51 protein-coding genes, 1 tRNA gene and 1 pseudogene (2 of these 53 running past the window's edge) are annotated in these 57671 nt (G+C 31.4%); 44 read left to right on the top strand and 9 right to left on the bottom strand.

The window, feature by feature from the left end; translation table 11 throughout:
* The 4 genes from CAR_RS07935 to CAR_RS07920 form a co-directional block, all read left to right on the top strand.
* Positions 1–367: the final stretch of an aldo/keto reductase gene (locus tag CAR_RS07935; protein ID WP_013711193.1), read on the top strand. The gene continues 521 nt to the left of window position 1, outside the view; only the last 367 of its 888 coding nucleotides appear in the window; its start codon lies beyond the left edge, outside the window; it ends in the stop codon at positions 365–367.
* A gap of 729 nt (positions 368–1096) precedes the next feature.
* Positions 1097–2590: a helix-turn-helix domain-containing protein gene (locus CAR_RS07930; RefSeq protein ID WP_013711192.1), complete on the top strand. Its 1494-nt coding sequence runs from the start codon at positions 1097–1099 to the stop codon at positions 2588–2590.
* 78 nt (positions 2591–2668) lie between these two features.
* The gene (locus CAR_RS07925) at positions 2669–3670 is read left to right on the top strand and encodes a Gfo/Idh/MocA family protein (RefSeq protein ID WP_041556903.1); all 1002 of its coding nucleotides are present in this window, start codon (positions 2669–2671) and stop codon (positions 3668–3670) included.
* Positions 3671–3830: 160 nt separating this feature from the next.
* The gene (locus CAR_RS07920; protein ID WP_148229449.1) at positions 3831–5138 is read left to right on the top strand and encodes a DEAD/DEAH box helicase; all 1308 of its coding nucleotides are present in this window, start codon (positions 3831–3833) and stop codon (positions 5136–5138) included.
* Positions 5139–5259: 121 nt separating this feature from the next.
* Here the strand turns inward: CAR_RS07920 and CAR_RS07915 are convergent, their stop codons facing one another.
* The gene (locus CAR_RS07915) at positions 5260–5850 is read right to left on the bottom strand and encodes a hypothetical protein (RefSeq protein ID WP_013711189.1); all 591 of its coding nucleotides are present in this window, start codon (positions 5848–5850) and stop codon (positions 5260–5262) included.
* 301 nt (positions 5851–6151) lie between these two features.
* On the opposite strand from CAR_RS07915, the gene CAR_RS13235 reads away from it, so the two are divergent.
* The 6 genes from CAR_RS13235 (at position 6152) to CAR_RS07890 (ending at position 10680) form a co-directional block, all read left to right on the top strand.
* Positions 6152–6313, top strand: coding sequence for a hypothetical protein (locus CAR_RS13235; protein WP_013711188.1), 162 nt, complete (start codon positions 6152–6154; stop codon positions 6311–6313).
* 34 nt (positions 6314–6347) lie between these two features.
* Positions 6348–6818, top strand: coding sequence for an SRPBCC family protein (locus CAR_RS07910; protein ID WP_013711187.1), 471 nt, complete (start codon positions 6348–6350; stop codon positions 6816–6818).
* A 692-nt stretch (positions 6819–7510) separates the two neighbouring features.
* Complete coding sequence (locus CAR_RS07905) at positions 7511–7891, top strand: GntR family transcriptional regulator (protein ID WP_041556433.1); 381 nt, start codon at positions 7511–7513, stop codon at positions 7889–7891.
* Positions 7888–8577: an ATP-binding cassette domain-containing protein gene (locus CAR_RS07900; RefSeq protein WP_013711185.1), complete on the top strand. Its 690-nt coding sequence runs from the start codon at positions 7888–7890 to the stop codon at positions 8575–8577. The genes CAR_RS07905 and CAR_RS07900 overlap by 4 nt, the downstream gene beginning before the upstream one ends.
* The gene (locus tag CAR_RS07895; RefSeq protein WP_013711184.1) at positions 8574–9407 is read left to right on the top strand and encodes a hypothetical protein; all 834 of its coding nucleotides are present in this window, start codon (positions 8574–8576) and stop codon (positions 9405–9407) included. Before CAR_RS07900 ends, CAR_RS07895 begins: the two co-directional genes overlap by 4 nt.
* A gap of 16 nt (positions 9408–9423) precedes the next feature.
* Positions 9424–10680: a hypothetical protein gene (locus tag CAR_RS07890; RefSeq protein ID WP_013711183.1), complete on the top strand. Its 1257-nt coding sequence runs from the start codon at positions 9424–9426 to the stop codon at positions 10678–10680.
* Positions 10681–10803: 123 nt separating this feature from the next.
* Here the strand turns inward: CAR_RS07890 and CAR_RS07885 are convergent.
* A tRNA-Arg gene (locus CAR_RS07885) sits at positions 10804–10877 on the bottom strand.
* A gap of 88 nt (positions 10878–10965) precedes the next feature.
* Entirely contained in the window at positions 10966–11580 is a 615-nt protein-coding gene (locus CAR_RS07880) for a TetR/AcrR family transcriptional regulator (protein ID WP_013711182.1), read from the bottom strand.
* A gap of 344 nt (positions 11581–11924) precedes the next feature.
* Between CAR_RS07880 and CAR_RS07875 the strand changes: the two genes are divergently transcribed.
* Positions 11925–12812 (top strand): S1 RNA-binding domain-containing protein, encoded by an 888-nt coding sequence (locus CAR_RS07875; RefSeq protein ID WP_083806892.1) that lies wholly within the window; start codon positions 11925–11927, stop codon positions 12810–12812.
* 81 nt (positions 12813–12893) lie between these two features.
* On the opposite strand, the gene CAR_RS07870 is transcribed toward CAR_RS07875, so the two are convergent.
* Positions 12894–14132 carry an aminopeptidase gene (locus tag CAR_RS07870; protein WP_013711180.1) on the bottom strand — a complete coding sequence of 413 codons (1239 nt, stop codon included), beginning with the start codon at positions 14130–14132 and terminating at the stop codon, positions 12894–12896.
* A 544-nt stretch (positions 14133–14676) separates the two neighbouring features.
* Between CAR_RS07870 and CAR_RS07865 the strand changes: the two genes are divergently transcribed.
* The gene (locus tag CAR_RS07865; protein WP_013711179.1) at positions 14677–15234 is read left to right on the top strand and encodes a TetR/AcrR family transcriptional regulator; all 558 of its coding nucleotides are present in this window, start codon (positions 14677–14679) and stop codon (positions 15232–15234) included.
* Positions 15235–15269: 35 nt separating this feature from the next.
* Here the strand turns inward: CAR_RS07865 and CAR_RS07860 are convergent, their stop codons facing one another.
* From CAR_RS07860 to CAR_RS07845, 4 genes are all read right to left on the bottom strand, one after another.
* Positions 15270–15725, bottom strand: coding sequence for a flavodoxin (locus CAR_RS07860; protein ID WP_013711178.1), 456 nt, complete (start codon positions 15723–15725; stop codon positions 15270–15272).
* A 105-nt stretch (positions 15726–15830) separates the two neighbouring features.
* Positions 15831–16919 (bottom strand): glycosyltransferase, encoded by a 1089-nt coding sequence (locus CAR_RS07855; protein WP_013711177.1) that lies wholly within the window; start codon positions 16917–16919, stop codon positions 15831–15833.
* An 83-nt stretch (positions 16920–17002) separates the two neighbouring features.
* The gene (locus CAR_RS07850; RefSeq protein ID WP_041556430.1) at positions 17003–17743 is read right to left on the bottom strand and encodes a WecB/TagA/CpsF family glycosyltransferase; all 741 of its coding nucleotides are present in this window, start codon (positions 17741–17743) and stop codon (positions 17003–17005) included.
* Positions 17744–17854: 111 nt separating this feature from the next.
* A complete protein-coding gene (locus CAR_RS07845; RefSeq protein ID WP_013711175.1) occupies positions 17855–18763 on the bottom strand; it encodes an RluA family pseudouridine synthase in 909 nt (302 codons plus the stop codon).
* Positions 18764–19035: 272 nt separating this feature from the next.
* Between CAR_RS07845 and map the strand changes: the two genes are divergently transcribed.
* The 3 genes from map to CAR_RS07830 all read left to right on the top strand — a co-directional run bounded on the left by map (position 19036) and on the right by CAR_RS07830 (position 22019).
* The gene (map, locus tag CAR_RS07840) at positions 19036–19791 is read left to right on the top strand and encodes a type I methionyl aminopeptidase (protein WP_013711174.1); all 756 of its coding nucleotides are present in this window, start codon (positions 19036–19038) and stop codon (positions 19789–19791) included.
* Positions 19792–19933: 142 nt separating this feature from the next.
* Positions 19934–20974: an acyltransferase gene (locus CAR_RS07835; RefSeq protein WP_013711173.1), complete on the top strand. Its 1041-nt coding sequence runs from the start codon at positions 19934–19936 to the stop codon at positions 20972–20974.
* A gap of 85 nt (positions 20975–21059) precedes the next feature.
* Positions 21060–22019 (top strand): YihY/virulence factor BrkB family protein, encoded by a 960-nt coding sequence (locus CAR_RS07830; RefSeq protein WP_013711172.1) that lies wholly within the window; start codon positions 21060–21062, stop codon positions 22017–22019.
* 265 nt (positions 22020–22284) lie between these two features.
* Here CAR_RS07830 and galE read toward each other — a convergent pair whose 3' ends face one another.
* Positions 22285–23319, bottom strand: coding sequence for a UDP-glucose 4-epimerase GalE (gene galE, locus CAR_RS07825; RefSeq protein WP_013711171.1), 1035 nt, complete (start codon positions 23317–23319; stop codon positions 22285–22287).
* A gap of 218 nt (positions 23320–23537) precedes the next feature.
* Between galE and CAR_RS07820 the strand changes: the two genes are divergently transcribed.
* From CAR_RS07820 to CAR_RS07690, 29 genes and pseudogenes are all read left to right on the top strand, one after another.
* Positions 23538–24596, top strand: a complete 1059-nt coding sequence (locus tag CAR_RS07820; RefSeq protein ID WP_013711170.1) for a glycosyltransferase — start codon at positions 23538–23540, stop codon at positions 24594–24596.
* Positions 24597–24784: 188 nt separating this feature from the next.
* The gene (locus CAR_RS07815; RefSeq protein WP_013711169.1) at positions 24785–26215 is read left to right on the top strand and encodes a lipopolysaccharide biosynthesis protein; all 1431 of its coding nucleotides are present in this window, start codon (positions 24785–24787) and stop codon (positions 26213–26215) included.
* Between the two features lie 45 nt (positions 26216–26260).
* Complete coding sequence (locus CAR_RS07810) at positions 26261–27190, top strand: glycosyltransferase (protein WP_013711168.1); 930 nt, start codon at positions 26261–26263, stop codon at positions 27188–27190.
* Between the two features lie 160 nt (positions 27191–27350).
* Positions 27351–28502: a non-hydrolyzing UDP-N-acetylglucosamine 2-epimerase gene (gene wecB / locus CAR_RS07805; protein WP_013711167.1), complete on the top strand. Its 1152-nt coding sequence runs from the start codon at positions 27351–27353 to the stop codon at positions 28500–28502.
* Between the two features lie 27 nt (positions 28503–28529).
* A complete protein-coding gene (locus tag CAR_RS07800) occupies positions 28530–29744 on the top strand; it encodes a hypothetical protein (protein ID WP_238526682.1) in 1215 nt (404 codons plus the stop codon).
* Between the two features lie 142 nt (positions 29745–29886).
* Positions 29887–31269 carry a sugar transferase gene (locus CAR_RS07795; RefSeq protein WP_013711165.1) on the top strand — a complete coding sequence of 461 codons (1383 nt, stop codon included), beginning with the start codon at positions 29887–29889 and terminating at the stop codon, positions 31267–31269.
* 25 nt (positions 31270–31294) lie between these two features.
* Complete coding sequence (locus CAR_RS07790) at positions 31295–32338, top strand: glycosyltransferase family 2 protein (protein ID WP_013711164.1); 1044 nt, start codon at positions 31295–31297, stop codon at positions 32336–32338.
* Between the two features lie 20 nt (positions 32339–32358).
* A complete protein-coding gene (locus CAR_RS07785) occupies positions 32359–33156 on the top strand; it encodes a glycosyltransferase (protein WP_238526681.1) in 798 nt (265 codons plus the stop codon).
* 22 nt (positions 33157–33178) lie between these two features.
* The gene (locus tag CAR_RS13340) at positions 33179–33451 is read left to right on the top strand and encodes a hypothetical protein (protein WP_013711162.1); all 273 of its coding nucleotides are present in this window, start codon (positions 33179–33181) and stop codon (positions 33449–33451) included.
* Positions 33452–33458: 7 nt separating this feature from the next.
* A complete protein-coding gene (locus tag CAR_RS07780; RefSeq protein WP_148229399.1) occupies positions 33459–34604 on the top strand; it encodes a hypothetical protein in 1146 nt (381 codons plus the stop codon).
* Between the two features lie 19 nt (positions 34605–34623).
* Positions 34624–35688: an EpsG family protein gene (locus CAR_RS07775; protein ID WP_013711160.1), complete on the top strand. Its 1065-nt coding sequence runs from the start codon at positions 34624–34626 to the stop codon at positions 35686–35688.
* Between the two features lie 56 nt (positions 35689–35744).
* On the top strand, positions 35745–36683 hold the full coding sequence (locus tag CAR_RS07770) for a glycosyltransferase family 2 protein (protein WP_013711159.1): 939 nt from the start codon (positions 35745–35747) through the stop codon (positions 36681–36683).
* A 47-nt stretch (positions 36684–36730) separates the two neighbouring features.
* Positions 36731–37906 carry a glycosyltransferase family 4 protein gene (locus CAR_RS07765; protein ID WP_013711158.1) on the top strand — a complete coding sequence of 392 codons (1176 nt, stop codon included), beginning with the start codon at positions 36731–36733 and terminating at the stop codon, positions 37904–37906.
* A 102-nt stretch (positions 37907–38008) separates the two neighbouring features.
* Positions 38009–39022 carry a glycosyltransferase family 2 protein gene (locus CAR_RS07760; protein WP_013711157.1) on the top strand — a complete coding sequence of 338 codons (1014 nt, stop codon included), beginning with the start codon at positions 38009–38011 and terminating at the stop codon, positions 39020–39022.
* A 364-nt stretch (positions 39023–39386) separates the two neighbouring features.
* Positions 39387–42434, top strand: a complete 3048-nt coding sequence (locus CAR_RS07755) for a GW dipeptide domain-containing protein (RefSeq protein ID WP_041556428.1) — start codon at positions 39387–39389, stop codon at positions 42432–42434.
* A 171-nt stretch (positions 42435–42605) separates the two neighbouring features.
* Complete coding sequence (locus CAR_RS07750; RefSeq protein WP_083806891.1) at positions 42606–43571, top strand: LCP family glycopolymer transferase; 966 nt, start codon at positions 42606–42608, stop codon at positions 43569–43571.
* 170 nt (positions 43572–43741) lie between these two features.
* The gene (locus CAR_RS07745) at positions 43742–44908 is read left to right on the top strand and encodes a nucleotide sugar dehydrogenase (protein ID WP_041556426.1); all 1167 of its coding nucleotides are present in this window, start codon (positions 43742–43744) and stop codon (positions 44906–44908) included.
* Between the two features lie 39 nt (positions 44909–44947).
* The gene (galU, locus tag CAR_RS07740) at positions 44948–45832 is read left to right on the top strand and encodes a UTP--glucose-1-phosphate uridylyltransferase GalU (RefSeq protein WP_041556424.1); all 885 of its coding nucleotides are present in this window, start codon (positions 44948–44950) and stop codon (positions 45830–45832) included.
* A gap of 194 nt (positions 45833–46026) precedes the next feature.
* A complete protein-coding gene (locus CAR_RS07735; protein ID WP_013711152.1) occupies positions 46027–46767 on the top strand; it encodes a YveK family protein in 741 nt (246 codons plus the stop codon).
* Between the two features lie 12 nt (positions 46768–46779).
* Positions 46780–47484, top strand: a complete 705-nt coding sequence (locus tag CAR_RS07730) for a CpsD/CapB family tyrosine-protein kinase (RefSeq protein WP_013711151.1) — start codon at positions 46780–46782, stop codon at positions 47482–47484.
* Positions 47485–47644: 160 nt separating this feature from the next.
* Positions 47645–49060, top strand: coding sequence for a sugar transferase (locus CAR_RS07725; RefSeq protein WP_013711150.1), 1416 nt, complete (start codon positions 47645–47647; stop codon positions 49058–49060).
* A 388-nt stretch (positions 49061–49448) separates the two neighbouring features.
* Positions 49449–49535, top strand: a pseudogene (locus tag CAR_RS13465) (sugar transferase); the annotation flags it as partial.
* Between the two features lie 245 nt (positions 49536–49780).
* Positions 49781–50719, top strand: a complete 939-nt coding sequence (locus CAR_RS07720) for an NAD-dependent epimerase/dehydratase family protein (protein ID WP_013711149.1) — start codon at positions 49781–49783, stop codon at positions 50717–50719.
* A complete protein-coding gene (gene cps2T, locus CAR_RS07715) occupies positions 50709–51923 on the top strand; it encodes a beta 1-4 rhamnosyltransferase Cps2T (protein WP_013711148.1) in 1215 nt (404 codons plus the stop codon). Before CAR_RS07720 ends, cps2T begins: the two co-directional genes overlap by 11 nt.
* A gap of 19 nt (positions 51924–51942) precedes the next feature.
* Complete coding sequence (locus CAR_RS07710; protein ID WP_013711147.1) at positions 51943–53112, top strand: glycosyltransferase family 4 protein; 1170 nt, start codon at positions 51943–51945, stop codon at positions 53110–53112.
* Between the two features lie 4 nt (positions 53113–53116).
* Positions 53117–53767, top strand: coding sequence for an acyltransferase (locus tag CAR_RS07705; protein WP_013711146.1), 651 nt, complete (start codon positions 53117–53119; stop codon positions 53765–53767).
* Positions 53768–53788: 21 nt separating this feature from the next.
* Positions 53789–54919, top strand: a complete 1131-nt coding sequence (locus CAR_RS07700) for a glycosyltransferase family 4 protein (protein WP_013711145.1) — start codon at positions 53789–53791, stop codon at positions 54917–54919.
* Between the two features lie 149 nt (positions 54920–55068).
* Positions 55069–56235 (top strand): hypothetical protein, encoded by a 1167-nt coding sequence (locus tag CAR_RS07695; protein ID WP_013711144.1) that lies wholly within the window; start codon positions 55069–55071, stop codon positions 56233–56235.
* Between the two features lie 104 nt (positions 56236–56339).
* On the top strand, positions 56340–57671 hold the 5' portion of the coding sequence (locus CAR_RS07690) for an oligosaccharide flippase family protein (protein ID WP_013711143.1). Its footprint extends 90 nt past the window's final position; only the first 1332 of its 1422 coding nucleotides appear in the window; the start codon lies at positions 56340–56342; its stop codon lies off the right edge, out of view.

Raw genomic sequence — 57671 nt, 5'->3', positions numbered from 1 at the left:
TCCCAACGAGGAATTAAACGACTATTGTGATTCTGAAAATATTGTTACTATGGCCTATAGCCCGTTAAAAAGAGGAAATGTCAGCAAAGAACGCCATTTGACAACCATTGGTGATAAATATGGTAAGACAGCTTCTCAAGTTGCTTTACGCTGGGATATTCAGCGAGATGTTATTCCAATTCCAAAATCTAGCAATAAAGACCGGATGCAAGAAAATATCGAAGTCTTTGATTTTATGCTATCAGATGAGGATATGAATACCATTAATAATTTAGATAAACAAAATAGAGATCGAAATCCTAATAGTTTGATTCGTTCTGAAGTTATGAGATCACGTAACCATCGGGAAAAGAAATCTAGACGTTAATAAGAGTTTAGTTAGGTAGAAAAATTTTATAAATGAAGTATCAATATTTTTGAATGAAAGATGTTATTTAATAGGGGTTTAATCATAAACCAATGAATACGATGTTCTTTTTAAACATTGTTTATTCATTGGTTTATTTTTTTAAAAAAGACACAGGACAAATGTTTGATAAGAGATATTTGTCAAATAGCAATTTAATCATAATTTGCCTGTTGTAGTGCATGATTTGAAATGAAAATCTGATTAGAATTTGCTATACTGATGTTACTTAAATATCAGAGGAGTGATGCGACAAAATAATAAACAATTGTTTAGGATTTCCCCGTCTCTTGTTCAACTGTCCGAACCCCCAGCTGGTCCTATACCCTAATTCTAAAAGATTAAAAATACCCTGATTTAAACTCCTAGAATTACCTAGTTAAATACCCTAAAGTTTATTTTCTCTCCATTAAAATGACCACGTATACCCACGATTTGTCTGGCAAACTTATCTGTACGATTGGTTTTTACATTTAATCAGTTACATTGATCCAATTTACACTTACCCCCATCTATTCACAATACCCCATGCCAAATTGTGATAGACGTAATCCTCTTCGCAAATAAAACTCATTTTATGAGTACCTCGCAAGAATCGTCTGCTATTCGAGACGATTCTTTGTCTAACAAATAAAACTGTTTAAAATGTGTCGAATGAGTTGAAATAAAAACGTGGGAGTGATTATCACCATGAGATTATTGATAGATTCGAGTTCATTAAGACGCTTAGAATTAATTGAATTATTGAATGCTAGCGATGAATGGTGGACAGTTGAAGAGTTAGCTTTTTGCTTAAATTGTTCTGTCCGTAGTGTTAAGGCAGACATCTATTACTACAATATATCCGCTCATCTTCCTATTAAACTGATCACGTCTAATCACCATGGTGTGAAGCTGATTGTGCTAACTACTTTTCAAATGGAAAGTGTCTATCAAGAAATTTTAGCTAGAAATTTAAATATTCAACTTTTAGAATGTCTATACAATGAAACCAACTATTCTATAGAAGATTACGCTGAAAGACTATTTACTAGTACATCTTCTATTATACGCAGCATTAAACAGATTAATTTATTTCTTGACCAATATAAATTAAGTGTTCAAAAAAATTCGATGACAATAGTCGGTTCTGAGAAACAAATTCGTTACTTTTATAGTGTTTTTTTCTGGGAAAAATACGGAGCTAAAGTAGTTGTAAACGAACATCCTAATTTTAATGAAGTAAGTCAAATTGTACATAAACTCGCAAAAAAAACGGACATAACGCTATCCATTATTACCGAAAATAAACTCTCTCTTTATTTACTAATTAACCTCGAACGCATTAGTAATGGCTATATACTGGAAAAGTATACGCCGCCCATGAAAATAGAGAAGAATGTTTTAAACAGTATAGAAGAACTTCTAAATGAACTACCATTTAACATACCTAAGCAAGAACTTCATTATATAGGATTTTGTTTTACCAATCGATTTTTGAAGCCAAATCTTCAATCAACCCATTTATCTAAAGAACTAGTACTAATATCCCAGCAAATTGATCTATTTTTAACTCGCTTTTCTGAAAAAAATGAATTTATTTTGCCAAATAAACCTGAGTTACAGCAGATTATTTTTCATCATATTGTGTTTAAAAGAGAATTTCAAGGGCAGAATTATTTTCTTGTTAATCGAACAAAAAATACATTACAGCATATAGATAAAATGTATCATTCATTTATAACATTGGCTATTACTGAACTAGAGGACTGGGGTAGTGATGAATGGTTTACAAGAGAAAACGAGGATATTAGTGAGTTTTTATATTTATTGATTATCCATTGGAAAGGATTAACAAATCAAATTATAGAGTTACAAACTAAAATAAGTGTTTTAATTATCTCCCAATTTGGCGAAACTCATGAATTGTTTTTAGCTGAAATCTTAAAAAGTTTTTTTCCTAATGAGTTAATGTGCTATAGTCTTGCAGAGGAAAAATTTGGGAATGAAAAAATACAACTTGTGGTGACCGATGCTCAAGTAGAAGAGGTAAGGAAAAAGATTGCTAAAGAGATACCAATTATCGGCATAGAGTATGCTCCAAATGAAAGAAATTGGGAAAATATTAAAAAAATTCTATCTGATATCAAACAGGTTAAAGAGAATGGCGACAACTGGTTAAATGCGTATTCTCATTTCAATTAAGTGAAATAATATGGTATGATAAAAGAAAAAAACGGTTGCACTTAAAGTGTAAACGATTTAATAGGTGGGGTTGATATGGTGTTAAATTTAGGAATTATTGGAACAAATTGGATTACGAATCAATTTGTAGATGCAGCGATTGCAACACAAGAGTATCAATTAGTTGGTGTATATTCAAGATCTCTTGAAAAAGCAAAAGCTTTTGGTGAATCGTATCATGCCACTATTTTTGAAACAAGTTTAGAATCCTTTGCTACAAATGCAGATATTGATGTTGTGTACGTTGCATCACCCAATAGCATGCACTATGAACAAGCCGTTACCTTAATGAAAGCAGGCAAGCATGTTATTGTTGAAAAACCTATTTTTTCTAATCCGCGCGAATGGGTCGCCGCAGCTCAAGTAGCTGAAGAAAATAAGGTGTTTTTATTTGAAGCGGCTCGACATGTTCACGAAGAAAACTTTAAAATTGTAAAAGAAGAAGTGAAATCGATTGAAAGTCTTCAAGGTGCGACCTTCGCATATATGAAGTATTCTTCTCGTTATGATGCTGTTTTAAATGGAGAAGAACCAAATATTTTCTCTTTAAACTATTCTGGTGGAGCTTTAGCAGATCTAGGGGTTTATCCGTTGTATGCTGCGATTTCATGGTTTGGTATGCCGGAAAGTAGTCATTATTTCTGTACGAAAATTGCTACAGGAGTCGATGGAAAAGGAACCATTATCTTACGCTACAAAGGGTTTGATGTAACGATATTAGCCGGTAAAATTGTTAATTCTTACTTGCCAGCTGAGATTTATGGCTTAAATAAAACATTATCAATGGACAGCATTGAATCTATTACAACCATTGAAGTGATTGATCGTAAAACCAAATTGAAAGAAAGCATTGCTCAAAAAACTTCTGAGAATCCAATGATGGATGAAGCTAAAGACTTTGCAGATGTGATCAACTTCCCTGATGACGTTGTTAAACAAAAAGAATACAAAGAATGGTTGATGCTAAGTCAAGAAGTGAACCAAGTGATGACAGATTTACGTAAAGATGCTGATATTATTTTTGCGGCAGACGAAAAATAAAACAAAGTTAACGAAAAGGAAACTCGAGTCATTTATTCGAGCTTCCTTTTTTAATTTGATGGAATAAAAAAATAACAGTAGAAAAGTTAGCTGAAACGGAATAATTTTGATATGATAGAGCCTGACAGCAACAGGTACGTAAAGAAACGAGGACTAAATGATGATAGAAAACAGTTTACCCGCATTTAAACAGCATTGGGATGCTTTGGCATATAAAGAACCTTCTGCTATTCAAGAAAAAGTTTATGAACCGCTAAAAATAGGAAAAGACGTGGTGGGTATTTCACCTACAGGAACTGGTAAAACAGTAGCGTATACACTTCCAACTTTAGAACAAGTTGAACCAAAAGCTGGTGTCCAAGTAGTTATTTTGACACCTTCACAAGAATTATCGATTCAAGTGGGAGAAGTAGTCCAAGAGTGGGCAAGCCAAATTGGGTTGAGTAGTCAGACTATCATTGGTGGAGCGAACTTAAATCGCCAGTTGGATAAATTGAAAGAAAAACCAGAAATTATTGTCGGTACTCCCGGTCGGATTTTTGAAATTTCTGAAACAAAAAAATTAAAATTGCATACGGTACAAACGGTTATCTTGGATGAAGCAGATCAATTATTGCAGCAAGAGCAATTGGCAACGGTAAGAAAGCTAGTCAATAAAATGCCTGGACAACGTCAAATGGGCTTCTTTTCAGCTACCAGCAATGAACTGATGCAAGATTTGACAAAATGGTTTAATGTAGAACCAGAATGGATCGATGCAACAGAGGATGATCGATCTAAAGGTGAAGTCCTTCATGCGTATATTGAAACACCTACGCGTAAACGAGTAGAGACGCTTAGACGATTGACACATATGAAAGACTTTAGAGGGTTGGTTTTTGTAAACAATGTTGCCAACTTAACATTGGCTTTTGAGAAATTGAATTATGAAGGCATCTCTGTAGCTGTTTTACACGGTGAAAAATACAAAACAGAGCGCAAACAAGCCTTGCAACAATTTCGTGATGGTAAAATCAAATTATTGTTAACGACGGATGTAGGTTCTAGAGGGTTAGATATTCAAGACTTACCGTACGTGATTCAATATGATGTTCCGCAAACGAAAGAAAGTTACATCCATCGCTCAGGCCGTACGGCGCGAATGGGTAAAACCGGAACTGTTTTGACCTTGGTCAATGAACGTGAATTAAGAGAATTCAAAAAATTGATTTCTTCATTGGAAATCAAATTGAGCCAAGTCTACTTGTATGGTGGAGAAATTGTGAAAGAGCGTCCGTTGTCTGAAGAACAGCCGGAAACATCTGAAGCAGTAAAAGCACCTGTTAAAGTAAAAAGGATTATTAAACCAATCGTTGAGACAACTAAAAAAGAAATCATTGAACCTGTTAAGAAAAAGAAGAAACACCGCAAAAAAGTGGACAAAAATAAGGGTGCTCGTAGAAAAACAAAAAACAAAGAGATCGAATAAGGCAAAAACGACTAGAAAATACAGTGATGTATTTTCTAGTCGTTTTTTCTATTCAAGGAATGATTTAAAGAGTGTTTCAAAAAGTAAACTAAGATCTAAAGGCTTTATAGAATAGCCTATTCTATAAATTGTCACTAGGTATTTTCCAACCGGCATCTAAAAATTCTTGGGAGGTGACGGGGTAAAAAATGACCGATCCGTTAGCTGATTTTAAAACAAACAAGCCGTCTTTTTTGACAAGTTCTAGTGTTAATAAATAGGTTTCGTCTTTGCCCTCAAGATTCGAATCAGGCGTATAAAGTTCTAACGTTAGCATAGATCCCTCAATCGTATAACTAAGGATATCACTACCACCTAAAGTTGTTCCCCATTCACCTGGAATAAAGGAGTCATCCGTTATTGCAACAGTATATTTCCCGATATCAGATTGCAAAGGAACGGATTCTTTTGAATCAAAAGTAGCCCAATATCCTTTAAAATCGTCAAAAGTAATCACACCGTCATCTTCTTTTATAGTTGTTGATTCGAGTGGCGTGGTTACCGCAGTATTAGATTTAGAATCAGGGGACTCTTTTTGCTGGATAGAAGCACTATCAGCACTGTTTACATCTGTTGTACCACAGCCAGTAATAACAGATCCAGCAAAAAAAAGAGCAAGGATAAGAATAGAGTGTGTCAAAATGGAATAATGGCCTACCTTTAACTGTTTCATCAAACTACCTCATCTCAATTTAGTCAAACTCGCTAACGTTAGTGTAACAAGATTTAGTAAAGAAACAAAGGAATATGCTAATGGACATGCTGACGATACAAGGGCATATAGCGGCGATAAGTAAGCGTTTCCGTATGATAGCACATTCTAAAATAAAGGGGAAGAGTTATTTATACATTAACCTTCAAAATAAGAGCAAAAAGTTGACACACGTTTTCATTTTGGTGAAAATAGATATGTGAAGAAGAAAATTCAATTATTGACTGAAGGATTGAATACAAAATGGCGAGGATGAGGAATCATGCTGAAGAACGGATTGTTTATGATGACAATTGGATTTGTTGCCGTTATATTAGGTCTCACAGGTCTGGAGGAACACCGCATACTCATTTTAGGAATCGGCATAGTGTTGATTATTTTAGGTTTTGTTTTATACAATAAAGGGGAAAAGAAAGAAGACTAACTGTTCAAAAGAAAAACCTAATGGAGGTAGTAAAATGTTGGCAGAAATAAAACGATCGAATGATGAGACAGTTGCAGAGTTTCACCGTGATTTTCCTTATCCTATAGAAGAAGTATGGACAATGTTGACGGATAATGACCACTTAGTGAAATGGTTTAGTGAACTTAAGATTCAAGAATTAACTGAAGGCGGAAAATTGTTATTTGATATGGGAAATGGTTCTTATGAAGAAATGACGATAACAGAAGTTAAGATTCCAACAGTATGGGAATTTACATGGGATGAAAATTTGATTCGATTTAACTTAAGCGAAAATGCAGAAGGTACTCATTTAGTGCTAAAAGAATACATGAAAGAAGTAACTGAACATACAGCACGGGACATCGCAGGCTGGCATGTTTGCTTAGATGTGATTAGTCTGTTATTAGCCAATAAAACTATCGAAAATCGACAAGATAAATGGGAAAAGGTTTATCCTGAATACAAGAAACAACTAACTAAATAAAATTAAGAAGCCAGAGAAATTGATTATCATTTCACTGGTTTCTTTTTGAGTGAAAGGACAGTAAACTACTTAATATATTTGAGCTTGAGGTGTTCTACTCATCATTCTACACGAATTAATGCTAGCAAATGTCTTCTAGAGAGGTACTACTTAACAATCTAGATGAATTATTATGAGCAAATAGTAACTAGAGAGCCTCTACTTAACATTCTAGACAAATTATTACGAGTAAATGGTAACTAGAGGGCCACTACTTAACATTCTGAACAAATTTTCACTATGAAATATCATCTATAGAGGCTCCATCTACCATACCAAACAAATTAGAGCTAACTAATATGAACTAGACAGTCTCTATATAATAATACATTTAATATAGAAAACTTTTCGGTCACGAAAAGTCTCCGATCCAAAAATAACTTAAGAATAGTAAGCAATTTCCAGTGCTACCTAAAAAGCTCCAGAAGATTAGCCTTCTGGAGCTTCACTTACCAAAATTATTTGACATAATGCTGTTTCTTTATAAGTGCAAGTGTTCAAAAATAATGAATAAAAAAGTGATTGACAAGAAAAGTGTGTGAAGGATATAATACAGCTGAGAGATGTATTAACCGATTCATACACTTTTTTATCGGTGGTGTATTAATCGATTAATACATTTGCAAGGAAATGAGATCAAACAGGAGGCTGCCATGAACGTTAATTTTAATAAACGAGATCCGCTTTATGAACAGGTTGTTCGTCATTTTAAAGAAGAAATTGCAGCAGGAAAATTATTACCGGGTCAAGAAATGCCATCTAGACGGGAACTAGCCAGTCAATTAAAAATCAATCCAAACACAGCTCAGCGAGCGTATAAGGAAATGGAGGAACAAGGCTTGATTTATACAGAAAGCAATTCACCAAGCAAAATTACAGAGAATCAAAGTGTTTTGGGAGGCGTTCAAGATGAATTGCTGGGAGAAGCCGTTTCTTCTTTTGTATCTGCGATTCGTCCGATTCAGGTACCACTGGATAAAGTCATAGGGTTGATCAAAGAAAAGTACGTCGATGAATCAGGAGGAGTAAAATGATTGAAGTAAAAGGGATTACGAAAAAATTTGGCCGGAAAAAAGTTTTGAAGGGTATTTCGTTTACAGCTAATAAAGGCGAGATCACATGTATCATCGGCATTAATGGTGTGGGGAAAACGACTATTTTAAATGGAATCATGAATTTAACTCCAATGAATAGCGGTGAGATTCTCATTGACGGAGAGAAGATAAATAAAAAAAGTTATGAAAAAATTACATTTATCCCAGATGCAATGACTATGCTGCCAGGGCTTAGAATTGAACAAGCAATGCAATTCATGCAAGATTTTTATCAATCGTGGAACCAAGGACGTGCAGATGAATTACTAGGATTTTTCAAATTAACAAAAGAGGATAAAATTTCAACCCTTTCTAAGGGAAATACAACTAAAGTGAACTTGATGTTAGGTTTGGCTTTAGACGTTGATTATTTATTAATGGATGAACCTTTTTCAGGAATTGACATTTTTAGCCGCGAACAGATTGCTAATGTGTTTACAAGCCACTTGATTGAAGATCGCGGAGTTATCATAACGACCCATGAAATTAATGATATTGAACATTTGATTGATAAAGTCGTGTTGGTTGATGAAGGAATAGTATTGAGAGAATTTAACGCAGAACAAGTCCGTGAAGAAGAAGGAAAGTCTGTTGTTGATGTTATGAGAGAGGTGTTTCAGCCATGAAAAGTTATTTAAAACTAGTAAATTTTGAATTTAACCGCTGTGCAAAACTGTATTTTTCTTTAATAGGGTTGACTATTGTGTCACAGCTTATTGCAGTTTTTGTGGCATCAAGACAATACTTAGCTCAAATGAATGAAACAGTCTATCAAAATAAAATACCAAAAGCTCAATTTTTAAGTGAAACGGGTGAAATGAGTATGTTTTGGGTTGTGACTAATGTCTGGTTTTACTTGCCTATCCTCATCTGTATTACGGCTGTATTATTTTACAGTTTTTATATCTGGTATGTTGAGTGGATGGGGAAGAATACGTTTATTTATCGGTTATTGATGCTGCCAACATCCCGTATGACTGTCTTTTGGTCTAAACTAACAACAATAGCTTTGATGATTTTTGGATTGGTTTCCATTCAGCTCATTTTATTGCTTGTTGAAAGTCAATTATTAAAACTGTTAGTTACAAGTGATATTCGTTTGGATCTATCTCTGCAACAATTAAGTGAAATATCTTATTATCTTTCTCTTTTTATACCACAATCTTTTCTTTCTTTTATCGTTTATTATGGTACTGGGTTTGTATTGCTTTTCTTAGGATTCACAACTGTATTGTTTGAAAGAAGTTTCCACTTTAAAGGGATAATAATGGGTATAGGCTTTAGTATTGTTTTATTTCTTTTGTTTTTGTCACCTATTATTGCTAAATATATTTTCGGCTTTAATTGGCTTTATCCAGGTGAAATAATTATCACAGAAGTTATTATAGGGTTACTCGTTATTGCATTAAGCAGTTGGATGAGTCACTACTTGTTGAATAAAAAAGTAACGGTCTAAAGAGGAGGCGAAGAATATGAAACGTTATGGAAAATTAATTATCATTGTAGTATTAGTTGTTCTTTCATTTGGAATTTATTACATTCAACCTATTTTTGCGGCAGATACGAGACCGGAATTTACAGTCTCAGCAAAAAATGGCGATAAAACATTAATAGAGAATATGTCTATAGAAGGATACTACCATGTAAGTAACTTTTATGGGATGGGAACAGAAACAGAAATTACTAAAGACGGTACAACTTATTATTCAACTCAGTCTTATCTAAGTCAACTACAAGACAGTGTAAGCGGCAATGAAAAAATGTCTCAATTGCAAAAAGATTATCGAAGTTTCATGCGTGGAAAAGAACCTTATCTAGTCAACTATTTTGAAGATGATTCTATATTAGCGTATGCAGATATAACATTGGATTCCATGTCTGCTATCACTGAAGATTCGGAATTTCTCATTGAAGTATTGGATAAAAAGACAAACGACGTGCTTTCTTTTTCAGTGGATTTCCCCAATGCAACGGACTATTTTTCTGTGTATGTTGAAGACGTTCAAGTTGCCAATAATAAATTAATTGTGGTAACAAATGGTTACTCAATAAATAGCGAAAATGGGCAGGATGAACAGCATTTATATTCAATCGATTTACCAAATGAAAAAATTGAAAAAGACGAAAAAATTCAATTGGATCTAATAGATGAAAAAGACAAACAAATTCAATATGTTGAATTAATGAATGCAGGAAATGATATTGATTCTTCAAAAATTTTGGTTTACCGTGTAACACTTGATGTTCCACAGACAGAAATGGAAATATATGACGAAAATGAAATGACAACTCAACCTGTGTCTGGCTTAATTGGTGTAAACATAGAAACTGGAGAACAGTTTTTAATAGATGTTTCAGATGAATTAGGTAGTCAAGCTTTAGGAAATAGGACAGCTATGGAAAATTCTACTTTGTATTTTTATAAAAAGAACGATACAACGCTGTCTATTTACTCTTATTCCTTAGAGCAAAAAGAATTAGTAGAGGTTGAATCGGTTGAATTAACTGCTGAACAATTAAAAGCGTTAAAAACGGATGTCATTCTACAAGTGAATAATGAAATTGTTTTCTTTGTAGAAAGTTCTAAGGTAACAGATAAAGATATGCAAATTATGGCAATTGACAGTAATTCTGGGGAGCTTGTTTTTGAAGGAGCAATCGAGGGAAAAGTCAATCAACCAGCTAAAAGAGATGAGCTTTATCTAAGCGAAGTTTTATTTCAACAGTAGGTAGCAGAAGACAGTAAAAAAGAAGAACGATATCCTTTCCATGTTTAAAATGGAAGGAAAGTCATTCTTCTTTTTTATTACTATTATTTTTTTGTCAAAATTTTAAACTGTACCAATGTAAGATGATCCTAGAGAGATTTGAACTCCCGACCTAACGTTTAGGAAACGTTTGCTCTATCCACCTGAGCTATAGGACCTTATGAACACAGGCTCTATTTTCTCACAGTTTAAAATAAATGTCTAGGTTTAAAATAAAAGTATAAATTTTTTCAATAATGAACTAAGTTAGTCGTTTTCAATTACAAGATCTGATAGTGGCAATTTAAAAGCACTACGGTCTAAAACAAAGATGTCCGTCAGTTGCTGTGCCGTCTCAGTAGTAGAAGAAGCATAGTTCGTTTCATCCCATTCAACTAAATAACCATAAATTCCATTAGCGATATAGGCGCCAAGAAGTTTTTGTGATTTTAGAGAGTAACGGGCAGTTGGGAAAAAATTTCCGATCAAAAATTGTTTTAAAACAGCAGAGAAATGCAATTGGAAGTTTAGAAAACCGACAGAGTGAATGGCTAAATGAAAAAAATTACGGTGTTCGGAGATGAAAATAAAAAGGGCATCTGATAAAGGCTCGGTTTTTAATTTAGAATAACAGATACCTTGATAGTTATCTTCCAACATGTTTGTTAGTTGTTCTAAAAAGTGATCTTGTATTTCTTTTAAAATATCTTCTTTATACGCATAATGCTTATAAAATGTCCCTCTATTGACACCAGCTTTATTGACAATTTCAGTAATTGAAATTGTTTTAAAATCGCGTTCATTTAATAAGGTAATGAACGTTTCAGATATAGCCTTCTTACTACGCATAATGCGAATATCGACTACTTCTTTTTGTGGCATAAGGTTTCCTCCTGAAATTATGGTAATATTCATTATCTACGTATGAAAACTAACATTTAAACAATAGTTTGTACACTTATTAGTATACAGTAAAACTAGCTGTAAAAGACAAAGCAGTAGAATTAAGAAGTGTACAATTGGTGACATATCAGTAATTTGTCACCAATTGTTCAATAATTTCCTAATGAAAATAGCGATATAGTGCCTAAACAAAAATTCAAACGATTTAAAAGAGAACAGTCGTTAAATGGATAAAAAAAAGTACATGAAAATTAAAAAACGTATGCTATAATAAGTTCGACTAAACAAATTGTTTATTATTTTTGAGGAGTGAGAAAATAAGGATGGGTATAAGGAATCTAGTAAAAAAATGGATTGGAAATCACAATAGGGATATAGTCTCAACAGATGTTGTAGTTTTGGAAGGAATTGAAAACGTTTTTTTAAATAACGATGCAGAAGTGAATCAATCAATAGATTATGAATTTTATTATAATATGATTGAACAAGAAGTTGAATTGACCAGTACCGTTTTATCGTCTCAATATGATGGAGAATTAGCTAGTGATGTCGTAAAAGTAGAAATAGACGGGATTCCGATTTTTATTGAACGGAATGAGTTGGAATTTAAAACGCATCAACTGCCATTAATGCGTTATGTAGGTGAAGAAATTCAGTTTCAACTAATCAGCATAAATGAAAAAGAAGGTTGGATGCTAGGATCAGCAAAAAAAATAAAAGAAAAAGAATTTGAATTACTACATAAAGAATTAAAAAAAGGGAAAATATTCGAAGCTGAATTAACCAAGAACTTGCGTTATGGAGCCTACTTTTTAATTGGAAATACCTCTGTTCAAATGCTCAATAAAGATTTCGCAGAAGACCATACTACAATTGGCGATGTCTTAACTATAGGGGATACAATAAATGTAAGGTTTAATCGTATTACTGAAAATAAAAATTTGAGGGTAGAACCCATTGTAAAATATAAAAATGAAGTTTCTGTTTCTTTAGAGGATATGGAAGCTAATCAAGTTGTGCTAGGAAATGTCAGAAGTATAAAAAAATGGGGTATCTTTGTAAGAATTGCACCAAATTTAGATGCATTGTGTTCTATTCCGACTCATTTAGAAATAAAAGAAGGCGATACAGTGTCCTTCAGGATCACACAAGTTTTAAAAGAAGAGAGACGAGTCCGAGGAAAAATTGTTCGTCTGGTAAAAAAAGATTAACTAAAAAACAGTAGAGATACACAAAAAACGACGTGGCAATTGCCACGTCGTTTTTTGTGTATCTCTAGATTAATTATTATATTAAGCCCAATCACCATTACGGAAAACGGGAACAGTACTACCATCTTTGCGGATACCATCCACATCCATTTTGTCAGAACCAATCATAAAGTCAACATGAACCGTTGAACGATTTAAACCGGCAGCTTTTAATTCTTCTTCCGACATTTCTGTCCCGCCAATCAAACTAAAAGCATAAGCAGAGCCTAAAGCTAAATGGTTTGAGGCATTTTCATCGAATAAAGTATTGAAAAATACGATACCGGATTGAGAGATAGGAGAAGGATCAGGAACTAAAGCTACTTCACCTAATCGTGCAGAACCTTCGTCTGTCGCAACTAAATTTTTCAAGACCTCTTTGCCTTGTTCAGCAGTAACATTTACTACTTTACCGTCTTTAAATGTAAATTCCATGTTTAAAATCGTGTTACCAGCATAGCTTAATGGCTTAGTGCTGCTAACCACACCGTCAACGCGGTTAGCGTCAGGAGCAGTGAAGACTTCTTCAGTGGGCATATTTGCCATGAAGCGTTCGCCACGAACGTTATCACTACCGGCACCTTCCCAACGATGACCTTCAGGTAAACCAACCGTTAAATCAGTACCAGGAGCTGTGTAGTGCAAGGCTACAAATTGTTCTTTGTTTAATTCTTCAGCTTTTTCATTCAACGTGATATCTTTTTTAGCCCAAGATTCAACAGGATCAGCGTCATAAAGACTAACAGCTTTAAAGATAGCGTCCCATAATGCATCAACTTGTTCTTCTTCAGTTGGTAAGTCAGGGAATACTTTAGCTGCCCATTTGGCGCCAGCAGCTGCAGCAACTGTCCAACTAACTTTATTTGCTTGAGTCGCTTTACGTTGTTCACTTAATGCTTTTCCAGCTGCAGATTGATAAGCAGCGATTTTATCGCTATCTACACCAGATAATGCATCTGGATCTGAAGAACGAACACTGATACGGCTAGCTCCTTTAGCAATTTGGTCTAATGATTCATCAATTTTATATTGTGGAATAGCAGTTAAACGATCTTGAGGTGTTCCGATAAATTGTTCACGGTTCACGACATCATCGGCCCATTTCACAATAACTTCTGTAGCGCCTAAAGCATAAGCTTCTTTGGTAATTAAACGAGCCAAGGGTGCTTGATCTACATCGATTTGCAATACGACTGTATGTCCTTTTGTAACATTTATACCTGATTTAACAAGCAAATGAGCGTATTTTTGTAAATTTTCTTCAAAGTTTGGCAATACCATATTTTTTCCTCCTAATAATACGAAATGAGGTTGGAACAAAAGAAACTAAAAGCAATCAAACACACTTCTAGTTAGTCCAGTTTCAAACTCTTACTAGACAATAATAGCATACGAAAGAAAGAGAAACAATTTCATGAAAAAAACTTTTTTTAGAATGGAAAACAAAAATAGTTTGACAATAAATAACATTCGGATATTTATCTTTTTTTAAGTGTACATTTGACTAGACCAATTTAATAATGCAAACGTATACTGCACAAGTGTTTGTTTTTGCAGTACAAAAGAGTTCTCTTTTAATCACAATAGTGATAGAATAAATTAAGGGTTGTTGGAGAGAGAATCCGAATAAGACAGGTACAGTATTGTTTTTAAACACAAACATAAGAATAATGCTGTTTGGCACTGAACTCAATTTCTAGATGAGGTTGGACAGTTAGTTGTAAAAGAGAAGTCAAAAACTGTTGGTTGCAGATGTTGAAACATTCGAAAATAGTTTATAATGTCTCCTAATTATTGGTAAATGATGCAAAAGAGGTGAACTGAGATGGCTAGAAAGAAAACAATTTTAAAATCACAAATTCTTGAAACAGCTTATCAAGTTGTTAAAACAGAAGGATTTGAAGGTTTTACAGCACGCAACATTGCTAAAAAAATGGATTGCTCAACGCAGCCTATATATCTAGAATTTAAAAACATGGATGACTTAAAACAAGAACTCGTTGTGAAAATTAAAAACTATATCGATGAGACTATTTATACAAAAGAACGCACAGAAGATCCATTGCTCAATATGTGTTTGAACTATGTTTATTTTGCAAAAGAGGAACCTGTTTTTTTCAAAGCACTTTTCTTTGAGTCACAACTGGACACTGATCAAATGCATGACATTTCATTGGATAAGATGATCGAAGTTTTTAAACAAAATGAAGGAACTAAAGACTTGTCTAAAGCTGAAAAAATGAAACTATTTAAGAATATTTGGATTACAGTTCATGGTACAGCTGTGTTAATTGCACAAGGCTTCTTGAAGTTCCACGAAAAAGACGTAACCGATTATATCAACCAAGTATTAGTACAACATGTTCCAAATTATACAGCATAAAAAAACTTCCTCGTCATTATGGCGAGGAAGTTTTTTTATGCTACAGACTCTGCTTTTTCCACTAACGCTTTAGCAAAAGCTTTTAGATTTTCAACATCTTCCTCATTAGCATCTAAGTCAACTTTGACACTTTCAGCACCTTCTACTGCACCAATCGAAGCTAGCTTATCGGAAAAATCAACTACTGATTGGCAAAATTTATCGTAAAAATGATCTCCTGATCCAAAAGTACCAAAAATTTTGCCTGTTAAATCAATTTCACTCAGTTCTTCATAAAAATCTACGAATTCATCTGGTAAATTTGCATCATTCCCATAAGTGTACGTACCGATGATACAGATGTCGACATCCAATAAATCTTCCGGTTCAGCTTGCATGCATTCAACTGTTTCAACATCCACACCTAAATCTTTTAACGCTTCTTCTACAATATCTGCACACTCTGCTGTGTTCCCGGTTAAACTTGCAAAGACAATCAAAGCTTTGGTCATTTATCTATCATCCTTTTCTACGCGTGTGTATTTCCTTAACAGAGTATACCAAAGGAAAGGCAAGTTCTGCAATAAAAGAAATGGGTATACTTATTAAATAGCGGATTAGTGCTGCGCTAATTTTTCGTAAAGAGACAACGTTTCTTTATAAAAACGGTCAAGAGAAAACTGATTAGAGGCCAATTGATAGAGTCGCTCGCCTTTAGCTTCTAAGGTATGATTTTCCCACTCATCGTAGGCTTCATTTAGAGCAGTTGTTAACGACTCTACGGAATCGGCAGGAACACACCAGCCATAGCTGTTATCTGGCACTAAGAGAGCGACGTCACCGACATCCGTAGCAATAAAAGGCACTTTTTGGTTCGCTGATTCAAGTAGAACCATCGGAAAACCTTCATTTGAAGAGGCTAAGACAGTGATATCCGAGTGAGCAATGGTTTCTTCTACTTGTGGTTTGTTTAAAAAGCCTAAAAAATGAACATTTTCTTGCATACCGAATTGTTGTACCTTTTTTTCAAGTGTGCCTTTCAATTCCCCATCGCCAACTAAGTTTAAAGAGAAATTAGTGAAGTCAGCAGCATGTAGACTGTCCAATAGTCGTTCGTGTCCTTTAATCGGATGCAAGCGAGCAACGCAAGTCAAAGTGAACTTATCATTCGTCATTGCTGGTTTAGTTGTATCCGGATTAAATTGTAACCCATTATAAATAATGGTTAGTTTATTTTTGTTGATGCCTAATTGAAGCAGTGGATTCATTAAACTGTCCGTTACTACAATCAAGTGATCCGCTTTTTTTAAACTGGCTAGATTAAATTTAGTGAATAATGTTCCTTTGATGCCTCTGTTCATAAAATCAAGTGTAGGATCGCTATGGACTGTGATGAGCCACTGCGCAGCAACTTTTTTATGAATCGTAGAAAAAATAAAGTTCGCACGTGCGCCATGGGTATGCACAATATCAAAAGACTGGTTATTTATGAACTGAGTCAAGCGTTTCAAAATAGATAAATCATAACGTGATTGCTGCTCAAAAACATGTACAACGATCCCTAGCTTTTTAGCTTCATCCGCAATGATGCCATTTTCTAGAACGAGCAGTTCAGCCGTTGTAGGATCAAATTGAGAGAGCAGGGAAAGGATATGGTTTTTTCCGCCACCGTCTTCTAAGCCCGCATTGATGTGGAGTACTTTCATACTTGTCTAACCTCATTTCCATTCGATTTTTTATTGAAAAATTTTGCAAAAAAAACTGAACAAATCTGTTCAGTTTTTTCGGACTATTTTTTGGAGAATTGTTTCTTTTCATTTCTTACTTCGCGTAAGAAGTGAGGCAAGGCCATCATCCGTTTCAATCGATAAGGTTGTTTAATTAAACGATACAACCACTCCATATTCAATTGAATAAATACTTTTGGCGCACGCTTTGATTTTCCTGAAAGAACATCGAAGCTGCCGCCTACGCCCATTAACAAACCTTTTGAAGCGGTAGTCATATAGTGTTGGATCCATTGTTCTTGTTTTGGATAACCTAACGCAACAAAGACCATGTCTGGTTGTGTCGCTTGAATCGATTCAATAATCGAACCATCCGAAAAATCAAAGTAGCCGTTTCTAGCACCTACTAGATTGATAGAAGGGTAGCGTTCACGCACGGTTTTAACAGTATTTTGTAAAACCTCTTCTTGTGCGCCTAACAAGTAAACTCGGCTGCCTTTTTTATTGGCTTCTTCAAGCAAAGCCAACATTAAATCGTACCCTGCAACTCGTTCTACAATTGGAGTTCCTAATATTTTTGATCCTTTTATAATGCCAATTCCGTCAGCAATAATATAGTCCGCTTTTTTCATTAGTGACATATAAGCAGGATCTTTTTTTGCATACATCACAATTTCTGGATTAGCGGTCACCACAAAAGATTTTTGTTTGTGGTTGACCCGATCCATTAACTCTTCAAGGAAAGTTTCTTTTGTTTTATTGTCAAAAGAAACTCCTAATACAGATACTTTTTTATGCTCCATAATCGCCAACCATCCTTAAACCCTTTTACTAATATAGACATTTTAATTATCATACCATTGAACTAGAGGAGAGATAAAGCAAAGCTTTATTATTTTTTTATTAATATAGAACTATTTTGAGTGCATCAAGAAAACTTTAGGCACTTTTGAATGGAACCGAACCAGTTCTTTGCTAGTAGGGTGAATCAAAGCTAATGTAGTGGCATGCAAACCCAATCGTTTTAAAGGATTAGAAGTTGCGCCATATTTCTTGTCTCCTGCAACGGGGTGACCAAGTGTTTCCATATGAACACGAATTTGGTTTTTACGTCCAGTTTCCAAACGTGCTTCTAGTAATGTGAATTCATCGTTGTTCCGTATTTTTTTGTAATGGGTAATGGCTAATTTCCCACCATTATCATAGGTAGCTGAATGAACTTTCATCGCTTTGCTTTCTGTTAACCACGTCTTAATCGAGCCTTCATCTTCAGAAACGATGCCTTCGACTAAAACAGAGTAGATCCGTTCTTTGACGATGTCTTTCCAGTTTTCTTGCATCTCTTGTTTGACCTGTTCTGTTTTTGCAAAAACCATTACACCTGAAGTATCGCGGTCTAAGCGATGAACCACGTATATACGGTTGTTGTGATTCTCTTGTTTGACATAGTTGATCAATTGACGGTGTGCTGTTAATTCTTGAGCGAATTTAGCAGCAATAGACAATAAACCAGCTTCTTTATCGATAACAATAATCGCATCGTCTTCATACAGAATAGTCATTCCAACTAAAGCTGTCTCTTTAATCGCTGCTTTATTGGATTGAATTGCGACAACTTGATTAGGAAGCAAAGGATGGTTATGTTTTTTTATTACTTTTCCATCCACAGTCACTTGGCCTCTGGTTAAAATTGATTTGACTGAATTACGACTTGTGTGACTCATGATACTTAATAGAAAAGGCAGTAATTCCATTGGTTCAGTTACCGTATATAGCTGATTATTGGTATTTTTTTTAGGGGTATAGGTTGTTTTTTTACTCATTAAAAACCACTCGCTCTCATTAATTGTTCTAAAGTAAAGTATAACGGAAAACGGCATAAAAATAACCCTAAAGTAAGAAATTTTCAAATAGAAAGCCTTTTAAAGATTAATTCACACTAAAATTAAGAATTAAAACCATTTATTTATGAGAGAAAAGGCATAAATTTTAATCAATCAGAAGAATGGTTCACAATTTTAAGAATTAAGCTTATAATGAATAGAAGAGTAAAAACAAACTCATATGAATGACTAAATAGAAAAGAGGAACGAAATTGATTACACTAAAATCACAACGTGAAATTGATGCAATGGATGAATCAGGTGCTTTGTTGGCGAATGTCCATGTAGCCTTAAGAGATTTTATCAAACCAGGTATTACAAGCTGGGAAATCAACGAATTTGCACACAATTATATTGAAGAACACGGAGCTATCCCAGAACAAATTGGGTTTGAAGGATATGAATATGCAACATGTGTCAGCGTGAATGATGAAATTTGTCATGGCTTCCCAAGCAAAAAAGAAATTTTGAAAAATGGGGATTTGATCAAAGTCGATATGGTTGTTAATTTAAAAGGAGCTATGTCTGATTCTTGCTGGAGCTATATCGTCGGTGAAGGAACTCCTGAAACGGAAAAATTGATGGAAGTAACAAAAAAAGCTCTTTACCTAGGGATTGAGCAAGCACAAGTTGGAAATCGTATCGGCGACATCGGCCATGCTATCCAAACGTACGTTGAAGCAGAAGGATTCTCTGTAGTTCGTGAATTTGTTGGACACGGGATTGGACCCACTATGCATGAAGCACCATCTGTACCACATTATGGGGAAGCTGGAAAAGGCCTTCGCTTAAAAGAAGGTATGGTGATTACGATTGAACCCATGGTCAATACTGGAACATGGAAGTCTAAAATGGATGACAACGGTTGGACTGCCCGCACAAAAGACGGTGGATTAAGTTGTCAATTTGAACACACATTAGCGATCACAAAAGATGGTCCAAAAATTTTGACGGAACAAAAAGACTAATCTAGAAAATTATTAAATTTGAGAAAACTAAGAAGACGAGACAACCCTCATGTGAAAATGTAGGGTTGTCTCGTTTTCTTGTTTCTTTTGATGGTATACTAATAATGAGGAAATAAAACAGTTAAAAGGAGATAAAAAACTAATGAAAGAAAGGGTACTTTATGCGGATATTCTTCGTGTAGCGGCTACATTTTTAGTGATTACGATTCACATTGTCTCACGCGATTTTGAATTGTATGCAATTGATTCATACCAGTGGCAAGTATTAAATATTTACGATAGTTTTGCTCGGATGAGTGTACCAATTTTCTTCATGCTGAGCGGAATCTTTTTTTTAGATCCAAATCGAGCATTTTCGATTAAAAAACTCTATCAAAAGAATATTTTCCGATTGGTAACAACGTTTATATTTTGGTCAGCATTGTATGCAGCCTTTTTTACTTGGAATGAATATCGAACATTCAATGCCGAAGTGTGGGGCGTTATCGTTGAGGCATTTAAGGAAGGGCATTTTCATTTATGGTTTCTTTTTCGGATGATTGAGATTTACGTCATGATTCCCTTTTTAAGAAAAATTGCAGAAGAGAAAAAGATCATTCTCTACCTAATTGCCTTTTGTTGGTATGTCGGTATTATATTACCTTCCTATTATGAATTTCCTGTAAGTTCGACGGTAACCTTTGCTGAAAGAGGCATTAACTTAGACATTACTTTTGGATATGTTGGCTATTTTTTTGCTGGTTATTACCTAGCTCATTATGACTTGAAAAAATGGATCAAAGTTGCGATTTACCTTTTAGGAGTGGCCGGGTTGGTAAGCACGATTGTAGTAACAAGTATAGAATCATTAAAACAAGGCAAGCATATTGATCTCCATTATCAATATTTGACACCAAATGTCTTTTTTATGAGTGCTGCTGTCTTTTTATTAGCGAAAGAAAAATTGCATTTCAAGAGTGTTTCGACCTTGTTTAGGAGCGTTCTTACAGAATTTTCAAACTACTCATTTGGAATCTATTTGATTCATGTACTGCTTATCTTTCTTGTATGGAAAACAGGAGTAACCACACTGTTTATGACTCCAATTTTATCTGTGCCAATTTTGACTACTATGATCTTTTGTATCAGCTACATTTGTGTGAAAGGGATGGCACAGTTGCCGATTATAAAACGATTTATTTGATAAGTTGTTTTTTATAAAAAGAATTGTTTTATTTTATTCAATCAAGTAGGTATAATGAGGTTTGGTTTCGAAAAGGGGTTTAAATATGTTGGCAAAAGGTCAGTTAAGCAAGTTAGAATTAAAGAAAGAAGAAATAATAAGGGTAGTAAAAAAGTTTGGTGTCATTCTCATTCAAAAATATCGGGAAGCTGAAGTATGGAATTCAGGAGCTATTATTAGTTATTATTTGTTATTGTCCATTTTCCCCGTGATGGTTGTAGTTAGTAATGTACTGCCTTACTTGCGCTTAGATGCCGCAGAACTATTGCCTTATATAGAAAATGCTGTCCCAACTTACTTTTTTCATCAATTAGAGAACTTATTGATGAATTGGTTTAGTAAGAGCAGTGGGGGTATTTTATCTATTGCCGTAATTGGAGCACTTTGGTCATCCAGTCGAGGAATGAATGCGATGCAAGTAAGTATGAATAAAGCTTATGGTGTTGAGCCTAGAAGAAATATTGTGATCATTCGATTATTTTCGCTAATTTTAACGACATCACTAATTTTGTGTATTATGGTACTGGTCATTATTTTCGGATTTGGTCAATTGATATTAGAATACATTACTCCAGTATTCGAATTGCCTTTAATGATTAGTGAGACGTTTCAAAGTCTAAGGTGGCCCGTAACGGTGAGTGTGCTATTTATTATTTTTTGTGTGTTGTATTACTTTGTTCCACATGCAAAAGTAACCTTAAAAAGTGTTCTTCCTGGAGCAGCAATTTCAACGATTGGTTGGATGTTGGTTTCCCAAGTATTTGCTATTTATGTAGAATACTTTGCTTTTGGTGCAAAAACGTATGGAACTATTGGAACATTCATGATCATGTTGATATGGCTTCAAGTTATTGGGTCACTAATGACTGCAGGTGCAGTTATCAATGCATCTATAGAAGTTTATCAAAACGGATTCATTAATGAGCCAAAACCATTTCGTACAAGAAAATATATTCGATCTAAAATAAAGGTATTTTCTAATAAAAAATATGTCATAAAAAAATAATTCCATATTTACTGTTAAAATTCACGCTTACATGGAAGCGTGAATTTTTTTCTTAAACCACTTTTACAAGGAATCATCCTTGACGGAAAAGTGGAGTCTTTGCTTTGTGCCACTCTTTCAAGCAGAGCGATTACAAGAAAGAATAGAGGCAATTTTCTGTGCCACTTGTTCATGGAAAGGGACTGCTCATTATAATAGTAGAAAATAAAAAAACACCCCCATATCTAATGAAATGAATCATCAGGTCTAGGAATGAGTTTATTTACTAGTGGGTTTGTTCAACGTTTAGTTCTTCGTATCCGTTTGGATTCGTTTCTTGCCACTTCCAAGAATCACGACACATGTCTTCTAGGGTGTGTTCAGCTTTCCAGCTAAGTTCTGTAGCAGCTTTTGAAGCATCTGAATAACATGTAGCAATATCTCCAGGACGTCTGTCTGTAATCGAATAAGGCACGTTTTCTCCTGTAGCCTTTTCGAAATTGGTTACGACATCTAGTACACTGTAGCCAATGCCAGTTCCAAGGTTGTAAGCTTCGATGCCTTCAGTAGAAAGGACTTTCTCAACAGCTTTTAAGTGGCCTTTAGCTAAATCAACTACATGAATGTAATCGCGCACGCCTGTACCATCTGCAGTATCATAATCGCCACCAAATACACTTAATTGATCCCGTTTACCTACAGCAACTTGTGTGATATAAGGCATTAGGTTATTTGGAATCCCATTTGGATCTTCTCCAATTCGTCCACTCTCGTGAGCTCCAATAGGATTGAAGTAACGAAGTAAAGCGATACTCCAAGAAGGATCCGAAACATAAACATCTTGTAAGATTTGTTCAATCATCATTTTAGTTGTGCCATATGGATTTGTTGTGCTTAAAAGCAAGTCTTCAGTTAACGGAGAAATGTTGTTCATCCCATAAACTGTTGCAGAAGAACTGAAAACCATTTTTTTAACATTATAAGCTTCCATTAACTCAGCCAAAACAAAGGTGCTAGTTAAGTTATTGTGGTAATATTTTAACGGTTCACTAACGGATTCACCTACAGCTTTGTAACCCGCAAAGTGTATAACAGCTTCAATGTCATGAAGTTTGAAAATTGCTTCTAACTCTTTTTTATTTAATACGTCTACTTCATAAAAAGAAAACGATTTTCCAGTAATTTCCTTAATTCGATTTAACACTTCAGGCTTGCTGTTTGAAAAATTATCTACGATGACAACTTCATGTCCAGCATTCAATAATTCTACAGTTGTATGGCTGCCGATATAACCAGCACCACCAGTTACTAAAATGGCCATATTATCCCTCTTTTTTTCGAATTTTAATTTCAATAGTTCTATTCAACAAGGTTAAGTCTACTCATTTAACGAAAATAAGTCAACGCTTACCGAGTTAAAATTTGGTAAAGATTACATCGGAAACTGAGCGCAGACTTTAGAAAACTGTAATGTTTCAGTTAATTGATTATGCTATAATAGGTAAGTCATTGTGTCAGTAAAGTGAAAGGGGTATAAAGATGAAGAAAGTATCAATTATTATGCCTATATATAATGTTGCAGAACAACTAGAAAAAGCAATCCAATGTGCGCTGAATCAAACGTATAACAATAGTGAAATTATTTTAGTGAATGATGGATCAACCGATGCGTCTGGAGAAATATGCGATCGATATCAGTTAAAAGATCCTCGTATAAGCGTCATCCATCAAAAAAATGCCGGTTCAGGGTTTGCTAGAAATGCCGGATTGGATAGAGCGACTGGTGAGTACATCTATTTTGCGGATCCAGATGATTATTTTGAAACGAACTTAATTGAAGAAACTGTTGGAAAAGCAATCGAATCGAATGTTGATGTAGTGGTTTGTGGATACTATGATGAAAGAGTAGACAAAGAAGGCCACATTACGACAATAGAAAAAAAACTTGAGTTAAATGGACTTTTAACAAAAGAAGCCTTTAAAGATCAATTTAGAAAACACTTTTCTTTATCTCCGTATGCTTTATGGAATAAATTATACAAACACGATTTTTTGAAGCGACACAATTGCCGATTTACCAATCAAAAAGTTGGGCAAGATGCTTTATTTAATCAACAAGTAGGAATGAATGTCCAAACCATTTATTACCATCAAAAAGCCTATTATCATTATGTCTTCCGAGAAGGTTCGGCTGTTAATCGCTACCGTAAAGAACGCTTTTTTTATGAGTACACAATTGCCAGGCACTTTGAAGATTGGATGGTGTATTGGGACAAGGAAAAAGAGTATCGTGACTTAGTGAATCAACACTACTGGGGTGCATTGTACTTAGAATTAAGTAACCTATCTTGGGAAGATTGTCCATTAGCATGGACTGAAAAAGCCGAACGGATCGAAGAACTAATGGATGATTCGAAAATTAACCAAGCAATTTCCGAAATAGAAACTGAAAAAGAAAAAAACTCATTTGTTAGAATACTAATTCTACTAATGAGAAACGAAAAATATTCTGGGGCACTAAAAGTGATGCAGTTGAGAGTAACAGTAGGAAAGAAATTTCAAAAAAGCTTTAACGTGATTAAGAGAATATTTAGTTAATCAATATTTTTTATTTAAATAGTATCGTTACCTTTTGTAAAGATTATCTAGTAAATTTTTTAACTATAGAATGAATATAGATCTTTAGAAAATATTTAAAATTATAAGAGTAAATACATTATGTAAGGATTGTTAATTGCTAAAAAAGTTAACAACTTTATTAAAAGAATTTAGGAGTTGTAGAAATTATGGGAATGGCTGAAGAGTTTAAAAAAGGAATTTTTTATAGTGCATTAGGAAAATATTCTAATGTTGTGATTCAATTATTGGTTACTGCAATACTGTCAAGAATTTTAACACCAGATGAGTATGGAATAGTAGCTGTTGTAAATGTCTTTTTGATATTTTTTCAAATGCTTGCCGATTTTGGAATAGGTCCGGCTATTATTCAAAATAAAACATTAACTAAACAAGAAATTAATAGTATATTTGGGTTTTCGTTGTACTTAGCATTGTTTTTAGGAATTATCTTTGCATTTGCAGGTTATCCTATTAGTGCTTTTTATAATAACCAAGTTTATAAACCAATCAGCTTAGTATTAGCAGTGACCTTATTCTTTTATGGTATTCTGGTTGTGCCACAATCGATATTATTAAGAGAGAAAAAATTTAGCACGGTAAATATTGTAATGATATTAGCTAATATCGCAGCAGGGGTTGTATCTGTTGTCCTTGCTATAAATGGATTTAGTTACTATTCACTAATTATAAGTAATACGGTAAAAGCAGCATTATTGTTTGGTATATTCTATATGAAGACAAATTTAAAAGCTAAATTAAAAATAGATAAAAAACCGTTGAAAAAGATTTTTAGTTTTTCAAAAAACCAGTTTCTATTTAATTTTATTAATTATTTTTCTAGAAACTTAGATAGTATGTTAATTGGACGTTACTTGTCATCTAGCTCTTTAGCTTTTTATGACAAAGCCTATCAGGTGTCTTTATACCCTAATCAGATTTTGACGAATGTAATTTCTCCAGTAATTCAACCTATAATGTCTAATTATGAAACAGATTATAAAAAAATTAAAGAAGTATATTTAAAGATTACATCCATATTAGCAACAATTGGACTTCCTTTATCAGTTTTCTTATTTTTTAACTCTAATGAAATTATTCTGTTTCTCTTTGGTAACCAATGGGGAGATAGTGTAATAACATTTCAAATATTAGCACTTTCTGTATGGATACAAATGATATCAAGTAGTAGTGGTGCAATTTTTCAATCTGCCAACCGTACAGACTTATTGCTACTTTCTGGAATTTTATCAGCAATTGTAACAGTAACAGCTATAACAATAGGAGTGGTAGCTGGAAGTATTGAATCTGTTGCATTGATGGTCGTGTTAGCTTTTACGATAAATTTTATTCAAATGAATTACCTATTGATGTATCGATTATTTCAATCTAATTTTGAAGGAGTCATAAAAGTTTTAATAAAGCCAATTATCATGGCTCTTATTCAAGGAGTATTCTTTTTAGCAGTACCTAATTTACCATTTGCTAATTTTATAAATCTTGTAATTTATGGAATTGCTTTTATTGTTTTATTTTTTATAGGACTATTGGTTACAGGACAATTGAAAATGTTAAAAGAACTAATTTTAAAAAATAAATAAGTAATAATAGGCAATATAAATTAGAAAAGAGGATGGATAATTTTGGTGCAAAATCAACCTTTGGTTTCAGTAATTGTGCCTGTCTACAATGTTGAACTATATATAGAAGAATGTTTGAAATCTATCATAAAACAAAATTATCAGAACTTGCAAATTATTATAGTGGACGACGGAAGCACAGATACAAGTAATCAAAAATTGAAACCCTTTCTGTTAGATAGTAGGGTTCAACTTATTCAACAAGCGAATAAAGGACTCTCCAGTGCTCGAAATACAGGATTAGAAGCAGCTATTGGAAAATATGTATTATTTGTAGATTCTGATGACTATATTGAATTAACGACCGTAAAAGAACTTGTTGATTTAATGGAAGAAAAACAAATAGATCTTATAAGGTTTAACGGCAAAGCATTTTTAGATGGGTTAAATAAACCAATCAAACAAAATAACTATGATTTTAGCCAACGTCTGCAAGTAGGAAAAAAATATACACAAGATTGTTTCAAAGCAAATCGTCAAACATTAGCATCTCCAGTATATTTGTACATGGTTAAAAGAGAAGTTTTGGTAAAAAATGCTCTTTCTTTTTATGAAGGAATTTTACACGAGGATGAATTATTTACTACTCAGGTATTTCTAAATATTAAGTCTATGTGTTACGTCAATATTTTTTATTACAATAGAAGATATCGTGAAAATTCAATTATGACGAATCAAAGCCAAGAACGGTTGCAACAAACATTTAATTCTTATCTTGTTATTTATAAAGAACTCAGGAATTTATATTTAAAAAGTGAATATTCTAAAGAACAGAAAAAATTAATTAAAAGAGAAATGCTTTCAATTTATTCAGGATTAACAACTAGCTCAATTAAAAAAAGTAAAAAAGAACAGGTACTTAAAGAAATAAAAGGTATCAATTTAATAGATAAAGGTTATATATACGTCAAAAAAATAATCAATATAGTCAAATAACATAAAATATATGCTGCCATTAAAAAATCGGCAGCTTTATTTTTAATAAAAATAAAGTATACTGCATAAATTGAAAAAAATAAGAAAACTGAGATATAGGTTTATAAGAATTAATAGAAAAAAATTAAATAGTTAAATAAATGTTCAGGAGGTTAGCTTTATGAGGAAAATAAAAGTAATGACAATATTTGGTACTAGGCCTGAAGCAATTAAAATGGCTCCATTAGTTAAAGAATTAAATAAGCAATCAGACAGGTTTGAATCTATCGTTGCGGTTACTGCTCAACATAGAGAAATGTTGGATCAAGTTTTACAGACATTTGGAATTAAACCAAATTATGATATGAATATCATGAAAGAAAATCAAACTTTATCAGAAATTACATCATCTGTATTGGTGGGTCTTGACGAAATTTTGAAGAAAGCCAAACCAGATATCATTCTAGTTCATGGAGATACGACAACTACGTTTGCTGCAAGTATATCTGCTTATTATAATCAAATCAAAGTTGGACACGTTGAAGCTGGGCTTAGGACAGGAAATAAACATTCACCGTTTCCTGAGGAGTTGAATCGTCAATTAACCGATGTAATCGCAGATATATATTTTGCACCTACAATAGAGAGTAAACTAAACTTGTTAAAAGAAAATCATCCGAAAGAAAAAATTTACGTTACAGGAAATACTGCAATTGATGCGCTTGAGGAAACTATACAAAAGGACTATCACCATACTGTTCTAGAAAATATAAATCCAGATAGTAAAGTTGTTTTAGTGACAATGCATCGCCGAGAAAACCAAGGAAAACCCATGGAACGGGTATTTCAAGCTATACGCCAAGTAGTGGATGAACATCAAGATGTTGAAATTATTTATCCCGTTCACTTAAATCCTAATGTTCAGAATATGGCTAAAAAGGTTTTAGGGCAACACCCTAGAATTCATCTAATTGCTCCACTTGAAGTTATGGATTTTCATAATTTAGTTGCTAAAAGCTATATGATCATGACGGATTCAGGTGGGGTTCAAGAAGAGGCGCCTTCTTTGGGAGTACCAGTATTAGTACTTAGAAATACAACTGAAAGACCTGAAGGCGTAGAAGCTGGGACACTTAAGTTGGTAGGTACTCAAACCGAAAGTATCATAAAAGAAATGACCAAAATACTAGAAAATGAATCTGAGTATAAAAAAATGGCCACAACTAACAATCCTTATGGAGATGGACAAGCAAGTAAAAGAATTTTATCTGCAATCTCATATGAATTCGGTATAGACAAACAAAAACCAACAGAATTCTCAGGGAATAAATAGTTGAATTTTAGGAAGTGGGTTTTGGTTTTGGAGAACAGTTCTGTTTTAGCAAAATGGTTGAATTTTAATAAGCAGTACCATAGCATATGGGCAGTAATTATCTTGAGTTTGATGAGTGTATCATTTATCGTAACAGATTGGATGATTGGTATCTTCACTTTAAGTGATTATATTTTTGCTTTAGTAGGAGTAAGCCTCATAGTTAGTGGGAACTATAAAGTGAAAAAAAAACAACCGCTTTGGATTCTTTTGATATTGGGCTTAATAGCAATGAATATTATAATGAATATACAGCTAAATAGTAGTTTTATTTTAAAGACTGGATTAGCAAGCTTAATAAGGATTTCATATTATATTGCTATAACTTTTGGAGTATATAATTATGTTAAAGAACAAAAGTTAGAAGCGCTATTTTTGAAAATTCTTAATATTATAGCTGTCATAATTTGTTTGATAGGAATTTATATTACTCTTGCATTGTATTCAAATGGTCAGCTACCATATGAATTTTTTTGGAAATTTACTCGGACAGATTTATTGAGTTATGCCTTTAATGAAAATATTAATTTTATTAGAACAAGGAGCATTTTTTCAGAACCAGCTTACCTTGGATATTTTTTAAATATTATTTTATCAATGAATTACTTCAATAAAGTAGATGTGAAAATAAAAAAAGGATTTACTATTTTTATTTCTTTGACCATATTTTTGACTTTTTCATATAGTGCTATAGGAATTATGTTGATGATACAAGCATTACACTTTATAGATAAAATTAATTTAAGAGAATTAAAATGGACGAAAAAAACCAGTATATACTTATTACTGATTATAGCTGTGATATTCTTTTCAAGGGATTTAATCAATGAAACGATTATAAATAGGACAGTTGATATATTAAGTGGAGAAGATGGATCGGCTTATTTTAGAATTATCAGAAGCTGGGATTATGTTAATACGGAGCATATTTTTCTTGGGAATGGAATAGGACATACGCCTAATGTTTGGAATGTTTATGCTTATTTTTTATCCGATTTAGGTTTGGTAACATTTTTACTAAGTTGTGTATTCAGTATTTATGTATTATTAACAAATTTTAAGATGGGGTTAGTCTTTATAGCATTAAATTTTCAAAAAGGAGGATATTTAAACCCAGCTTTTTCAATATTTTTACTCTTGCTTTTTATTTATATAGGAAATAAAAAAATGAAGGATATAGAGTGTAAGATAATGACATTTTGATTTTATGAAATCTTTAAAAATTTGTGGTATGATTTGAATTATTAGTAATTTTTTAATGAGTACGTAATAGGATTTCGAGTGTTTTTATGATATTATATATAAGCCGTGTTTGAATAACAGTTATTAATCGGAGGGGAAAATTGTGTCTCAAGGAGAAAAATTTACCAAAACGAAAAAGATAATAATAGTATTAATGGATGTTGTTTTATATCATCTATCTATTCTTCTTTCTTTTTATGTACGCTATAAAAGTGACATTCCTATATATAATTATAATGCTTATGAGAATTCAATTTTCTATATTTTAATTTTATTTGTGTTATTAAATTTATTATTTGGAGTGTACGTTTTTTATAATAAATCTATTGCAGATTTTTTATATTTTACTATTATAATACAATTAATTATGACCATATCAATCATGGCATTAACTTTTTTTGGTAGATGGTTTACTTTTCCAAGATCAGTATTATTGATTAGTTTTATTTTTAGTACATTTATCTTATTCTGTTGGCGTGTAGTTGTTTATAAATTTTATGAACGTTTCAGTGGAAGTAAACAAGTAATGGTTGTTGGAACTGAAAAAGATATTAAAAATGCAATATTCAATATTGGAAATGCAAAAAGTAAAAGACATATAGTTAAATATGCTGTAGTATCTAGCTATTATATCAATGTAAAGAAATACCTTGACGAGGTGGATATTGTTTATTTAGCTAGTGGACTAAGTGAAAAAGAAAAAGAAAATATTTATAATTTGTTAGTTCATGAAAAGAAAAAATTGTTTTTAACAACTAGCTTTGATAATTTATTATTGGTTAATCCAAATATTATGAATATTGAGGATGAGAGTATTATTGAAATTTCTAATTTTGAAATTTCTTCTGAAGATGATTTAATTAAACGCATAATGGATATTCTTTTTTCTATTATTCTAATCATGGTTACATCACCATTTATGTTGATAACATCTTTATTAGTCAAGTTAACTTCTGAAGGACCAGTACTATACAAGCAAGTAAGAATTACCAAAGACGGTAAAGAGTTCAATGTTTTAAAATTTAGAAGTATGAGTGCAACTGCTGAAAAGGACTCAGGTCCGATTTTAGCATCTTCTAATGATGCTAGGGTAACAACAGTTGGTAGATACATTCGTTCTTTAAGAATTGATGAATTACCACAATTGTTTAATGTTTTAAAGGGCGATATGTCTGTAGTAGGACCTAGACCTGAACGTCCATTTTTTGTAGATCAATTCCAAAAAGAGAATCCTCATTATTATTTGCGCCATAATGTTAGAGCGGGTATTACAGGATACGCTCAGGTATACGGTAAATATGCATCAGATTTTAATAGCAAACTAAATTTTGATTTGTTATATATTAAAAAGTATTCACTTTTACTTGATGTGAAAATCATGTTGCAAACAATAAAAATATTATTTGATAAAGTTTCTTCTAAAGGATTAGATGAGGAAGAAGAAAAAAGTAAAGAAATTCCAAATGATATAACTTACTTGGTTTAATTTGTAAATGAAAGGATAAGGTGAAATGGAGAATACTCCTTTTTTCAGCATAGTTATGCCTGCATACAATTGCGAAAGTTCAATAGGCCTAACTATTGACAGTGTATTGGCTCAATCATTTACTGAATTCGAATTGATTATTATAAATGATGGGTCTGCAGATAGTACAAAACAAGTAATTGAACGTTACCATAATAAAGACTATCGAGTGAAGTTTAAAACCATTCAAAATGGCGGACCAGGTAATGCAAGAAATAAAGGTATTGAGTTAGCTAATGGAAACTATTTGTTATTTATTGATTCAGATGATGTAATGAAAGAGCACACACTAAGTACTTACGCCAGCTATATAAATGAAAAAAATGTGGATTTAATTATTTCTTCTTATAATTTGAAGGTGTTAGATGGCGATGTAGTTGTCGACACTCGTGAAGTAGAGGCTCCTGAACTAATGATAAATACTGATAAAGAATTTCTAAATAATATCTATCCTTTAATGAATAAACAGTTAATGTATGTTGTTTGGAACAAATTATATAAACTATCTATTGTGAAGGGAAATAATGTAGTTTTCCCAGCGTATAATAGTTGTGAAGATAGATTATTTAATATTCAATATTTTCATCATGTGAACAGTTGCAAAGTGGTTAATGACGTTCTTTATAATTATTCATTTGATGGACGAAATAGTTTAACAAATAAATATTTTGATAATAAATTTGATACATTTGTAGAATTTTACCGGGAACTAATACTCCTGACTGAAAAAAATCGTAGAGGATCTAGTGCTCTGTTTCTTAAAGGCGTCATGTCTTGTATAATCCCCTTACACAGTAAAAGTTGTAAGTTAAGTTATCGTGATAAATTAGAGTATATTAGAGAAATTGTGAATTTTCCGGATGTAAAGAAAGCCGCTGACGAAACCCTTTTAGATACTAAAATGAGGAAAGTAATGAAAATATTGTTTGAGTCAAAATCTGTGCTTTTAAATTATACAGCTTCAAAAATAATGTATTCAATTAGTACAACTTCACCAAAAACAATTGAAAAGTTTAAAAGAAGATTTTAAAAGAAAGGTTTGAGAAAATAATGAACAAACCATTGAGAGTTCTCCATTTTCAAGGACGGATGGGAAAAGGCGGAGCTGAAACTTTTATGATGAATGCTTACCGTAATATTGATCGCTCAAAATTTCAATTTGATTTTTTAATTTACAACGATTTTGTAGATGTTAAACCATACAATGCAGAAATTCATGAGTTGGGTGGTCATATATACGCTGTCCCTAATCCTAAAAAAAATATTGTTGGATATATAAAAGGTGTTAATGCTTTATTGAAAGAAAAACATTTTGACATAGTTCATAATGAAGTGTTTTTTGGTGGAGGACTAAATTTATTATTAGCTAAGTGGGCTGGGATTGAAAAAAGAATTATTCATAGTCATGCTACCAAAGATGGGAAAAAAAGTAATTTATTTTTGACCACAGCGCGTAAAATTTTTGATTATTTGATGAAAGTGAATGCAACTGATTATTTAGCTTGTTCAACTGAAGCAGGGGTTGGTCTTTATGGTGAAAATCAACCGTTTATTTTTGTTCCTAATGGCATTGATATAGATATGTATCGGAATGTACCTGTAAAAAAAGAAATTATTAGAAAAAGCCTAAATATACCTAAAGAAGCTTTTGTTGTAGGAAACATAGGAAGGTTCGAAGAGCAAAAAAATCATTTTTTCCTAATTGATATTTTTGAAGAGATAGTTCAGAAAAATCCTAATAGTTTTCTAATCTTAATAGGTGAAGGCTCTTTACGGAATAAAATAGAAGAAAAAGTTCTTTCAAAAAAACTAACAAAAAAAAGTCTTATTTTTAGGTATAAGAGATGATATTCCAAATTTATTAACAGCTATGGATGTTCTTGCAATGCCTTCTTTGTATGAAGGGTTACCAATTTCAGCTGTAGAAGCTCAAGCAGCAAATATTAAATTAATTCTTTCAACTGAAGTTTCTTCTGAAACAAAACTATCTAAAAATGTCCACTTTATTAAATTAGAAGAAAGTGTAGAAAAGTGGGCTGAAATAATACTCGAAAAACCATACGGTAATGAGCCTCTTCCGGAATTATCACAATATGATATGAAATATACAGCTATGTTATTAGATGAAATTTACTCAAAATGAGGAGGACATGTACTTGAAGAATTTACCTACTTTAGATGAATTAGTATTTTTTCTTAAAGATAATATAAAAATAATTATCACCACGACAGTTTTGTTCTTTTCTATATTTTTATTAGGCATAGGTTATACAATTTACACAGACAGTAAAATTGATGAGAATACTAATATTTTAGAAAAACAAGAAGTTAAACTTAGTGAACTGAATCAGGATATACCTTTTGAGGCACAACTAGAACCTGAAGAGATAAAATTAATTATGAAAAATCTTCAAAAAGATGAAGGAATGGCTTTTAGTTTCTATATGGAAAACGATGTAGGTGAGCCCTTTTTAGCTAATTCATTAATGAATGAACTTTTAACTTCTGAAGATGTACTTAAAAAAATTGAAGAAGAAACGGGTACTTCTATTGATCCTAGTCCTGAACTTGCAGTTCAAGTAACACTAAATCCAAATACCCAAGTAATGACTTTAAAAGTTGGAACAGGAGATAAGCAAAAAAATCAGTTGATTGCAGATGCTTATTTTAATATGATTTCTAATGAGGATAGTTCTTTCTTTGATAACAAAACGGTTTATGTTGTCACGGAACCTGAAGTAATTAAGAGCTACGAAATTGAATCAGAGTCAATCCCTAATTCTGATTTAGATATTAATGTTGAAGAAAGATTTTCTTACAAAAAAATCATTTTGTACACTGCTATAGCTTTATTAATCAGTATTTTTGGTGGGATTATTATAGCACTAATCAGAAACTTATTAAAAAAAGAAGTTACCGATATATACGGGTTTGCTTTCAAAGATAATGATACAATATTGAATATAAGCAATAACAAATATCAGAATAAAAATGAAAAGTATGATCAAATGATACATGCAATACTTCATCCAGAAAGAGATACAAAACTTATACTTTCTGAAGAAGAATTAGACAATTATATTGTTGAAAAGTTAATGGATAAACCTAATATGAAAACTAAGAAAAATCAAAATTCTATTCTATTTAGTAGTTCTGTATCATCAGTTAATCCTACATTATCATTTGATGAAGTTATAATCATATGTAAAAAGCATTATACTACGAAGAAATGGTATGAAACACAAAGAGAATTACTGAAGATTTATAAAAGTGAGATAAAAGTGATTTTAATATGATAAATAACGGAGGCCCAATATGTTTTTTTATGTAAGTATTTTTGTTATCTTGCTTATTTTAGCGACTATCGAAGTAGTATTGAGAAATAAAAAGATCTCTATTATAACTGGTAGTATACTTGCTATCGTAGCGGGATTCCGTTTTTATACAGGATATGATTTTAACTCATATGGAAAATTTTATTCAGAGATTGAAAAATTCTCTGATGTTTTTAATGGGAAAATAGAAGCAGAAAGTGGTTTTCTATTTTTAAATTATCTTTTTAAGTCTATGGGCTTTAATTATTATACATTTATATTATTTTTTTCTTTCGTGAGCTTAATTTTACTAACTAATTTCGTTTATAAATTCACTCCATTTCCTTCTTTAGTATTACTTTATTATTATGCTAGATTTTTTTTGGTTCGTGATATGGGACAAATTAGATCTGCAATGGCATGTATTATAATCTTATACTCTATACCATATATATTAAATAAAAAGCCATTTAAATTTTTACTTATTACTTTTATAGCTTCGTTATTTCACATAACAGCTTTGTCATTTATAATTGTTTATATTTTTCACTATCTATTCAAGCATTTGACATTAAAAAATATATTTTCTCTATTAAGTATTAGTCTCATAATTGGAATAATTGTACAAATTCCCCAAATATATATTTGGGCAATTCCTGATCGGTACAATGCCTATTTTACTAGCCCAAATTATACAAATGGACAATGGATTTTTAATCCAATATTGTGGATGCAATTAGTTCTTTTTTTTGCAGCAGTATTTTTAGCTTATCCAAAAATACAAGAAGAAAAGGATAGATTTAATTTATTACTAAAAATATATTTTATAGCGTCCTTAATATTAATATTTACTGGAACTTTAAGTACTGTGGGTGGGAGATTAGGTACTTTATTTTCTACTAGTGAAATACTTATTGTACCAACTTTATTTTCATCTTTTAGTAAAAATAAATTAATTAACCTATTTCTATTTTTTGGATTTACTTTTGTAGTCTTTTGTTTAATATTTATTATTTCTGGAACGTATATAGACTATATACCTTATGAGACTATTTTCAGTTTTTAGGATTTTTTGAAATTTGTTATTAGTATAATAAGAATTAAAATTAAAGGATGAATTGAATGAATGAACCACTAATTAGTGTTGTAATACCTACATTTGATAGACCGTTCTTTTTAAAAAGAGCAATTGAGAGCGTTATTAAACAAGACTATAAAAATATAGAGATTGTCGTTGTTGTGGATGGATTCTCTGCTAGAACTGGAGAATATATTGAACAAGCTAAAAAAATGAGTAATATAGAAATTAATTTGATTCAAACAAATACTAAAGTTGGTGGAAGTGAAGCAAGAAATATAGGTGTAAAAAAAGCTAATGGAGAATTAATAGGTCTGTTAGACGATGATGATGAATGGTTTAGTGATAAATTAAGTAGTCAGATGGATTTAATTAATAAAAATCAATTGTCAATTGATGATGATTTTCTATGCTTTACGTCACTAGAAAGATATAAAAAGCCAAATCAAAAAAAATATGATAAATTACCAAATGTTGATTATAAAAATAGCGGTAAAAAAACAATTTCCGACTATTTATTTGAAACAAAAGGATTAAAAAATATAGGATTTATTCAAACTTCAACCGTGCTTGTTCCCAAACACATTCTGATTGAAACGCCTTTTACTAAAGGACTGATCAAGCATCAGGATTGGGACTGGTTGCTAAATGTCGATAATAGCTATGATTTAACAATAATACAAGTTGAAGATCCAAAGATAATTTATCATTCTGATGTACCCATGGATTCTAGAGTTGGGTATATTAATAGATGGAACTTTACTGAACAGTGGTTAGAAACCCATAAAGAATTTTTCTCAAAACTAGCGTATGAAAGTTTTATATTAAACTATATTCTACTTGGTATTGCTTCTGACAAAAATCTTAGCAGAACACAAAGAAGACTAGAAATAAAAATAAGATATCAAAATTTATCTGTAACAACTAAATTTAGACCATATACTTGGAAAATTATTATTTATATGATGAAAAATAATGATTAGGCAATTTCGAATAAGTAAATGAATTATTCTTAAAAGAGAGGTGCCCAATGAAAAGAATAGGTTATACTAATGATTCATATCCTGAAAGAAGAACTATTATAAATGGTAATCTTCACCCATTAAAAAAAGTGAAAAGTTTAAATACTTATTATCCACATACAGCATTAAAAAGAATCCCCCTTATAGGTAGAAATGCAGTAGTTTATTTTAAAGATATAGTTTTTAACAATGAAGGTGTAGACGGATTACATCTTTTTAACACTGTTACGAATAAAAAAATCCCATGGATTTCAACTTTTGAAACTTACATTCCTCGAACTTCGGCAACATCATTTTTAAACAATAAAAACCCTGCTAAAAAGAGTATAAAAGAAAAGAATAGAACAGAAAAATATGTGAAAATATTAGCAAAAGATCATTGCAAAAAAGTGATATCGTTATCTAAAAATAACTATGAAATGGAATTGAATTTTTTAGAATTTTTTCCACAATATAAAAATATTATTAAGAAAAAAATGATTCAAATAAACCCACCACAAGAGAAATTGATGGAAAAATCGGAAGTGGAGCTAAAGGTAGTTAACTCTATTTTAAAATTTTTGTTTGTTGGAAAAGACTTTACTCGTAAAGGTGGTAAAGAGATACTAGATGTATTTTCCAAGATTAAAGAAGAGCATCATTTCGATTTTGAACTAACAATTGTTTCCCTAGGCAAAAGCTATAATTATGCTTTTGGTAAATATCAAGATACTGAAGAAGAAATACAAGAGATGAAAAATAAACTAAGAAATACAGATTGGATAAATTTTTACGAAAGTTTAGACAATAAAAAGTTACTTGAGATGATGAAAAATAGTGATGTGGGCTTGTTGCCAACTTGGGCAGATACTTATGGCTACTCAGTTTTAGAATTTCAAGCATCTGGCTGCCCTGTTATCACAACTAATGTTCGGGCTCTTCCAGAAATAAATAATACTACTATTGGATGGATGATTCAGCTTCCTCTAGATAATTCAGGTGAAGTTGAAGTGAGTAGCATTACCAAAAAGCAAACACTACGAGCTCATCTACAAAATTCACTGGAAAAAATTGTTTTAGAAATTTTAGAGAATCCGCAACAAATTAAAGAAAAAAGCATACAATCATATGATGCGGTATCAAAAAATCATTCAGTTAAAGGATACATGGAAAAGTTAAGTGAAATCTATTCTGAAAATTTTTAGTATACTTATTGCGAAATTTTATTGTTATTTATAAGTATAGTTTAGGAATGGCTCTATTATTTAAGTTGATGTATTTATGTAAGAGAGAAGGGCTATTAAAATATGGGGAATGTAAAGATTTCGGTTATTGTACCTGTTTATAACGTTGAAAACTATCTGGAAGATTGTATTGAAAGTGTAATTTCTCAAAAAAATTTCCCGGATATTGAGTTGATTCTTATTGATGATGGATCTACGGATCAGTCAAGTAAGATTATTAAAAATTATACAAAATCTTATACTAATATACTAGGTTATTATCAAGAAAATGCTGGTCAAAGTAAGGCTAGAAATAAAGGCATTCAAAATGCAAAAGGCAAATATATTTATTTTTTAGATAGTGATGATTTAATACCTGATTTAGCCATGGAGCACCTATATAATTTAGCAGTTAAAGAAGATTTAGAATTAATTTTATTTGAAGGGAAATCTTTTTTTGATAAATCTGTAGATAACATGAAAATTGGAAATATGAACTATGAAAGAAATAAGGTATATGACAAAACATTAAATGGACAAGATTTATTTATAGAAATGACAGTAAATAAAGATTTTTACGCATCGCCTTGCTTGCAATTTATAAAGAAAAAAGTGCTTCTAGAAAATAGTGTTTATTTTCTAGAAGGCATTATACATGAGGATGAATTGTTTAGTTACCAACTTTTAATGAAGAGTAAAAAAGTTAAATGCATTAAGGATAAGTTATTTTATCGAAGAATACGTTTGGATTCTACTATAACATCCCTAAATTATGAACGTCGTATTGAATCTCTTACCAAAGTTATTCAAAAAACTATAGAATTTAATAGTCATTTAGAAGAAACTACTGTAGAAATGGATGATGCTCTTAATAGTAGAGTTAATCATCTTCTAGGCCAATGTATTATCTATTGTATGAAAATGAGTTTAAAAGATAGAAAAAATAATTATATACAATTAAAAAATATTAAACTTATAATTATAAACAATGGGTATAGTGTATATAGAAAATATATTTTTTATTTTAAACATCCAGAAATATACAGAATATTACAGAAGGTATTAATTACAATTAGAAAAATTAAAACTCTGAGCTGAAATAGATTGTAAGAATTGATGCACTTAAAAAAAAATAGAATTTTCTAATTTATTTGTTTTACTCGTTAATTATCTTATATTATTCTTTTTTTATTGAGGATTAGATTATTAATTCATTTTATAGGGTGTAACAGTTTATAAAATTGGTATTATAGGTTCAAATTGATTTCAAAAATGTATATGAAAAATAGTTAGTTGTAAATGAAAAAAGGTCAGTTTATACTGGTCTTTTTTCATTTATTAATAGAATGTGAACAACTATTAACTGTTTTAATAAAAGAACAATGTAATTTAATTTTGTTAACTTTCATATGTTATACTAGAATGGTATCATTTTTTTATAATATGTTTGGAGGATTGTTAGTTGAAAAAAAATAATAGAAAAAAGTTGTTTTTTACCTTGTCTAGTGGAATGTTATTGTCATTAGGAACAAATCAAGAAGTTATCTACGCAGCTGAAGCAAAACAGCCTGAAATAATAAATAATATTGAATTAGTCAATAATGCAATTGTTATTGAAGACATTACTGCTTATAGCATGGAAGGTGAAAATAAGGTAGAAGTTAAAGATTTGATTGAACAAATAACCATTACTCAAATAGATGAAAAAACATATAAAGTATCAGGTAATACATTAGAAAATAGTGAAGTTATTCTTGTCATTGATGATACTGAAAAGTTTATGGGTATCTCAAATGAAGACGGCAACTTTGAAATAGAGATTAAAGAGTTAGCAGAAGCTTCGTCTGTGAGAGCTTTTATAAAAGATAATCAAGATAATACATATTCTGTAGAGTTTCCATTAGCAGATCTTATTCAACAATTAGAGATAATTGAGCAACCTGTAAATGATGATGTATCTGAAGCAGAAAAACCCACTGCCGAAGAATCAACGCCAGTAGTAGAAGAACCAACAGAAATACCAAGCGAAGAGGAAGAATCAGCACCAGTAGTAGAAGAACCAACAGAAATACCAAGCGAAGAGGAAGAATCAGCACCAGTAGTAGAAGAACCAACAGAAGTACCAAGCGAAGAGGAAGAATCAACGCCAGTAGTAGAAGAACCAATAAAGGTACCAAGTGAAGGTGAAGAATCAACGCCAATAGTAGAAGAACCAACAGAATTACCGAGTGAAGAAGGAAAATCAGCGCCAGTAATAGAAGAACCAACAAAAGTACCGAATGCAGTAAAAGAAACTGTAACTGAAAAAGAAATTCCTAAAACTAATACGATACAAACATTTACTATGGCTAAGACCACAGCTACACGTACTGCCGTAAATGGTGTTTATACAGTTAAGTCTGGAGATTTTTCTGGAGCCATTGCAAGTTCATTTGGCATTTCATTAGCACAATTACTAGATTGGAATCCTCAAATAAAAAATGCGAATGTAATTAGTGTAGGGCAAAAAATTAATGTAACAAAAGCTGCTTATGAAAAATACTTAAATGATAATAAAGGAAATAATCAAGCTCAACCTCGTCCTTTCAAAACAAATCAAGAATTTATAGATTTTATAACGCCTTATGCTGTAGAGATTGCAAACGCATATGGCAAAGACCAATTGTATGCATCTGTAATGATTGCTCAAGCTGCACATGAAAGTGCATTTGGTCAAAGTTTACTTGCTTCTCCACCATACTATAATTTATTTGGAATTAAAGGATCGTATAATGGTCAAACAATTCCGATGGGAACTTGGGAAGATGTAAATGGCGGTATTATAAACATTACTGCTAATTTTAGAGATTATCCTTCTTATTATGAATCAATGATGGATTATGCTGATTTGCTTAGAACTGGGTTAACAGGATCTCCTAATTTTTATGCCAAAGCATGGGTTAAAAATACAAACTCTTATAAAGATGCTACAAAGTTTCTTACTGGAACTTATGCTACTGATACGCAATATAATGTTAAGGTTAATAACATCATTGAGCAGTATAATTTAACTCAATATGACTCATATATTGTTGATTCAGATTTGAAAGATACGGTAAATGTTTCATATAATGCATTAATATCTTTAAGCGGTTATACAATAGATTCTAGACCTTGGGGTACCGCTGGATACCAGACGTTAGACAAAACAAATACTTATTTAGGTTCGGAAGTAAAAGTTACAAAAGAAACTTCAAATGGAAAATATGCATTGGTAACTTATAATGGAAATGTACTAGGTTGGGTAGATAAAACAGCTTTAGAAATGTCTACGAAAATAGGAGATGTATCATCTTCAGTACCGGTTAGTTACAAAGCAAAAATTTCTAAATCAGGTTACTCAATCGATACGCTACCATGGGGAACTTCTGGATATCAAACTTTGGCTAAATCTACGGATTATGTTGGACAAGAAATTGAAGTCGTTAAAGAAGCTAAGAATGGAACTTATTCATTGATTTCCTTGAATGGTAAATTGCTAGGTTGGGTGGATAGCAATGCTATATCAACTTATGATGTTGAAGTAAATATTCCCGCTTCACATACTACTTCATATGAAGCAATTATTAATGAAGCGGGCTATTCAATTGATACTAAACCATGGGGGATGAGTGGATACCATACACTTAACCAAACTTCTGATTATCTAGGCAGAACAATTGAAGTAGTAAAACAAACAAATAATAACCAGTATGTTCTAATCTCTCATGATGAAAAGTTATTAGGTTGGGTAGACAAAAAAGCATTAAAAATTTATGAAGTTGTGACGGATATTGCATCATCTCAACCAGTTAATTATAAAGCAGTTGTTGATAAAAATTCATATTCCATTGATACAATGCCATGGGGTACTGTTGGATACCAAACGATCGCTAAAACTACTGATTATGTAGGTACTGAAGTTGATGTCATCAGAAAAAAAAATAGTTATGTTCTGATTTCTGTTAATGGAGAAGCAATAGGATGGGTAGATAAAAATGCTTTGAAGTCATATAATGTTGTAACAGATATTACAGGAGCAAATTCAGTTTCATTTACTGGAATTGTTTCGAAATCAGCTTTTTCAATTGATACTAAACCATGGGGAACTTCTGGATATCAAACCGTTGGGAAAACTACAGATTATGTTGGGACTCCTGTTAAAGTAACAAAACAAAAAGGATCTTATGTATTAATCGAAACAAATGGACAATCATTAGGCTGGGTAGATAGAAAAGCTATACAGCTGTATACAGTGGATGCTGCTATTCCCTCATCTAAAAATGTTTCATATAGTGCTGTTGTAGCAAAATCAGCTTTTTCAATTGATACTAAGCCATGGGGAACTAAAGGCTATCAAACGGTTGCAAAGACCAATAATTTTATTGGGAAAAAAGTGGACGTTATGAAAGAAACTGGAAATGGTAAATATGTTTTAATTTCATTAGATGGTGTTACTTTAGGCTGGGTAGATAAAAAAAGCCTTAACTAATAAAAAATTAAAATTAAGAAAGGATAATTTCGAATTAAGTTCGGAGTTATCCTTTTTTTAATATTATTAAAATTATAATTGCAAAATATTATTCTACTGGTACAATAAAAAAGAAAAGTACATATAATTAATGTGACTGTTTATAAAGACTGTCAAGAAAAGGGTGAAGAAATGTCACAATCAAGATCTGAAATGAGAGGTAATTCAAGTAACAAACCAAAGAAAAAGAGAAAAGGTTTGAAAATTTTTCTGATTATTGTATTAGTAGTTTTTATTGCATTAGGCGTGTTTGTTTGGAAAATTTATAGTGATGTAGCTGGAACAACTGAAAAAATTTATAAAGATGTTGAAACAGAAGAGGTTCGTGGAAGTACTGTTGATATAAGCAAAAAAGAACCGTTCTCTATTTTAATGTTGGGTGTGGATACAGGAGATTTAGGAAGAACTGAGCAAGGACGTTCAGACACAATGATGGTCATGACTGTAAATCCAACTACAAATAAAGCAACAATGGTTAGTATTCCTCGTGATACACGTACTGAAATCGTAGGTCACGGAACAACTGATAAAATCAATCATGCCTATGCATTTGGTGGAACATCCATGTCAGTAAATACTGTACAAAATATGTTGGATATTCCAATCGATTATTATGTTGAAGTGAACATGAAAGGATTACAAGATATTGTTGACGCAGTTGGAGGAGTTCAAGTCACCAGCCCATTAACATTCTCATATGAAGGGTATAACTTTACAGAAGGTGAATCTATTTCACTAGACGGTAAAACTGCACTTGCTTATTCTAGAATGCGTTATGAAGATCCAAATGGAGATTATGGCCGTCAAGAACGACAACGACAAGTCATCCAAGCAACGTTAGAAAAAGTGGCTTCTTTATCAACAATTTCAAATTATCAAGACATTTTAGGTTCTTTAGAGAATAATATGCAAACAAATCTTGAATTTAACGATATGGTAAAAATATTTAATAATTATCGTTCAGCAGCAGGAAACATTGAGCAAGTTCAATTAAAAGCTGAGGGTACAACAATTGATGGAATATACTATGGAATTGTTTCGGATGAAGAAATGAGCAGAGTTTCTGGAATATTGAAAGAACAACTGAAACTAAATTAACAATGGAGACACTATGTGCTTTGTAGTGTCTTTTTATTTTAAGCAAGTTCATATAAAAGTGTGTGAGGACAGTGGAACTGATTGTTTTTATATAAGTAATCTGCTATTATTAACCTGTTAGTTTTAATTTTCCAGTTTTGTTTAATATAAAAATTAAAGGAGTAATCAATTTGAAAATTACAGTAGTTGGAACGGGATACGTTGGACTATCCAATGCCGTTCTTTTAGCACAACACAATGAAGTAACAGCATTAGAAATTATTGAAGAAAAGGTAGAATTAATCAATAATAAAAAGTCTCCTATTGTAGATAAAGAGATTGAAGAATACTTAGCAATAAAAGAGTTGGATTTAAAAGCTACAATGGATAAAACAACTGCTTACCAAGGTGCTCAGTACGTTATCATCGCTACACCGACAAACTATGATGATAAAAGGAATTACTTTGATACGTCAACAGTCGAAGGTGTTATCGAAGATGTTCTTAAATACAATCCAAAAGCGACAATGATTATCAAATCAACTGTACCTGTGGGATACACTAAAGAAACGAAAGAAAAATATGGTGTAGACAATATTATTTTTGCTCCAGAATTCTTACGTGAAGGAAAAGCACTTTATGATAACCTTTATCCATCACGTATAATTGTAGGAGAAAACTCAGAAACAGCTGAAGTTTTTGCAGACTTATTAGTTGAAGCTGCCATTAAAGAAAGCATTGATGTTTTATTCATGAATTCAACTGAAGCTGAAGCTGTTAAATTATTTTCTAATACGTATTTAGCATTGCGTGTAGCTTATTTTAATGAATTAGATACGTATGCAGAAGTTAGAGGTTTGGACACAAAATCGATTGTTGAAGGTGTAGGATTAGACCCAAGAATTGGTACACATTACAACAATCCTTCATTCGGTTATGGCGGTTATTGCTTGCCGAAAGATACGAAACAGTTGCTTGCTAATTATGAAGATGTACCGAATAACATTATTGGAGCGATTGTGGATGCGAATCGCACACGCAAAGATCATGTGGCAAATATGATTATAAAACTTGATCCAAAAGTAGTCGGTATTTACCGTTTGACTATGAAAACGGATTCCGATAATTTTAGAGCTTCATCTATACAAGGCATCATGAAACGGATTAAAGCAAAAGGAATTGAAGTGGTCATTTATGAACCTGTTATGAAAGACGAAACCTTCTATAATTCAAAAGTTATTCGTGATTTTGAAGAATTTAAAAAAGTGTCAGATGTAATTGTTTCAAATCGCTTAGCGGAAGAGTTGATGGATGTACAAGGAAAAGTCTATACACGAGATTTATTTCATACTGATTAATAATTAAGTGTATGAAAGAATATAATGGAGGTAAAAGATATGTCAAAAGTAAGAAAAGCTGTTATTCCCGCAGCAGGATTAGGAACACGTTTTTTACCAGCTACTAAAGCTACTGCCAAAGAAATGCTCCCAATCGTGGATAAACCGACTATTCAATTTATTATTGAAGAAGCGATTGATTCAGGGATTGAAGAAATCTTGGTCGTTACTGGAAGAAGCAAACGGTCGATTGAAGATCATTTTGATTCTAACTTTGAATTAGAGCAAAATCTTCAAATGAAAGAAAAATACGAATTGCTTAAATTAGTTGAAAGTACAACGAAAATTAAATTACATTTCGTTCGTCAATCGTATCCTAAAGGCCTTGGAGATGCAGTTTTACATGGGAAAAGTTTCATAGGAAACGAACCGTTTATTGTGTTACTTGGTGATGATTTAATGACTGATGACATTCCGTTAACAAAACAATTGATGAATCACTACGATGAAACCGGGTCTTCGGTACTAGCTACGATGCGTGTACCGCATAAAGAGACTTCTAAGTATGGAATTGTTGACATTGATGGAGAAGTTTCTACAGACTTGTATAAAGTTAGTCACTTTGTTGAAAAACCAAAACCAGAAGATGCTCCGAGTGATTTAGCGATCATTGGGCGTTACTTATTAACACCTGAAATTTTTGAAGTATTAGAAAATCAAGAACCTGGTGCTGGAAATGAAATACAATTAACAGATGCAATTGAAACATTAAACAAAACACAACAAGTCTTAGCTCATGAATTCAAAGGGAAACGCTATGATGTTGGAGACAAGTTCGGTTATATGATGACTAATATTGAATATGGACTTGAACATAAAGAAATAAAAGATAATTTAAAAGAATACATTATTCAATTAAGTAAGGAACTAGATGGCAGAGAGTAATGCAAAAAGTAAAGAGCTTAAATAAGCTCTTTACTTTTTTTAGAATACCAACAATACAAATTACTGTGAATGTTGAGATGATATTTATAAAAAAATAAAAATTATAGTTCACAGTCAAAATTGATATGGTATACTATTTAATGTCGCTGAAAATAAAATCAGTTATCAAAAAAAGGTATACGCAGGAGGAAAACATGGAAGAAGAAATTAGTTTATCAGAATTATTTGCTACACTAAAGAAACGTTTGTCAATGGTAGTTAGTTTAAGTCTAATTGGTTTAATAGTAGCAGCTGGATTTACCTTTTTCATCGCAACACCACAATACAATGCAACAACTCAAATATTGGTCAATCGTACAACAGAATCCACAGAAGGACTGCAACTGAATGATATCAACTCTAATGTGCAAATGATCAATACATACAAAGATATTATAAAAGGACCAGTTATTTTAAATGAAGTCCGAGAAAATTTAGGAACAAAATTAACTACAATTGAATTATCTGAGAAAATAGAAATTACAACGCAAGAAAACTCACAGGTTTTTTCATTAACTGTAACTGATGAAAGCCCATACGAATCTGCAGAGATTGCAAATTCCGTTGCAACAACATTTCAAGATGGCATTGGAAACATCATGAATGTGGAAAACGTGACGATTATTTCTGAAGCTGTCCCTAATACAAATCAAATTTCACCAAATAATCTATTGAATTTAGTGATAGGTTCACTAGTTGGAGTAATATTAGGTGTGGGAATTGCCTTCGTACTAGAATTTATGGATAAATCTGTCAGAGATGAACGTTTCATTACAGAAACATTAGGCTGGTCAGTATTAGGAAGTGTTTCTGAAATGTCAAATGATGAATTGCATGCTGAAGTAAAAGTTAAGCGACCAGAGGTAAATTCAAGAAGAACAAAAAGTAGAGTATAAGAGGTGATAGAGATGTTTAACAAAAAAGAAAAAAAACTTGATAATAACGAACGACCAAGTTTAGTTACACTAACAAGACCAAGTTCAGTAATTGCTGAACAATTTAGAACGATACGTACCAATATTCAATTTTCAATGGTAGATAAAAATCTCAAGACACTAGTTATTACGTCAGCTGGACCTGGCGCAGGTAAATCAACAATATCAGCTAATTTAGCTGTTACTTTTGCTATGCAAGGCAAAAAAGTTTTAATCGTTGATGCGGATATGCGTAAACCGACAGTCCATAAAACATTTCGTTTGCCTAATCGTGATGGTTTGACAACATTATTGACTGAAAGAGATGTTGAAATAAAAGATATCGCTCATCGCTTAGATACAGAAGGATTATTTGTTATTACAAGTGGTGTTATTCCACCAAATCCGTCTGAGTTATTAGCATCAAACCGAATGAATCAATTAATGTCAGAATTCGAAGAACTATTTGACTTGATTATTTTTGATATGCCACCTGTTATCGCAGTTACGGATGCTCAAGTGATGTCAAGTAAAACAGATGGCACCATTTTTGTTGTTAACAAAGATGGTGCAGATAAAGAAATGGTAACAAAATCAAAAAACTTACTTGAAAAAGTAAACGCAAATGTTATTGGTGTAGTATTAAATCGAGTAGAATTAAAAGGAGATAATTATTATTACTATTATGGAGAAGAATAAAATACGAATGTGTTCTTCTGTGTCATAAGGGATAAATCAAGAAACTAGGAATATCTTAATTGCCAAAAATGGAGGGGAATAATTTCCAGATCAAGCCAGTATGATTTTTGTGAAAATTGCATGAAAAATATCATTAGTCAAGTGTTGAGAGGGTTGTAGGATGTATAAAATAGCGAATAGTGGTTGGTTAAAGCATTTTGATTTCATGTTATTTGATATTTTATTATTGGAAGCTGCATTTATTAGTGCATATAAAATTCGTTTCGGTTTCTCCTCACTAATCGAAACACCTAACTATTCAGTGTTAGGTGTAATTCTTCCTATTTTGCATATCTTTATTGTTTTTTTCACTGAGGAGTATTCAGGGATATTGAAAAGGGGATATCTGAAAGAATTTAAAGCGGTTTTGCAACATAACCTTATATTGTTTGCAATGTTAACTTCCTATTTGTTTGCGACACAGCAATCAGTATATTATTCCCGCAGTGTTTTCTTCATAATATTTGGGATTAATATCATTTTTTCTTGTATGGGCAGAGCTTTTGTGAAGAAGGCATTGCTGTTTGCTTATTCAAACGAAAAAAATTTGCGATATATGTTGGTTGTGACTTCAACAAAAGTAGAAGTAGAGAAAATAATGCGACAGCTTCAAGAAGGAAAGTATAATAATTATGTCGTGAAAGGGCTCGTAATTGTAGATGACGATATGGAAAGTCATACAATTAAAGGAGTCCCAGTTGTAGCGAATAATGATACTCTTTATGAATATCTTCGAGTAAATACGGTTGATGGTGTCTTTATCAATCTCCATAATTCACATAATGAGATGGATGAAATAGCTACTAAATTGGTAGAAATGGGAGTCACAGTTCATATTTCTTTGACTCACCTATCGAGTGAGATGCCGAATAAGGTGGTTGAGGAAATTAACGGTTTTACAGTCTTAACAACAAGCATCAAAATGGCAACCAACCGTCAGTTATTTATAAAGAGAGTTATTGATATCTGTGGAGGATTGTTCGGATTGTTCGCAACTATAATCGCATTTGTCATAATTGCACCGATTATTTATATTCAGTCTCCTGGCCCAATTTTCTTCTCGCAAGAAAGAGTGGGGAGAAATGGCAGACGTTTCCGTATTTACAAATTTCGATCTATGTATATGGATGCTGAGGAACGGAAAAAAGAATTGATGATACATAACAAGATGGTTGGTTTGATGTTCAAGATGGACAACGACCCACGGATTATGCCAATTGGTAAATTCATTCGTCGTGTTTCGATAGATGAACTACCACAGAGTATAAATATTCTTAAAGGTGATATGAGCCTTGTGGGAACAAGACCACCTACAGTTGATGAATATGAAAAATACAAATTACATCATAAGCGCAGACTAGCGGCTAAACCAGGATTAACTGGTATGTGGCAAGTAAGTGGCAGAAGTGACATTACTGATTTTGAAGAAGTTGTTAAACTAGATACAGAGTATATCCAAAATTTTTCTTTGAGTTTGTATCTGAAAATTCTCTTTAAAACAGTAGGGGTTGTATTAAGAAAAAAAGGTTCAGTATAACTTAATACTCATAAAATTATATTTTGAGTTTGTGAAAGTATAGATTTTGAAAAAACAATATTTGAGTTAGAAAACCCAAAAATAGTAGAGATAAGTTAGGGGAAATCTGACAATTAAAAACACTGAGAGTGTAGAATTTTTTTAGTACAGAAAATAGTATTTATTATCTGTACTGTCAAACCGGCCTAGTCAAACTGACTTTTTACAAAAAAAACTTTTATAATGTCTGATAAGGTAACTTATTCAAAATCACTATAAAGGACTGATTCTATGTATTGTGATGCTGAAGGAAAATCAGAAAAAATTTTAAAGTATAACAAAGTTAATGTAGACATGTTTAAAATCGAAATGCCCAAAGGATAACCAATATCGATTCTTTTTACGAAAGTATATTTTAGATGGATTACCACAACTCATTAATGTATTAAAAGATGAAATGACCTTAGCTGGACCAAGTCCTACACCGGTTTGTTAAGTTGCTGAGTACACGAGTTACTATAAAATGGGTAATTATTATTCGAGATATCACAGTGTTGTGGCAACTAGGAGCCGTAGTTCGTTATCATTTAATCAAATGGTTGAACTTGATATAAATTTTATTTTAAGTCAAGTTTTTTTGGTAATTTGAAAATATTAATAAAAAACCTTTTCAGTATTATTTTAGAGCGAAATTGCCTTTTAAAATATACTTATTAGGAATATGAAATCGGAGTGAAGGTAATGAATATTTTAATATTAGGAGCAGCTGGTTTCATCGGAAGTAATCTTACACTTAAACTAGCAAAAGATAAGGATAATATAATAACATTATTTGATAGAGAAAACGCAAATTTTTCACATATATTAAATCAAAATTTTTCAAATATTGTAATAACTAAAGGAAATTTTAACAAGGAAACGGATTTCTTAAATCTTACAAAAAATCAAGATATGATATATCATTTGATAAGTACTTCAATTCCTTCTAATTCAAATAAACAAATTGCTGGAGAAATTGAAGCAAATGTAATTGTTACGATACATTTGCTAGATGCATGTGTGAAAAACAATGTAAATAAAATTGTGTTTTTATCATCAGGTGGAACAGTATATGGAAAGACAAATACAAAACTACTAACAGAAGAAATGGGTACAAATCCAATTTCAACATATGGAGTTCAAAAGTTAGCCATTGAAAAAGTTCTCTACTTATATAACTATTTATATAAATTAGATTATAGAGTAATAAGATTAGCAAACCCTTATGGGCCTTATCAGAAACCTAATGGAGTTCAAGGAGCGGTTACAACTTTTATATACAAAATTTTACTAGGTGAAAAAATTCAAGTATTTGGGGATGGTACAGTAGTTCGTGACTTTATTTACATTGATGATGCTATAAATGGAATTATAAATATTGCAAATGGTAATAGTAAAGATCGAGTATTTAACCTTGGTTCAGGAATAGGTAAAAGCATAAAAGAAGTTATAGATTCGATTCAAAGTGTCCTACAATTAGAAGCAAGTGTAGAATATATCGCGAGCAGGTCAGTTGATGTACCAACTAATGTGTTAGACATAGATAAATATGAAGAGAATTATGGAGAATTCAAAACAATTAATTTAACAGAAGGAATTAAAAAAACTGCAGAATTTATGAGGGAAACGTATGGTATTTAATAATAATGAAAATAAAAAACAACATGTTTTTATAATAGGATCGAAAGGAATACCAGCAAAATATGGTGGTTTTGAATCTTTTGTAGAAAATCTTACTTACTATAAAAAAAGTTCGAATATTCAGTATCATATAGCTTGTATGGTTAATTCAGTGGACTATAATACTCTAGAACCTAATTTTGAATATAATAATGCAGATTGTTTTAACATTGGGGTTCCAGATATTGGCCCTGCTAAAGCTATTATTTATGATTTGAAATCTTTAAAACACTGTTTACAATACATAAAAGAAAAGAATATACAAAAACCAATTATTTATATTTTAGCTTGTCGTATCGGACCTTTCATTAGTCATTATAAGAAACAAATTAATAAATTTGGGGGCGAAATTTATGTTAATCCAGATGGACATGAATGGAAAAGAGCTAAGTGGAACTTTCTAGTAAGAAAATATTGGAAATTTTCAGAACGTCTTATGGTAAAGCATGCAGATTTACTTATTTGTGATAGCAAAAATATAGAAATATATATAAAAAATGATTACAAAAAATACAATCCTGAGACAAGTTTTATTGCATATGGGGCAGATACTGAAAAATCAAAATTGGAAAATAGTAATAGAATACTTATAGATTGGTATAAAAAAAATAATATTATACCAAAACATTACTATCTTGTAGTAGGAAGGTTTGTACCAGAAAATAATTACGAAACTATGATACGCGAGTTTATGAAGTCTAATACTGAAAAAGATTTTGTATTGATAACTAATATTGAAAACAATGATTTTTTTAGTAAGTTAAAAAAATCTACTAGTTTTGATAGAGATAAGCGAATTAAATTTTCAGGCACAGTGTATGATCAAGAACTTTTAAAAAAAATAAGAGAAAATGCTTTTGGTTATTTACATGGTCATGAAGTAGGAGGAACAAATCCATCTTTATTGGAATCTCTTGCTATTACTGATTTAAACCTGTTATTAGATGTTGGATTTAATTATGAAGTTGGCGAAAAAGGGGCCATATATTGGAGTAAAAACAATAAGGACTTAGCTAGTTTAATTCAAAAAGCAGATAAAATGACTTTAACAGAAATTGAAAAAATTGGAAAAAGAGCGAAAATACGTATTAAGGATTCATACAGCTGGAGCAAAATTGTGTCAGAATATGAAAATGCATTTTTAAGTATTAATAATAGAACATAGATGGAGGAATATCAGTATTATGATAAATATTTTATACTTACATGCAGGAGCTGAAATGTACGGTGCGGATAAGGTATTACTAGATTTAGTGAAAAATTTAGATAGAAGCAAGTATAATCCATATGTTATATTGCCTAGTGATGGTGTTTTAGTTGATGCTTTTAAAAAAAATAATATAAATGTTAAAATTGTACCCTATCCTATTATGCGAAGAAAAATATTTAATCCAATAGGAATTATTAAATATGGAATTGAATATATAAAATTTTCTAAACAACTTTTAAAAATCGCGAAAAATAAAAATATAAATGTTATACATACTAATACAGCAGCTGTTATGGAAGGTGTGTATGTTAGCAAAAAAATGAAAATACCTCAAATATGGAATATCCACGAAATTATAGTTAAACCAAAAGTTGTATTTAAATTAACAAGTTTTATAATTGCAAAAACCTCAAAAGTTGTAGTTACAGATTCTAATGCAGTTAAACTTCATTTAGAGTCATCAGAATTTTTTAATGGTAACATAAAAGTCATTTATAATGGTGTAAATAGTACAGATTTTAATCCAACAAATGATAGTAAATATCTGTATAAAGAATTTTCTATTCCTGAAAATTCACAGATTATCGGTATGATGGGAAGAGTAAACTCTTGGAAAGGCCAAAATGATTTTGTTCAAGCTGCAAATCTAATAATGAGCAAATATTCTGACGTATATACTATATTAGTGGGAAGCGCATTTGAGGGTGAAGAATGGCGCGTGGAACAATTAAAAAAAGATGTTTCTGAATCACCTTATCATGACAGAATTATTGTTGAAGGTTACCGAAATGATAGTAAAGGAATATATAAGTTGTATGATATGTTGATTTTACCAAGTACTAATCCAGATCCTCTACCTACTGTAGTCCTAGAAGCTATGGCTACAGGTAAGCCTATTATAGGTTATAAGCATGGAGGAGTTTGTGAAATGGTTGAGGAAGGATATAATGGTTTACTTGCAGAGGCTAATAATCCCGATGATTTAGCAAGTAAAATTGAAATATTACTTAAAGATCATCAGCTCAGAAAAAAAATGGGAGAAAATTCAAGAAAGAGACAACTTGAAATGTTTTCAATTAAATCATATGTTGAAAATTTTCAAGAATTATATGATTGTTTGACTGTCGCAAAGGAGCAAAAATAAGTACATGATTAATAAACGATTATTATTACTGGATAAACTACAGATTTTTTTTTCCATTGGTATTAAATTAGTAAGGGGCTTATTTTTCAAACCTTTTTTCAAAAGTTCTAAGGGATTATTATTTATTGGAAGAAATATTTCAATTCTTAATAAACAATATATTTCACTTGGCAAGAATGTTAAATTTGAAAGAAATAGTGAGATTCAAGGATTGAGCATAAATGGTATAGTTATTGGTAGTAATGTAACAATAGGCAATACTGCAATGATTAGACCATCAAGTTACTATGGGAGCGGGGAGATAGGCGAGGGATTCTTCATAGGAAATAATTCTTCATTGGGACCTTTTTGTTATATAGGATGTGCAGGTATGGTTAGAATTGGTGATAATGTTATGTTAGGGCCTAGGGTAAGCTTATTTGCTGAGAATCATAATTTTTCTGATTCTGAAACTAGTATAAAATTCCAAGGTATTAATAGAAAAGGGATTACTATTGAAGATGACTGTTGGATTGGTAGTGGTGTTATTATATTGGATGGAGTAACAATTGGAAAAGGTAGCGTAATAGCTGCAGGAACTCTGGTAGCAAAAGACATTCCAGCTAAAAGTATTGTAAAGGATAAAAGAAGTAAGATTATTACAAGGAGAGAGTAGGATTGGAGTAGATACAACGTCATGAAAAAATTATTATATGTGCGTAGTGGCCCATATGAATTAGATTTTAATAATTATAACTTACAGGAAATTGGTTTGGCTACTGCCTTTTGTAAGAAAGGCTATGATTGTGATGTAGTATATTATAGCAAAGAGAATAAAGATCAATTGATAAAAGTAGGTAATAATAGTATACGAATATTATGGAGAAAAGGGATTAAAATCTTAAGAAGTGGAATTTATCCTCAAATATTAAATAAAGATTTTTTATCTCAATATGATATTGTCATAGTGTCAGAATATAGTCAGATAATGTCTATTTTGATAAGTTATTTAAAAAAAGATGTATATTTATATAATGGTCCATATTATAATTTGTTTAAAATACCATTTGTAGAAAAAGTTTACGATAAATTATTTATCGGTATGTTAAAAAAAAATGTAAAAAAAACTTTTGTTAAATCTGAGTTATCTAAAGTATATTTAGATAACAAAGGATTAAATGATTCATTAGTTATAGGAGTAGGGTTGGACATTAAAAAGTATGAAATGGAAAATAAAGTTAATGAAGAGACTAAAAAATTAATCAATAAAATGATTAATAAGAGAAATTTATTATATGTAGGAAGTTTGATAGAAAGAAAAAATTTTGGCTTTCTTATTAAAGTTTTTCAAAAAATAAAACAAACTAAAAACTATAAAGATCTTCAATTAATAATTATCGGAAAAGGCAATAAAAGATATATAGATAGTTGTTTAATTGATTTATCAAGTGATGAAAAAAAATCTGTAATTATTTTTGATTTTATAGAAAACGGTCAGTTAAAAAACATATATCCATTAGCAGAAATATTTTTGTTGCCATCTACACAGGAAATTTTTGGTATGGTTATGTTAGAATCAATGTATTTTAGGACTCCAGTTATCTCCAGTTTGAATGGAGGATCCGGAACATTAATAAAAAGTGGATATAATGGAATAATTGAGAATGAGTTTGATATTACAAAGTGGGTAAATAGTACAATAAACCTTCTTGAAAATAAAGAAATTCGGGGTAAAATGGGAGAAAGTGCTCATGAAACTGTCAAAGATAAATATTTGTGGGATAGCATATGTGAAAAAATGATTATTAATATGGATGCTAGTATTTAATTAAAAAAGTTGAAAAAATCGCCAAACTCTTACCTAGGATAATGTACCTGAATAGTTACTAACTCTGACTCAAAAATTAGTACTTGTATTATTAAAATGAGGTACGGAAAAGTTTGAAAGTCAAAAAAATATAAAGTGGTGTAATATGTATGATCAATAAAATAACAAAAAATCGAACTATAACTAATGAGAATATTTTATTTTATTCTGCTTACGCTATGATGGTTATATCATCTTCATTAATTGTGAACATAGAATCTCGATTATTTTATGCAACAAAAATAATTTCAGTGTTATTGTTTATAAGTACTCTATTTTTACAGAAAACTACACCTAAAACTATTATTAAAAAATTAATAATAGTTATTATAATAGTGATAGTATTTTATCAAACAAAATCTATTTCATTGCTTTATTTTACTGTAGCAGTTATTGCTTCAAAAAATATTAAATTAGAAAAGATAGCTTACTTAGATGTTTTTTTTAGGTTTAGTGGTTTATTTATCACGATAACATTATTTTTATTAGGCATAATAGAAGAATATAATTTATATCGTATTGATGAAGGAGTCAGTAGTATAAGACATTCTTTAGGATATGCACATCCTAATACTTTATTTATGCATGTATTTATTATCGCAATAGATATAATAGTTTTAAGGTACAATAAATTAAATTTTAAAACCCTTTTAATTCTAAATTTTTTTTTAGGAGTGTTTTCTAATATTACTAGCAGCCGAACGGGAATGATTGTATTCATTTGTTTATCCATATTAATTTTCTTGCAAAAGAAATTTAATATTTTAAATAAATCAAAAATAATAAGGATTATCATTACGTATTCTATTTCAATTTTTACTCTTTCAACTTACTTTTTAGTTTATGCGTATAACAATTCTAGTAGTTTAGTTTATATATTAGATACTATGATTACGGGTAGAATTAGAAGTGCTGCATATTATTGGAACACTTATGGATTATCTATTTTAGGTCAACCCACAAATAGGCTAAGTACTATAGACGCATTATTGACTAATCAACGTGCATACATATTGGATAATGTATATTTTAATTTATTGATTTCCCAGGGTGTAGTTTTTACAATAATTTATATAGTATTGTACACTAAGCTAATAAAAAAATTATTTAACGAAAAAAATGAAATTGCAATACTTCTCATTTTTACTTTTTTTGTGTATGGATTAACAGAGGGAATACCTCTCAATATTGAATTTAATTATACTGCATTGCTTTTAGGCAATATCATTGCACAAAAAAAATTGTCATTAAAAAAAACGATGGTGATTGAAACTTGACTTAATAAAATTATGTCATCATTTAGAATGTCATTTTTATAAGTGTTGAATAAAAATTGTAAGTATTTTAATTATTTAAAATTCTGCAAAGAATAGAGGATAAAATGCAAAGTAAAAAATTTCTGAGTCTACTAAAAAATATGTCATACACAATCTCTTCCAATCTGATTTCTTTATTAATATCTACCTTTGTTGTACTTATTATACCTAAATTAATAGGGGTGGAAGAATATGGTTACTGGCAAATTTATTTGTTTTATGGCTCATACATTGTTTTACTGCATTTAGGTTGGAATGATGGGATTTATTTAAGATATGGTGGAGAAAATTATAAGAAATTGGATAAAAGAAAGTTTTATTCTCAATTTTGGAGTTTTTTTATCTTTCAATTTATTGTTTCATTAATATTATTGTTAGTAATACATAAATATATGGAGACACCAAATGATATATTTATATTTACAATGTTATCGATTTTTTTACTAATTGTTAATGTGAGATCTTTTTTACACAATATATTACAAGCAACTAATCTAATTAAAACTTATTCAATAAGTACTATTTTAGATCGGCTTGTATATGTAATACTTATTAGTATCTTGTTGTTAACCGGAAATAGAGACTTTAAATTATTAATTATTGCAGATTTAGTTGGAAAAAGTGTTTCCTTGCTCTATGCTATGTATTTGTGTAGAGATATAGTTTTTGGAAAATTTGAGGATTTTTATTTTGATTTAATAGAAACTGTAGAAAATATAAGAGTTGGTATAAGTTTGATGTTTGCCAACATAGCTAGCAGCCTAATTTTAGGAATAGTAAGATTTGGTATTGAAAGAGTATGGAGCGTAGCTATTTTTGGCAAAATTTCACTCACATTAAGTGTATCAAACTTATTGATGGTATTTGTAAATGCAACTAGTTTAGTTATATATCCAATGCTGCGTCGAACTAATACCGAAAAACTTAAAGATCTTTATAGCTTAATGAGAACTTTATTAATAGTTCCTCTAATTGGTGTTTTAATTATGTACTATCCATTAAAATATGTTTTATCATTATGGTTACCTGAATATGCTGAAAGTTTAAATTATATGGCATTAATCTTCCCAATGATTTTGTTTGAAAGTAAAACTGCTTTATTAATTAATACGTATTTAAAAACAATAAGAAAAGAACGTATAATTTTAAAAGTAAATATTTACACAGTTTGCGTAAGTATCATAATAACAATGATTTCGACACTCATATTAGAAAATTTGACAGTTGCTATGCTTTCAATTGGAGTTTTACTGGCATTTAGAAGCATAGTTGCAGAGCTTTTATTATCAAAGATAATAAAAGTTAATGTAGTTAGCGATATATATTTAGAAATTTTTATGAGTATTATTTTTATCATCACGTCATGGTATATAAAATCAATTATAGGTATTTTTATT

It is taken from the genome of Carnobacterium sp. 17-4, assembly GCF_000195575.1.
GTDB lineage: Bacteria > Bacillota > Bacilli > Lactobacillales > Carnobacteriaceae > Carnobacterium_B.
This window is presented reverse-complemented; position numbering and strand designations above follow the sequence as displayed.

What these genes read in the sequence shown, in the direction of transcription:
- CAR_RS07735 (WP_013711152.1), top strand. Translation starts at nt 46,027, where the DNA reads ATGGAAGAAGAAATTAGTTTATCAGAATTATTTGCTACACTAAAGAAA.
- CAR_RS07780 (WP_148229399.1), top strand. Translation starts at nt 33,459, where the DNA reads ATGTACTTGAAGAATTTACCTACTTTAGATGAATTAGTATTTTTTCTT.
- CAR_RS07815 (WP_013711169.1), top strand. Translation starts at nt 24,785, where the DNA reads ATGGGAATGGCTGAAGAGTTTAAAAAAGGAATTTTTTATAGTGCATTA.
- CAR_RS07930 (WP_013711192.1), top strand. Translation starts at nt 1,097, where the DNA reads ATGAGATTATTGATAGATTCGAGTTCATTAAGACGCTTAGAATTAATT.
- wecB (WP_013711167.1), top strand. Translation starts at nt 27,351, where the DNA reads ATGAGGAAAATAAAAGTAATGACAATATTTGGTACTAGGCCTGAAGCA.
- CAR_RS07830 (WP_013711172.1), top strand. Translation starts at nt 21,060, where the DNA reads ATGTTGGCAAAAGGTCAGTTAAGCAAGTTAGAATTAAAGAAAGAAGAA.
- CAR_RS07835 (WP_013711173.1), top strand. Translation starts at nt 19,934, where the DNA reads ATGAAAGAAAGGGTACTTTATGCGGATATTCTTCGTGTAGCGGCTACA.
- CAR_RS07850 (WP_041556430.1), bottom strand. Translation starts at nt 17,743, where the DNA reads ATGGAGCATAAAAAAGTATCTGTATTAGGAGTTTCTTTTGACAATAAA.
- CAR_RS07865 (WP_013711179.1), top strand. Translation starts at nt 14,677, where the DNA reads ATGGCTAGAAAGAAAACAATTTTAAAATCACAAATTCTTGAAACAGCT.
- galE (WP_013711171.1), bottom strand. Translation starts at nt 23,319, where the DNA reads ATGGCCATTTTAGTAACTGGTGGTGCTGGTTATATCGGCAGCCATACA.
- CAR_RS07870 (WP_013711180.1), bottom strand. Translation starts at nt 14,132, where the DNA reads ATGGTATTGCCAAACTTTGAAGAAAATTTACAAAAATACGCTCATTTG.
- cps2T (WP_013711148.1), top strand. Translation starts at nt 50,709, where the DNA reads ATGGTATTTAATAATAATGAAAATAAAAAACAACATGTTTTTATAATA.
- CAR_RS07855 (WP_013711177.1), bottom strand. Translation starts at nt 16,919, where the DNA reads ATGAAAGTACTCCACATCAATGCGGGCTTAGAAGACGGTGGCGGAAAA.
- CAR_RS07910 (WP_013711187.1), top strand. Translation starts at nt 6,348, where the DNA reads ATGTTGGCAGAAATAAAACGATCGAATGATGAGACAGTTGCAGAGTTT.
- galU (WP_041556424.1), top strand. Translation starts at nt 44,948, where the DNA reads ATGTCAAAAGTAAGAAAAGCTGTTATTCCCGCAGCAGGATTAGGAACA.
- CAR_RS07890 (WP_013711183.1), top strand. Translation starts at nt 9,424, where the DNA reads ATGAAACGTTATGGAAAATTAATTATCATTGTAGTATTAGTTGTTCTT.
- CAR_RS07770 (WP_013711159.1), top strand. Translation starts at nt 35,745, where the DNA reads ATGAATGAACCACTAATTAGTGTTGTAATACCTACATTTGATAGACCG.
- CAR_RS07710 (WP_013711147.1), top strand. Translation starts at nt 51,943, where the DNA reads ATGATAAATATTTTATACTTACATGCAGGAGCTGAAATGTACGGTGCG.
- CAR_RS07845 (WP_013711175.1), bottom strand. Translation starts at nt 18,763, where the DNA reads ATGAGTAAAAAAACAACCTATACCCCTAAAAAAAATACCAATAATCAG.
- CAR_RS07905 (WP_041556433.1), top strand. Translation starts at nt 7,511, where the DNA reads ATGAACGTTAATTTTAATAAACGAGATCCGCTTTATGAACAGGTTGTT.
- CAR_RS07750 (WP_083806891.1), top strand. Translation starts at nt 42,606, where the DNA reads ATGTCACAATCAAGATCTGAAATGAGAGGTAATTCAAGTAACAAACCA.
- CAR_RS07875 (WP_083806892.1), top strand. Translation starts at nt 11,925, where the DNA reads ATGGGTATAAGGAATCTAGTAAAAAAATGGATTGGAAATCACAATAGG.
- CAR_RS07880 (WP_013711182.1), bottom strand. Translation starts at nt 11,580, where the DNA reads ATGCCACAAAAAGAAGTAGTCGATATTCGCATTATGCGTAGTAAGAAG.
- CAR_RS07705 (WP_013711146.1), top strand. Translation starts at nt 53,117, where the DNA reads ATGATTAATAAACGATTATTATTACTGGATAAACTACAGATTTTTTTT.
- CAR_RS07695 (WP_013711144.1), top strand. Translation starts at nt 55,069, where the DNA reads ATGATCAATAAAATAACAAAAAATCGAACTATAACTAATGAGAATATT.
- CAR_RS07920 (WP_148229449.1), top strand. Translation starts at nt 3,831, where the DNA reads ATGATAGAAAACAGTTTACCCGCATTTAAACAGCATTGGGATGCTTTG.
- CAR_RS07720 (WP_013711149.1), top strand. Translation starts at nt 49,781, where the DNA reads ATGAATATTTTAATATTAGGAGCAGCTGGTTTCATCGGAAGTAATCTT.
- CAR_RS07915 (WP_013711189.1), bottom strand. Translation starts at nt 5,850, where the DNA reads ATGAAACAGTTAAAGGTAGGCCATTATTCCATTTTGACACACTCTATT.
- CAR_RS07730 (WP_013711151.1), top strand. Translation starts at nt 46,780, where the DNA reads ATGTTTAACAAAAAAGAAAAAAAACTTGATAATAACGAACGACCAAGT.
- CAR_RS07895 (WP_013711184.1), top strand. Translation starts at nt 8,574, where the DNA reads ATGAAAAGTTATTTAAAACTAGTAAATTTTGAATTTAACCGCTGTGCA.
- CAR_RS07760 (WP_013711157.1), top strand. Translation starts at nt 38,009, where the DNA reads ATGGGGAATGTAAAGATTTCGGTTATTGTACCTGTTTATAACGTTGAA.
- CAR_RS07725 (WP_013711150.1), top strand. Translation starts at nt 47,645, where the DNA reads ATGTATAAAATAGCGAATAGTGGTTGGTTAAAGCATTTTGATTTCATG.
- CAR_RS07790 (WP_013711164.1), top strand. Translation starts at nt 31,295, where the DNA reads ATGGAGAATACTCCTTTTTTCAGCATAGTTATGCCTGCATACAATTGC.
- CAR_RS07820 (WP_013711170.1), top strand. Translation starts at nt 23,538, where the DNA reads ATGAAGAAAGTATCAATTATTATGCCTATATATAATGTTGCAGAACAA.
- CAR_RS07775 (WP_013711160.1), top strand. Translation starts at nt 34,624, where the DNA reads ATGTTTTTTTATGTAAGTATTTTTGTTATCTTGCTTATTTTAGCGACT.
- CAR_RS13340 (WP_013711162.1), top strand. Translation starts at nt 33,179, where the DNA reads ATGGATGTTCTTGCAATGCCTTCTTTGTATGAAGGGTTACCAATTTCA.
- CAR_RS07900 (WP_013711185.1), top strand. Translation starts at nt 7,888, where the DNA reads ATGATTGAAGTAAAAGGGATTACGAAAAAATTTGGCCGGAAAAAAGTT.
- CAR_RS07860 (WP_013711178.1), bottom strand. Translation starts at nt 15,725, where the DNA reads ATGACCAAAGCTTTGATTGTCTTTGCAAGTTTAACCGGGAACACAGCA.
- CAR_RS07700 (WP_013711145.1), top strand. Translation starts at nt 53,789, where the DNA reads ATGAAAAAATTATTATATGTGCGTAGTGGCCCATATGAATTAGATTTT.
- CAR_RS13235 (WP_013711188.1), top strand. Translation starts at nt 6,152, where the DNA reads ATGCTGAAGAACGGATTGTTTATGATGACAATTGGATTTGTTGCCGTT.
- CAR_RS07785 (WP_238526681.1), top strand. Translation starts at nt 32,359, where the DNA reads ATGAACAAACCATTGAGAGTTCTCCATTTTCAAGGACGGATGGGAAAA.
- CAR_RS07765 (WP_013711158.1), top strand. Translation starts at nt 36,731, where the DNA reads ATGAAAAGAATAGGTTATACTAATGATTCATATCCTGAAAGAAGAACT.